This window comes from Nocardiopsis sp. CNR-923 (assembly GCF_001942255.1).
Taxonomy (GTDB): Bacteria; Actinomycetota; Actinomycetes; order Streptosporangiales; family Streptosporangiaceae; genus Nocardiopsis.
This window is the reverse complement of sequence record NZ_MKKC01000080.1, coordinates 1-56,082: the sequence shown is the minus strand read 5'-3', so window position 1 is coordinate 56,082 and position 56,082 is coordinate 1. Positions and strand designations below refer to the sequence as shown.

Below are 56,082 nucleotides of genomic sequence, written 5' to 3'. Positions count from 1 at the left end.
GGACCAGGGCGGCAGAGGGGCCCCAGCGAGATCGGTCCCGGGTCACATCCCGGGGGTTAGTGCGGTTGTGAAGTTACACCACTCCAAGGGACATGACCCGATGGTCGCCAGGGTGGTCGAGTCCATCCCGGACAGGTCGGTCGAGACACGCTCTCCGGTCGCCCGTGAGCGTACGCCCTCGATCAGTGCGGTACGAATGCGGTCGAGTGCTTCGTTTCGCGGCCTTTTCTCCGGTATCCACCACCGCGTTACGGTTGAACCGCCGACCTCCAAGACCAGCCGGTGGCCTGGCGGAACCAGGTTCACGCCTTCCCACGCACTTTGGTCCCGGGGAACGGCGTTTTTTGTCGGCCAGGTATGCGGTCAGCCAGACACGATTCACGTCGGCGCTGGTCAAAGCGGCCAGTGCGCGCGAACTGGATCCCCAGATGACCTGGCCGTCGTCAGTACGAGTGGTGTACACAGGGCACGCGCCGGAGGTGTCGGTGAGGATCTCCACCCTGTTCGCAGTGCTGCGGAGGGTGGTGAAGGACCCGGCCCAACTCCCGATCGTCGTTCCCAGGTCCGGTGTGTCCATCGCAGCTTGGAACTCCAGATCGGTCGCCGAGCACGGGCCGATGACGGCCAGACGCGAGTCAGTGCGGATGATGGTACGAACGTGCTGGTGTCGCCACGGTCCCACCGTCCACAGGGGCGGGTCGGTCCACAACAGGTCCGCATCTACGGGAACCGGAGCGTCAGCCGGTCCTGCGGCACAGCCGCCGAACCATCTCATGGAACCTCCTGGCATCAGAGAGGTGTGGCAGCCCGCCTCCCGGACCGCCACACACGAGGGATGAGTCGGTCTAGTCGTAGGGCGACTGCTTGCTCTCGATGCTCTGGTCGTCGCTGCCCAGTGTCAGGTCGGCGGCGTTCCCCAGGACGATGACGTCAGGGGTGTCGTCGTGCTGCTCTTCCATCCGGTCTCCCTTCGGAGTGGTGTGGCACCACGTTAGGCAGCAGACACGTTTCCGTCGACGAAGATTCTCGCCTATTCGACAAGAATGCGTATCCGGTCGGGCGGCGAGAATAATGGAGAATAGTGGAGGCCGTGTGCCTTATGAGCTCATAACCCGTGTGGCTCTGTGGAGTAGCTCTCTGGCTCCGTCGTTGAAGCGGGCTCCGGCTGAGGCCATCTCGAAGACATGCAGGTACTGCTCGATCTCGCTTCGGTGCGTCAGCGTCAGCTCGGCGGACGCGGTCTCGATGATGACGGCGTCCTCGTCCTGGACCCAGAAACCGTGGAGAGGAAGATACGGGGGTGGCGCATCAAAAGGGATGATTCCTACAGATACATTGGAAAGTCCGGAAACTGAAATCAACCGGTCGATTTGCTCTATCATGGTGTCCCGGTCCCCGCGCCTGTGGTGGAGTGCCGCTTCGGCGATGAGGAAATGGAAGCGCTTGTCCCGCCGATAGAGGATCTCCTGGCGCCTGATCCGCTGCTCAACGGTCTCTGCGAGCCCTATCGCGGTCCCGTTCCTGCGGCTGACCATCTCCAGAACAGCGGCGGCATACCCCGGTGTCTGGAGCAACCCCGGGATGATCATCGACTCGTAGGCCCGGAACTGGGAGACCCGCTCCTCCTCGGTGACTATCCGTGACTGGATGCCGCCCAGCCCACCACCGAGTTGTTCCTTCCACTCGACCCACATCGACTCCAGGTTCCGGAGCCGCGCCAGGAGATCGGTGTGCGCCTCCGGAGCACCGCAGGCGCGCACCCACGCGGCTACGTCCTCCGGACTGGGTGCCTGACGGCCGGTCTCGATCTTGGAGACCTTGGACTGGCTCCACCCCAGCTGATTCGCGAGTTGGTTTCCGGTGAGCCCCGCTGATCCGCGCAACTTGCGGAGGCGCTGGCCCAGACCACGCCGGGCTCGTTCGATGCTGTGGGTCATCTATGCGTGAAACTCCTTGGTGCACTCCGGTCGTACTCATGGTGTTGCCGAGGGATCTCCACGAGGGTCTCGTTGTCAGCCAGGTCACGGACGTCTCCCATCGCCTCGGGGTCCGTGACCTTGTAGCCCTGCACGACGATCGTGCCTCGATCGGTCTCGTACAAGGTTGGACACATGCCGCCCTCACTGTCGGTGCCGAGGAAGGTCAGCCGCATGAGCACTCACTCTCGCCTAGTCGCGAATATTCGCTTCTCTTCAAGGCTTCATGATCGACTGTGCCTGAGCAACCACTCTTGGTGTCCACTTCTGGCCATCAGAGGATGGCCAGGCCAGATCCTGTCGGAGATGTCCGTGCCAGGGGTCGGATGTCCGACCGTGGTGCCAGACCGGTCGAACCAGGCCCCCGTCGACAGACGGAACGCGCGCGGTCAGTCCGACGCGACCCCCCGCGGCGGCTCGAAGGCCCGCACCGGCGGCAGCGGATCCGTGAACGGCTCCACCCGCACCCGCGTCAGCTGCCCCGTGCACGCCTGGGACAGCGACGACGTCCCCACGTCCTCCGTGAGCACGTTCGGATTCCCGTGCGCGCAGGTCACCCCCGCCGCCGACCGGTCGAACCAGGCCCCCGTCGACAGCTGCACCACCCCCGGGCGCAGCGCGTCGCTGACCACCAGCCCCGCCAGGCACGAACCGCGCGGACTGCTCACCCGCACCACCTCACCGTCGCCGACCCCGGCGGCACGGGCGTCGTCCGGGTGCATCCGCAGCGGCGCGCGCTCGCGGACCTTCTGCGACCGGCTGTACGCCCCCATGTCCTGCTGACTGTGCAGCCGCCCGCTGGGCTGGTTGGCCAGCAGCACGAGCGGCCATGCGCCGTCCCCGGCCCCGACCACCGGACCCGGCAGCCACACCGGGTGACCGGGGCAGTCCTCGTACCCGAACGACGCGATGGTCTCCGAGAACAGCTCGATCCGCCCGCTCGGCGTCCGCAGCGGCGCCCGTCCGGATCGGCGCGGAACTCCCCGAACAGGGCCTCGTCCTCCACCCGCCCCGGGATCTCCACCCGGCCGCGCGCCCAGAACGCGTCGAAGTCGGGCACCTCCAGTCCCGGCGCGCCGCCAGCGATCGCCAGCGCCCGTAGATCAGCCGCAGCCACTCACCGCTCGTCCGGCCCTCGGTGAACTCCTCGCGCACACCCAGGCGTTCGGCCAGGTCGGCGTAGGTGTCGTACTCGTCGCGCGCCTGCCCGTGCGGCGGCACCGCGCGCGGCATCGCGCGGACGGTCAGGTCGCCCTTGCTCGCGGTCAGGTCGTCGCGCTCCAGCACGGTCGTCGACGGAATGACGATGTCGGCGTGGCGCGCGGTCGCCGTCCAGTGCGTCTCGTGCACCACCACGGTCTCCGCCCGGCCGACGCCCGACTCAGCCGCGCCAGGTCCTGGTGGTGGTGGAACGGGTTGCCGCCCGCCCAGTACACCAGCCGCACGTCCGGGTACCGCAGGTCGGCGCCGTCGAACCGGTAGCGCCCGCCCGGGTTCAGCAGCATGTCCGCGACCCGCGCCACCGGGATGAACGCGTCCACCGGGTTGTCGCCCTGCGGCATCCGGGGCAGACCGAGCGGGGTCGACCCGCCGCCGTAGTTGCCCATCGACCCGTACCCCGACGCGAACCCGCCACCCGGCAGTCCCACCTGCCCCAGGCAGCACGCCAGCGCCAGCCCCGCCCACAACGGCTGCTCGCCGTACCGGGCACGCTGCACCGACCAGCCCACGTTGACCAGCGTCCGGCGCTCGGCCATCCGCCGCGCCAGCGCCCGCAGCCGGTCGGCCGGAACACCGCTGACCCCCTCCGCCCACTCGGGGGAGCGCGCCACCCCGCCGGGACGCCCGTGCTCGTCGCGTTCGCCCCTCACGTAGGCGCGCAGCCGGTCGGCACCCACCGTGTACCGGTCCAGGAAGGCGGTGTCCGCCAACCCTTCGGTGAACAGCACGTGGATGAGCGCCAGCAGGACGGCGGTGTCGGCGCCCGGCGCGATCGGCACCCACTCGGCCCGCACACCCTCGTCGGTGTCGTCGGCCAGCGGCGACACCGACACGAACTCCACACCCGCGTCGGCGGCGTCGCGCATCGCGGGCAGCGCGGTCTGGGCGGCACGCCCCCCGGACGACGTCCAGGTGTTCGACACCCGCAGCCCGCCGAAGGACACCAGCAGCTCCGTGTGCTCCCGGATCTGGGACCACGCCGGGGCGCGGTGCAGCAGGCGGTTGGCGCCCGGCGTCCCGAGCAGCCGGGGCATGAGCACCTCCACGGCCCCGTGGCTGTAGGTCGCCCGCGAGCGCGTGTACCCGCCGATCGTGTTGAGGAACCGGTGCAGCTGGCTCTGCGCGTGGTGCACGCGGCCCGCGCTGCCCCAGCCGTAGGAGCCGCCGTAGATCGCGGCGTTGCCGTGCTCGCCGCGTACCCGGTCCAGTTCGCCCGCGAGCAGGTCCAGGGCGGTGTCCCACTCGACCTCGACGTACTCGTCCCGCGGGTCGCCCCGGCGCGGGTCCGGCCCCGGCCCGCGGTCCAGCCAGCGGCGGCGCACGGCCGGTCGCGCCACGCGCGAGGCGTGGTGCTGGGCCTGCGGGGTGTTGCCCATCACGGGCGACGGCGCGGGGTCGTCGGGGTCCGGGCGCACGCCCACCACGCGGCCGTCGTCGACGACGACCTGGTAGCTGCCCCAGTGGGCGCTGGTCGGGTGGCGCGTGGCGGCCATGGTCACTCCCGGTCCTCGTGCTCTCCGGGGCGCGTCGGAGCCCCGGACCACACCCTACGCACCGCCCGGTGCGATGATGAGCCCCCCGACCCGGCCAAGGGCGGGGCGTGCGCCGCACGGAGGCGGCGGCGCGGACGGTCGAACGGAACGGGAACGGCGATGGGTGAACTCAGGTCGCGGCGGTCGGTCCTCGCGGTGCCGGGATCCAACCCCCGGTTCGTGGAGAAGGCACGGGGACTGGACGTCGACGCCTTCTTCCTGGACCTGGAGGACGCCGTCGCACCCCTGGAGAAGGAGGCCGCGCGCGAGAACGTCGTGCGGGCGCTCAACGACGGCGGGTGGGGTCGGAAGCTGCGGTCGGTCCGCGTCAACGACGTGTCCACCGCTTGGGCGTACCGGGACGTGATCGCCGTCGTGGAGGGCGCCGGGGCCGCACTCGACTGCCTCGTCCTGCCCAAGGTCACCTCCGCGCGCGACGTGCACTGGCTCGACACCCTGCTCACCCAGATCGAACGCGCCGTCGGGTTGGAGGTCGGTCGGATCGGCATCGAGGCGCAGATCGAGGACGCGCGCGGCCTGACGAACGTCGACGCGATCGCCGCGGCCTCGCCCCGCCTGGAGTCGCTCGTCTACGGCCCCGCCGACTTCATGGCCTCGCTCAACATGAAGAGCCTGGTCGTCGGCGAGCAGCCGCCCGGCTACGACACCGGCGACGCCTACCACCACGTTCTCATGCGCATCCTCACGGCCGCGCGCGCCCACGGTCTCCAGGCCGTCGACGGCCCCCACCTCCAGATCCGCGACGTGGACGCCTTCCGGCGCTCGGCCTCCCGCACCGCGGCGCTCGGGTTCGACGGCAAGTGGGTCCTGCACCCGCTCCAGGTGGAGGCGGCCAACGAGGTCTACGCCCCGACCCAGGAGGACTACGACCACGCCGAGCTGATCCTGGACGCCTACGAGCACGCCACCACCGTCGACCGCCGCGGCGCGGTCATGCTCGGCGACGAGATGCTCGACGAGGCCTCCCGCAAGATGGCGCTGGTCGTGGCGGGCAAGGGGCGCGCCGCCGGGCTCCGCCGCACCTCCTGACACGCGCCTCACCGGGTTCTTACCGGCCTCTCACCCGGATACGGGAGCATGTGCGCATGGAAGCCACCTCCTCGTCCGCGGCCACCGTGCTGGTCGCCGATGACGACCGGGCGATCAGGGAGTCACTGGAACGCGCACTCCAACTGGAGGGCTATGAGGTGCGCACGGCGGCGGACGGTGTCCAGGCCCTCGCCTCCGTGCACGCCGACCCGGTGGACCTGCTCGTCCTCGACGTGATGATGCCCGGCGTCGACGGTCTGGGCGTGACCCGGGTGCTGCGGGCCGAGAAGGACCGCACCCCCATCCTCATGCTCACCGCGCGCGTGGAGACCCCCGACCGGGTGGCGGGACTCGACGCGGGCGCCGACGACTACCTCGCCAAGCCCTTCGAGCTCGACGAACTCCTCGCGCGGCTGCGCGCCCTGCTGCGCCGCGCCGCCCCCGTCACCGAGGAGGGCGAACCGGAGGGGCCGCTCCAGGCGGGCGAGCTGCGGCTCGACCCGCTCGCCCGCCGCGTCTGGCGCGGCGACCGCGAGATCGACCTGTCCAAGACCGAGTTCGACCTCCTCGAACTCCTGGTCCGCAACGCGGGCATCGTCCTCGACCACGCCACGATCTACGACCGGATCTGGGGCTACGACTTCGGCCCCGAGTCCAAGAACCTCGCCGTCTACATCAGCTACCTGCGCCGCAAGCTGGAGGGCGGCGGCCCGCCGCTCATCCAGACTGTCCGCGGTGTCGGGTACACACTGCGCGCATGAACACGCCGAACCGGAACGGGACGTCCCGCCCCCGGTGGCGCGAGCTGCTCGCCCAGCCGCGCGACTGGCGGTTGGGCACCCGCTTCGCCGTCCTGTTCGCGCTGGTCGCGGCGGTGACGATCGTGCTCGTGGGCACGCTCGCCTACACGACCGCCGCGTCTCTCATCCGCACCGACGCCCGGGACGAGTTCGACCGCACGGTCGAGGAGCTCTCCGAACAGCTCGTCACCCAACACGGCTCCGGGGGGCCGGACGCGGTCGTCACCGGCCTCGTGATCATGACCAACGATCACTTCCAGACCCAGTACCTCAGCCCCGACGCGCCCGGCGGCTCCCGACCGCCTCACCCGAGCGGATCGTCATCCTGCCCACGGACGAGCGCTCCCTGGAGATCGCCCGTTCCGCGGACCCCGGCGTCACCGACGTCCAGGAGGTGACCTCCAACGATCTGGAGTTCCGCGTCGCCACGGTCTCCATCGGCAGTGAGGCGGGCGCCATCCAGTTCGTGCAACGCCTGTCCCCGGTGGAGCAGATGATCGACCGGCTCGCCACCCAGATCCTGTGGGCCGGCCTGCTCGTCGCACTGGCCGCCGCCGCCGCCGGATGGCTCGTCGGCCACCGGACCACCCAGCGCCTGGTCAGTCTCACCGACGCCGCGGAGTACGTCAGCTCCACCGGACGCCTGGACCCGGTCAGCGACGGCGAGCGCGCCGGGGAGGGCGGCCAGGACGAGGTGGGCCGCCTCAGCAGCGCGTTCGACGCCATGCTCGCCCGCCTCGCACACTCCAAGGACGAGCAGCGCCGCCTCGTCCAGGACGCCGCTCACGAACTGCGCACGCCCCTGACCAGCCTCTACACCAACGTGCAGGTGCTCGGCAGGGTGGACCGCCTCAGCCCCGAGGCGCGCGATCGGCTCATCGACGACCTGCGCGGCGAGACGCGTGAGCTGACCACGCTGGTCAACGAGCTCGTCGGCCTGGCCACCGGCGAGCGGGAGGACGAGCCCCAGAGCGCTGTCACGCTGGGCGAGGTCGCCGAGCGCGTCGCCGTCCGGACCCGGCGGCGCACGGGCCGGGAGATCGTCGTGGACGCCGACGCCAGTGTCGTGTGGGGCCGTCCCGGTTCCCTGGAACGCGCGATCGCCAACCCGGTGGAGAACGCCGCCAAATTCGACCCGGAGGCGCTGCCCCGATCGAGATCCGCGTGCGCGGGGGTGTCGTGGAGGTACTCGACCGCGGACCCGGCATCGCCCCCGACCAGCTCGACCGGATCTTCGAGCGGTTCTACCGCGCCACCGAGGCCCGGGGCCTGCCCGGGTCCGGCCTCGGGCTGGCCATGGTCCGCGACATCGCCCGGGCGCACGGCGGGGACGTGTTCGCGCGCAACCGCGAGGGCGGCGGAACGGTCGTCGGCTTCCACCTGCCGCCGTTCACGCCCCCCGCGGAACCGGGCTGAGCGCACGGACTGGCCGGTCGCCCGGTGTCCGAGCCCTGTCCGGAAGGCCCCGGGACGCGTCCCGGTAGATTCGCTCGAACCGATCCAGCGAGTCCTCCCACCGGTGCCGGGCCGCCATGCCCCGGCTGTGCTCGCCCATCCCCCGTCGCCGAACGTCGTCGGCCACCACGTCCGCCACTCGCAGCGCCAGAGTCTCGTGGTCACCGGGCGGGAACAGGTACCCGTTGCACCCCACCTCCACCAGGTGCGGCAGTGCCATCGCGTCCGCCGCCACCACCGGAAGCCCGCTCGCCATCGCCTCCAGCGTGGCGATGCTCTGGAGTTCGGCGATGCTCGCGATGGTGAACACGTCGGCACAGCGGTACACGTCCGGCAGGTCGGCGTGGGCGACGAAGCCGAGGAAGCGCACCCGGTCGGCGACGCCCTCCGCCACGGCCAGCTCCTCCAGCCGGCGTCGGCGACTCCCCTTCCCGACCAGCGCCAGTTGGACGTCGGGCACCCGGGCGACCGCGCGGATCAGGTCGTCGATCCGCTTCTCCTCGTCCAGGCGCCCCACGAAGAGCATCGTGCGCCGGTCGGGCAGGCACAACCGGGCGCGCAGGCCCCGCCGCTCGGCGGCACCGCCCCGCGACGGGCTGAAGCGGACGAGGTCGATCCCGCAGGAGACCGGCTCGACAGTCCGCGAGAAGCCCTGGTCGCGCAGCAGCCGTGCCGCGGTCGGAGTCGGCGTCGTCACGTGCTCGGCCCCCGACAGCACCGCGCGCAGGTCCCACCACGCGAGGCGGGCCGCGTGCGCCCGCAGCGCCTCGGGCACGTGCAGGTAGTCGAACAGGTTCTCGGGCATGAAGTGGTTGGTGGCCACGACCGGAACGCCGTGGTCGCGCGCGGCGCGGGTGAGCGTCCGGCCGACGATGAAGTGGTTCTGGACGTGCACCGCGTCCGGCCGCAGCCGGGACAGCAGCCGGTCCAGGTGTCCGCGCGTCCCGACCGGGACGGTCAGTCGGACACTCTCGTGGGAGAGCGAGGGCATCGACCGCAACCGGTGCTCGACCACCCCGTCCCGCTCGACCACGGACGGTCGCCCCTCGGGAGAGGGGCACACGACGTGCACCGAGACGCCGCGTTCGGTCAGCCCCCGGGCCAGGCGGGCGGTGAAGTAGGCCGCGCCGTTGACGTCGGGCGGGTAGGTGTCGGTCCCGATCAGGAGCCGGACACCGCGTCCCTTCGTGTCGGGGGGACGCGTTCCGGGAGGGACCCGGCGGGTCCGCGGAGCGGAGGAGGCGGGGGAGACGAAGGACGTCGACATCGAGAGTTCTCCCGCGGGCGAGGTCGGGGCGCGGAGTGGGCGCGAGTGCGGAGCACCCGGGTTGACCGACACCGACCTCGCGGTGACGACGGAGCGACCGGTCCGATAGCACATGACCCAGCGAACGATACTGTCCGTGATCGCTCGTGTGCGCGAATGTCATCCGCTGGTGACCGGGGACGTGTGGGTCAGGAGACGGCCGAGCTCGGGCGGCGCCCGATCCGTCGCGTGTGCCCGAGCCACCACTCCAGAACGATCAGCGGGACCATCCAGCTGACGAACATGCTCGCGGGGAAGAGGTCCATGACCAGGTCCGAGACTCCTCCGTCGTAGTCGCGGCCGATCCGGGGCAGCATGGCCAGCAGGAGCAGGGGGACCACCAACCGCTGCAGGGCGATGCCGTAGATCAGGACGAAGCTGCGCAGCATCCACTCCCGGTGCTCGGCGTACCGGCGCCGCCGCACCATGACATAGCCGGTCACGGTGAAACCCAACCAGGCGACCGCCCACAGCGTGGTTCCGACCTGGCTGGACGGACCGGTGTGGCTGAGCGGGGCGATGAGCAATGCGGGGATTCCGACGAGGGGGACGCCGCCGAACACGTAGACCCGGCCGCACCAGCGGTGCACGCTCGGGTGGCGCTCGCGGAGCCACGGCCACACCTGGCCGATGACCAGAACCATGAGGACGGTGCCGCCGGCGATGTGCGTCCACAGCATGGGGTAGTGCCAGGGGACGTCCGCCCGCACGGGGATGGGGGCCTGGTCCGGGTCGAGTCCGAGGTAGGGCGGAACGGACAGGGTCAGGAACACCAACGTGCTCAGGGCCAACGGGACGATCCAGGGCCTTCGCCACCAGGGGACGCTGGGTCGTGCGCGGCGGGCGGGCCGTTCGGTGGTCGACGCGGGGGGTGACATGGTCGCGTGCTCCTCTGGCGGGTCTCTCGGGGCGCCGGAGCGCCGGCGGGCGCTCCGAACAGGAGGAACGCTACGCCCGCCAGGCGTTGGCGCACGAGAGTGCGCGCACCTGGACCCGGGGTGGAGCGGTGGTGAGCACGCGCGGTGGAGCAGGGACCCGCGTGAGGGTGGTGGAGGCGCCTCCACCACCCTCACCCGCGAGGGCGCGTGAGTGAGGGGCGGCCCCGGAACCCCATGTCCGGGGCCGCCCCTCGGGAGGGACGACCGAGGTCGTCCGGTCAGTCGCCGATGTCGTCGGCGCCGGAGCTCTGCTCCGCGAGCGTCACCGTCACGTTCTGCGCGCTGCCGGATCCGCCTCGAAGGACCCCGAAGGTCACCTCGTCACCGGGGCGGTGCGACCGGATCAGGGCGATCAGCTGGTCGGGGGAGGAGACGGTCTCACCGTTCACGGACACCACCACGTCTCCGGTGGACAGCCCCGCCTCCTCCGCGGCGCTGCCCCGGTTGACCTCGACGATCTCCGCGCCGCCCGCGGAGCTGCGGGTGATCGTCGCGCCGATCGCCGCGTAGCTCGCCGAACCCTCCTCGACGAGCTGCTCGGCGATGGGCCGGACCTGGTTGATCGGGATGGCGAAGCCAGGCCCACCGAACCGCTGTCCTGCGAGATCCCGGCGATCGCGGTGTTGATCCCGATCACCTCGCCGTTCATGTTCACCAGCGGGCCTCCGGAGTTGCCCGGGTTGATGGCGGCGTCGGTCTGGATCGCGTTGATCACCGTCGAGGTGGGACCCGCCTCGCCCTCGGTGATCCCGGTGTTCACCGGACGGTTGAGCGCGCTGACCACGCCCGTGGTCACCGTGCCGGACAGGCCCAGCGGGGAACCGATCGCGACCACGTCGGCCCCCACGCCGACCTGGTCGGAGTCGCCCAGCGTGGCGGGTTCGAGGTCGCTGCGACCCTCGGCCTGGAGCACCGCGATGTCGGACACCGCGTCCGACCCCAGGACCCGCGCGGGCGCCGTCGAGCCGTCGTTGAACATCACCTGGAGGGCGTCGCCCCGGGCCGCCTCCACGACGTGCGCGTTGGTCAGGATCTGGCCGTCCGAGGAGATGATCACGCCGCTCCCGCTGCCGTTGGCGGTCTCGATGGACACCACGCTCGGCAGCACGGTGTCGGCCACCTCGCCGACCTCGCCCTCGGTCGGCGTCAAGGTCTGCTCGCCGTTGAGCGAGCTGATCGGAGACGACACCCCGTCCGGCAGCAGGTAGGCGGTGCCCAGGGCCGCGAGGGGGCCCACGACGAGGCTGGTCACCAGGGCCGTGGCCGCCGCGACGGCGACGACGCGGCCGCCACGGGGCCCTCCGGGCTGCGGTACCTGGCCCGGAGGTGGCCCCTGGTGGCCGAAGGGAGGTTGACCAGGCTCGCCGGGGCCCTGCGGTCCGCCGGGGCCCTGCGGTCCGCCCGGCCCGCCGGGGCCCTGCGGTCCGTAGGGGCCGCCGAACGACGCGTGGCCGCCGGAGAGGGCCGAGCCGTCGCCTGGTGCTCCCTGGTCACCGTGCGGCGGGACGGGGCCGCCCGCGTGATGGGCGTACGGGCCGTGCTGGCCCCCGGCCCAGGCGCCCTCACCCGGCCGCTGCGGCGACGGGTAGGTGTAGGCCGCCTGGTCGGACAATTCGGGCCCGGTGGCCCAGTCGTGGGACTGGCCGGTGGGGGCGAACCGGGGTCCGGTCTCCGCGGCGGACGCGCCGTCCGACGCAGACGCGTCCTCGACCGGGGCGGTCCGGTGGAAGCCCTCGTCCCGAGAGGACGGCTCCTCGGCCACACCGGACGCCTCGGGCGGGTCGGCGGGCTCGGCGGGACGGTGCCCTGGCTCCTCCTGCCCGGCCGCCGTGCCTGCACTGGGTTCGTTGGGGTTCAACTCAGCCTCCGACTCGCGGGACGATGCCTGCTGACTGGATCCATCATGGTGCGCACGGGTTAGAGCATGGTGAGAGCCCGATATGCCAGGGTTTCGAGTCCATGTGACGGTGCCCTTCCCGGCACGATAGCGTCCATCTGCCACCGTGGCGCAAAGGAAGGGCGGGCCGTGATCAAGATCGTTCTGGCGGATGACGAACACCTGGTCAGGGGGGCGATCGCGGCGCTCCTCGGCCTGGAGGAGGATCTGGACGTCGTCGCCGAGGTGGGTCGGGGCGACCAGGTCGCGGACGCCGTCCGCGAACACGTCGCCGACGTCGCGGTCCTCGACATCGAGATGCCCGGCGCCACGGGGCTGGAGGTCGCGGCGGAGCTCAGGACGTCGGCGCCGGACTGCGGAGTGGTCATCCTCACCAGTTTCGGCCGCCCGGGCTACCTGCGCCGGGCGCTGTCCTCCGGGGCCCGGGGCTTCCTGGCCAAGGACGCCCCCGTGGACCAGCTCGCCGGCGCGATCCGCCGGGTGCACGACGGCGGGCGGTACATCGACACGGACCTGGCCGCCGCGGCGATGGTCGGCGGGGAGAGCCCGCTCACCGACCGCGAGACCGAGGTGCTGCGCGCGGCCTCGGAGGGGGCCACCGTCGCGCGGATCGCCGGGACGCTGCACCTGAGCGAGGGCACCGTGCGGAACTACCTGTCCAACGCCATCGGCAAGACCGGTGCCGACAACCGGATGGCCGCCGTCCGGACCGCTCAGGACATGGGTTGGCTCTGAGCTGATGCGGGACTGTTCCTGTTCGCCATTCCTCCTGATCTCTTCCTCGTCGAGATCGTGCACCGCGCGCGAGTGTCCGGAGAGGACCGACGTGCCGTGAGGACTGACCACCATCCCGGTGTGGGCCGGCGACGTCGCCGGGGCCGCCCGCTACAGCAATCTCAGCACCATCATCGCCGTGTCGTCCGTGTGCCCGCCGGGCGCGTACTCCTCCAGTTCGCGGTCGATCCGGCTGATCACCGCCTGCGCGGTCAGTCCCGCGCACCCGGAGAAGATCTCCTTCAGCCCCTCGTCACCGAGCATGTCCGAGTTGCTCCGCCGCTCGGTCACACCGTCGGTCACCGCCAGTACCACCTCGCCGGGGCGCAGCTCCACACTCTCGTTCTCGAACCCCACGTCCTCGAACGCCCCCAGCAGAGGCTGCGACGACCCGAACGACGACACCTCGCCCTTCTGGTTCAGCCGCAGCGGCAGCGGGTGCCCCGCGGACACCATCCGTACCCGCATCCCCCGACCGCGTCCGTGGCCGGGGTCATCTCCCCGTACAGCATGGTCAGGAACCGCGTCGAGGTGTTCTCGTCCAGGATCGCCATGTTCAGCCGCTGCATGATGTGCGCCGGGGAGAATCCCTCCCTGGCCAGGGCCCGCAACGTGTGCCGCGCCAGTCCGGTGATCGCCGCGGCCTCCGGTCCCGTGCCGCACACGTCGCCCACGGCGAAGCACCACCGCCCGCTGGCCGCGAACACGTCGTAGAAGTCCCCGCCGACCACGTTCTTCTCGTCCGCCGGACGGTAGAACACCGCGTGGTCCACACCGGGGATCACCGGCTCCTTCTCCTTGGCGGGCAGCAGGCTGCGCTGGAGCGCGACGCTCATCGAGGCCTGCCGTTCGTGCAGCCGCGCGTTCTCCATCGCCGACGCCACGCGCCGGCTCAGGTCGTCGGCCACGTCCACCTGGTCCCGGGTGAAGTCGTCCGCCTCGCTCCGCCCGATCGTCATCCGCCCCAGCGCGCGCCCGTGCGCCACCAGGGGAATGCTGATCGCCGGTCCCTGCGACAGATCCCGGGTCAGGCTCTCCGTCAGCCCCGCCTCGGCGAGCTCCTTCGGTGACCACAGCGGCCGCGGCTCGCGCTGTTCACGCGGCGGCAGCTCGGACAGCAGCTCACGCAGGATGTCGTTGAGGTTCTCGTCGCGGTGCGCCACGTGCGTCAGTTGGAAGACGCCCATGTCGTTGGTGGCGTGGATGGCACACCACTGGCCCAGGCGCGACGTGATCAGCTGCGCCGCCAGCGCCCCCGTCATCCGCTCGTCCAGTGTCCCGGCGAGCAGGTCGCTGGCCTCGGCCAGGAAGCTCAGCGACGCACGGCGGCTCAGCTCGACCTCCGCCAGCCGGGACCGCTCGACGGGCAGCGCGATCCGGTCCGCCCCCTCCTGGAGCCGTTGCGCCGCCGCCGGACCGAAGTGCCGCGTCCGCTTCGACGCGACCCCCAGCAGCCCCGTCACCCGGCCGTCCACGATCAGCGGCGCGGTCACCAGGGAACGCATGCCCGCGCGCGAGAGCCGACCCCGGCTGGCGCGAGCGATCATCAGGTCGTCGTTGATCGTCGGACCGGGTTCCGGCGCGGCGGACGGGAACACCTCCTCGGTACGGATCCGCAGGGGCCGCCAGGGAGCGTCGTCACTGGTCAGACCGACCGCGGACCGCACCTCCCACATGGTCTCGTCCGAGGTCGCCAGCGCGATGTAGGCCGCGTCCCCGCCCAGCGCCGCGGCGGCGTGCTCCACGGTCCGCTCCAACAGCTGCCACAGGCTCAGCCGCGAGTTCAGCGCGGCGTCCAGCGACGCCCACGTGCTCGGCCGGGTCGGGCGGTTCGTCCGATCGCGCACCGGCGGCGACTCCAGCGACGGCGGTCGCGTGCTGTCCTCGATGCGAAACCACACCGCCTTGTCGTCCCGCCCGTAGCTCACCCCCCAGCTGGAGGCGATCGCCGAGGCCAGCGCCAGCCCGAGGCCGGCGCCCCGGGTCTCGTCCGACTGCGGCGCGGCGTCCACCCGCAACGGCCCGGCCTGCGGGACCGCCCGGTCGGGCACCGAGTCGGTCACCATCACCTCGATGCACCCGTCCACCTGGCGGACCGCCACTTCCAACGCCGACCGCGCGTGGACCACCGCGTTGGTCACCAACTCGCTGACCAGGAGGATCACGTCGTCGAAGGGCTCCGGCGCACCCCAGGACAGGAGGGTGTCGTGGACGAACTCCCGAGCGGCCGCCGCGGTTTCGGGAGCGGGCGGGAAGTCTCGTCGGGCGACCTTCGACGCGTCGTGTGCTGGCAAGCCGGGCAAGTCCTTCGTCACTGGGCGTGGGCAGCGGGGAGTTAGGGCTGCCACTGCCACGATACGCGGGAGGCGCACCCCAGGAGGTCCGGATCCACCGGAGCGCCTCACCAGTGCGGACGAGACCGGCGACCGACCTGTGCGGGCGCGTTCGGCGGACGGGCATCCCGGTCGCCCCCGTCGTCGCCGCTCCTTCGCGACCCCGCCGTCCGGCGGCCTGGACCCGTCGGCCGCCAGGCCGGGCCGAAACCCCTTCCCACGCCGCGTTCCCGTGCCATCATGCGATCATGCGCCTCCCCTTCCGGCGGACAGCCGGCCAGGTCCCGGAGCGGGCGGCGGTGGTGATCCCGGTGAGCCGCACGTGGGCGCCGAGCGAGGACGCGCCGCGGGATCGCCGCCGGGCCGTCGCCGGGCGCGCCTGCACCCGCGCGCCCGCGCCACTCGGCCGCGCCGGAAGATCAGTCGGGAGGGGCGCGGCCCCGGTCATGGGGTCACTAAGCTGAGTCGCAGACACTGAGTCACCGACAGATCCACTTCTTTCGGGTGGTAGAGCGCGACGGTAGCGTGACCGGACGGGAAGTCGAGGTGGACCAGACCAGCGGGAGGGGTTCGATGCCCGACGCGGCCAAGGAACTGGCTGAGGAACAACTCGAAGAGATTCTCAGTGCCCTCTACCGCATGCGGGACGGCGATTTCAGCGTGCGCCTCCGCGAGCGCGGCAGCGGCACTGTCCAGGAGATCGCCTCGGTCTTCAACGAGGTGGTCGACCACAGCGAACAGCTCAGCAGCGAACTCCAGCGTGTCGGCGACGTCGTCCGCGACGAGGGCCGCCTGCACGAACGCGTCGCGGTCAACCCCTCCCGAGGGGCTTGGGGCGAGAGCGCCCGTGCCCTCAACGACCTCCTCGACGAGGTCGCCGAACCTGTCACCGACGTCGCCCGCGTCCTCGACTCCGTCGCCGAGGGCCAGCTCAGCCGCCGCGCCTCCACCGAGGGCCGCCGGGGCGAGCTCAAGGGAGACCTCCTGCGCCTGGCCACCACCGTGAACCGGATGGCCGACCAGATGAGCGGCTTCACCGAGGAGGTCACCCGGGTGGCCCGTGAGGTGGGCACGGAGGGCAAGCTCGGCGGCAGCGCGCAGGTCGAGGGCGTCTCCGGGGCCTGGCGCGAGGTCACCGAGTCGGTCAACCAGATGGCCTCCCGCCTCACCAACCAGGTTCGGGACATCTCCGCGGTGACCACGGCGGTCGCCCGCGGCGACCTCGGCAAGAAGATCACCATCGACGTCCAGGGCGAGATGCTCGACCTCAAGGACACGGTGAACACGATGGTGGACCAGCTCTCCACCTTCGCGGACGAGGTCACCCGGGTGGCCCGCGAGGTGGGCACGAGGGCAAGCTGGGCGGTCGAGCCAACGTGCGCGGGGTCCAGGGCATCTGGAAGGACCTCACCGAGAACGTCAACTCGATGGCGGACAACCTCACCAACCAGGTGCGGGACATCTCGCAGGTGACGACGGCCGTCGCCCGGGGCGACCTGACCCGCAAGGTCGAGGTGGACGTCCAGGGCGAGATGCTCGCTCTGAAGAACACCGTGAACACCATGGTCGACCAGCTGGACTCGTTCGCCGACGAGGTCACCCGGGTGGCTCGCGAGGTCGGCACCGAGGGCAAGCTGGGCGGCCGGGCCAACGTCAAGGGCGTGTCGGGCATCTGGAAGGACCTGACCGACAACGTCAACTCGATGGCCAACAGCCTCACCTACCAGGTTCGCAACATCTCGCAGGTGACGACGGCGGTCGCCCGGGGCGACCTGAGCAAGAAGATCACCGTGGACGCCCAGGGCGAGATGCTCGACCTCAAGGACACCATCAACAAGATGGTCGACCAGCTGGACTCGTTCGCCAGCGAGGTCACCCGGGTGGCTCGCGAGGTCGGCACCGAGGGCAAACTGGCCGGTCAGGCGCACGTGCGCGACGTCTCCGGGGTCTGGAAGGACCTGACGGACAACGTCAACTCGATGGCCAACAACCTGACCTACCAGGTACGCCAGATCTCCATGGTCACGCGTGCGGTGGCGGCGGGCGACCTGACCAAGAAGGTCACGGTCAACGCCAAGGGCGAGATCCTGGAGCTGAAGGACACCATCAACGTCATGGTGGACCAACTCTCGGCCTTCGCCGACGAGGTCACCCGGGTGGCCCGCGAGGTGGGCACCGAGGGCAAGCTCGGCGGCCGAGCCGACGTCCCGGGCGTCTCCGGCATCTGGAAGGACCTCACCGAGAACGTCAACTCGATGTCGCACAACCTCACCACGCAGGTGCGCAACATCTCCGAGGTCACGACCGCGGTCGCGGCCGGCGACCTCACGAAGAAGATCGACGTCAACGCCCAGGGCGAGATCCTGGAGGTCAAGACCACCGTCAACACGATGGTGGACCAGCTCTCCGCGTTCGCCACGGAGGTCACCCGGGTCGCGCACGAGGTGGGCAGCCAGGGCCAGCTGGGCGGTCAGGCCAAGGTCGAGGGCGTCTCGGGCACGTGGAGGCAGCTCACCGACAGCGTGAACGGCCTGGCGGGCAACCTGACCATCCAGGTGCGCGCGATCGCCGAGGTCGCCAACGCCGTGGCCAAGGGCGACCTGACCCGCAACATCCAGGTCGACACGCGCGGTGAGATGGAGGAACTCAAGGACAACCTCAATCTGATGGTGTCCAACCTGCGCGAGACCACCGCCACCCAGCGGGACGCCGACTGGCTCAAGTCGAACCTCAACCGCATCTCCGGCCACATCCAGGGCCACCGGGACCTGAACGAGCTGGCCCGCCTCATCATGACCGAGGTGACCCCGCTCATGGAGGCCCAGCACGGCGCCTGCTACCTCCCCGAGGACCAGGGGGACCAGGACGTCTTCCGGCTCTACGCGGGCTTCGGCTACGCGCCCGACGAGAGCCGCCGCCGGATCCGCAAGGGCGTCGGGCTCGCGGGCGAGGCGCTGGCACAGCAGACCGAACAGCAGGTCAGCAACATCCCGCCCGGCTACGTCACCGTCCAGTCCGGTCTGGGCAAGGCCGAACCCCGGCATCTGTACATCCTCCCGATCATCTCCGAGGAGCGCGCGCTCGGCGTCATCGAGTTCGCCTCCTACGAGGAGTTCCGGGAGATCCACAAGAACTTCCTGCGCCAGCTGGTGGCCCTTCTCGGCACCACGATCAACACGATCCTGGCCAACAACCGCACCGAGTACCTCCTCGAACAGTCCCAGCAGCTCACCAGCCAGCTCCGCGAGCGGTCCAACGAACTCCAGCGCCAACAGGAGGAACTGCGCGGCAAGAACGCCGAGCTGCGGCAGAAGGCCACCCAGCTGGCCAACCAGAACCGGGCGATCGAACTCCAGAACCAGCAGATCCAGCGCTCCAGGAACGCCCTGGAGGAGCGTGCCCACCAGCTCCAGGTCTCCTCCAAGTACAAGTCGGAGTTCCTGGCGAACATGTCGCACGAGCTGCGCACGCCGCTCAACAGCCTGTTGATCCTGGCCCGCCTCCTGGCCGACAACGCCGAACAGAACCTGACTCCCAAGCAGGTCGAGTTCGCCCAGACCATCCACAAGGCGGGCAGCGACCTCCTGCTCCTCATCGACGAGATCCTCGACTTGTCCAAGGTGGAGGCGGGCCGCGCCGAGGTGCAGCCCAGCGAGGTGTCCATCGCCCAGCTCGTCGACTACGTGGAGGCCACCTTCCGACCGGTCACCGGGGAGCAGGGGCTCGCGTTCGCGGTGGACGTCTCACCCGACATCCCCGGCACCCTGTGGACCGACGAGCAGCGTCTCCAGCAGATCCTGCGCAACCTGCTGTCCAACGCCGTGAAGTTCACACCGCAGGGCGAGGTGCGGCTGCTCATCGAGCCCGCGTGGGCCCTGGACGACGCCGACCTCGACATGTTCGTGGAGGACGAGGAGGTCATCGCGTTCACCGTCGCCGACACCGGCATCGGGATCGCCGAGGACAAACTCCAGGTGATCTTCGAGCCTTCCACCAGGGCGACGGAGGCACGTCGCGCAGGTTCGGCGGCACGGGTCTGGGGCTGTCCATCAGCCGCAACTTCGCCCGGCTCCTGGGCGGTGAGATCCGCGTCCAGAGCGTGGCCAACCAGGGTTCCACCTTCACCCTCCTGCTTCCGGTGCGGCTGCCCGAGGACGCCGGGGAGCGCGGCGAGGACGTCGGCGGCGTGGACACCGTCCCCGCGCTGGAGTCCGCCCCCGGCCAGGCCTCGCCCGGCGACGCCGGGAGCGACGGCGACTACGTCATGCCCGCCGAGGACTTCGACGCCGCGCTGGCCGCCCTCACCGACATCGGCAACGAGCCGCTGCCCAGCGTCCCGGTGCTCAAGCCGTCCGAACCCGCGGTCGCGGCCGAGGGCGGGCGCGAGGACGCGCCGACGGAGCGGGTCGAGGCCAGGACCGACCCCGAACGCCGCGCCGTCCTCAGCGGACAGCGGGTGCTGATCGTCGACGACGACGTGCGCAACGTCTTCGCGCTGACCAGCGCCCTGGAGGCCCAGGGGCTGGAGGTCCTGTACGCCGACAACGGCCGTTCGGGCATCGCGATGCTGGAGGCCAACGAGGACATCTCCCTCGTCCTGATGGACGTGATGATGCCCGAACTGGACGGCAACGCCACGACCCGGGCGATCCGGGACATGCCCCAGTTCGCCGACCTGCCGATCATCTCCCTCACCGCCAAGGCGATGCAGGGCGACCGGGAGCGCAGCTTGGCGGCCGGCGCCACCGACTACGTCACCAAGCCCGTCGACCTGGACCACCTGCTGGACGTCATGCGCCGCTGGCTCACCGCCGACCCGGCGGAGACCGCCGCGGGAGCCGCGGCCGACGACGCGGCGGACGGATTCGGGCCAGACGGCGCGCCCGAGTCCCCCAGCGGGCACAATGGCGCCACGGACGACGACACCCGCATGGACGGCGGGGACCAGCCGAACGCGGACACGGGCGACGCCGGCGCCGCCCCGACAGAGGACCTGGAGTAAGGCGTAGTGACCCAGAAGGCCAACATCCTTCTCGTTGACGACCGAGAAGAGAACCTGATCGCGCTGGAGGCGGCCCTCACCTCCCTCGACCAGAACCTGGTCCGGGCGAGTTCGGGTGAGGAGGCGCTCAAGCACCTTCTGGGGACCGACTTCGCGGTCATCCTGCTCGACGTCGTCATGCCCGGCATGGACGGCTTCGAGACCGCCGCGCACATCAAGCAGCGCGAGAAGACCAAGGACGTTCCGATCATCTTTCTCACCGCGCAGGAGGTGGACCGGCACGAGGTCTTCCGCGGCTACGCCTCCCGCGCGGTCGACTACCTGCTCAAGCCGTTCGACCCGTGGGTCCTGCGGTCCAAGGTCGAGGTGTTCGTCGAGCTGCACCAGCTCAAGGCGCAGATGCGCGAGCAGGCGCGCAGCCTGCAACGCGACCTCGGACAGGAGACCGGCGAGCCCGGCAAGGTCCTGGCCGAGCGGCTGGCGCACCGCTCCCGCCAGGTTCAGAGCGACCTGGCCGCGCTGCGCGACCACATCGTGGCCCACTACCAGGACACCGACCAGCCGCTGGTGGACGGCGTGCGCCGTCTGGACCGCTCCGTCGGGCAGCTGTCCACTCTGGTCGACACGCTCCACGGCCCCGCCTGACCGCGCTCTCCCGCGCCCGGGGCGCGGCTCGGGAGGCGGCGGGGCGGGTCAGCCGGTGGGGCGCGGCGGGAGAGCCAGGCCGATGTGCTCGCCGATCTCCTCGATGAGCCCGAGGTCGGCCAGGCGGAAGCTGCCCCGGTTGCTGCGACGGATGAGGGTCAGGGCGCCCCGCACGCCCCGGCTTCCGCGCAGCGGGACCGACAGCAGCGACCCGGCGCCCAGCGCCGCCAGCAGCGGCGCTCCCGTCGCGGCGTGACCGAGGACGCCCTCGTCCTCGATCAGCGGGAACAGCAGCGACTGGCCGCCGCCCAGGACGTCGCCGGGGACGTCGGAGTCGCGCGGCCCGGCGGTCGCCACCGCCCGCGTCAGCTCCTCCGGGGCGTCGGGCGGCCCCGCCACCGCCGCACGTCGGGCGGCGTCCGGGTCGCCGGGCAGGTCGCACACGTCCACGATCACCCAGTCGGCGTAGGAGTCCGCCAGCAGTCCGGCGGCGTCGGCCAACGCGAGCGGCTCGCCCCGGCCGCCCGGTCCCGCACTGCGCAGCAGCAGCCGCGTCATCCGGGTGAGCACGTCCAGCCGTCGGGCGGCCAGCACCACGACCTGGTCCTCCACCTCCGGCTCCAGCGGGGCGGGACCCTCCTCCTCCGCGCCGCTCATCGGCGGTGACATCGCGACCAGCACGAGCGGCTGCGCCTCCGTGGGCAGTTCGAGCCGTGTCAGGGTCAGGTGCACGTCCTCGGCCCACCCTCGCTGGGCCAGGCGCGACTCCAGCGAGGCGGGCCCGTCACCGCGCAGCACCGAGGCCAACCACGACTGCATGGTCGCGCGTCTGCGCAGGTCGACGAAGTGAGCGAAGGGTTTGCCGGTGAGGTAGCCGGGCGCACTGCCCAGTTGGGCGGCCCCGGCGTTGTTGATCCGCCGGATGTAGCGTCGTGGTCGAGCAGCACCACCGGCACGCTCAGCTCCGCGAACATGGCGCGCAGCAGCATCCGGTCGCCCTCGTCGCCCTGCCGTCGCGGTCCCGGATGTTCGGACTGGGCGCGGCCGAGCAGGTCGTCCGCCGCGCCGAGCAGGCGTTCGGCGTACTCCAGTTCCGCCAGCGCCGCCTCGGCCGTGCCCCGGGCGTCGTCGGGATACATGGCATGGGTGCTCACCAGGGCGGCCACCCGCTCCCCCAGAGCGGTGATCTCCCTGCGCAGCCCCGCGAGGTTCTCCGACACGCTCAGGTCTCCGTCGTCGTCGATCGCGTCTTCGGCGGTACCCGTTCCCGGGGCCCTGACACCGTTGTCTCCCACCGACGCTAACGGATGCGGGGGGTTGCGCTCACCAGGGTTACCGTGGAATCAGGGCAGGGAGCGCGGAAACGAGGTGGCACGGTGTGGATCGAACGCCTGGCGCGTGACATCGGGGCACTGGCCCAGACCGAGAACGCCACCCTCGAACGGGCTCTGGACCAGATGAGCCGGGCCGCCGCGCTGGGCGTGCCCGGGTGTTCCGCCGCACTGGTCGTGGTCTGGCGGGAGGTGACGGGGCCAGACGGGTCCGTCCGGCACGTCGTCGCCGACTACGGCGCCTCGCACGCCGACCTGTCCGAGGCCTTCGAGCACCAGTACACGAGCGACCACGGGCCCACGGTGGAGGCGGTGCGCGAGATGCGCCAGGTGCGCGTCGGCGACGTCCTGCGCGAACACCGCTGGCCCCGGTACACGAGCATGGCCGTGCAGTGCGGCGACCGCTCGTCGATCACACAGCCCAGCCTCATCCCCGGGGACGAGGGCGAAGATGATCGTGTCGTGACGTTCGGCGTGCATTCCGGCCGGGCCGACGCCTTCGACGAGGACGTCGTGGTCCCCCTCACCGCCCTGCTCGCCGAGCACGCGGCCGTCGCCCTGATCAACGTGGGCCGCCAAGCCGACGTCGCCCGCGAGACCGCGCACATGCGCCGGGCGATGTCGGCTCGTACGGTGATCGACCAGGCCAAGGGGATCATCATGCACGCGAGGGGGTGTGACGCGGACACGGCCTTCACGGCGCTGCGCGAGGTCGCCCAGCGCAACCGCAAGAAGGTCGTGGACGTGGCGCGCGACCTCGTCGCGGAGAACACCGGCCCCCAGGCACGGACGCGTCGCCCGCGCGTGGACGGTGGGTGAACTCCGGGACACCAAACAAGGTCGAGTCCCGAGCGTGACCGAAGACCGGGATGATGGGCGTTGCCCTCCCGGAACGACAAGGAGAACCGAGAGTGACGTCAGACATCTCGATCCGTCGCGAGGATGGCGTCGTCGTGGTCACTCCCGTGGGGGAGATGGACGCGGTGACCTCTCCGGCCCTGGCCGGGGTCCTCGACGATCTCCTGTCCGAGGAACCGCCGCAGTCGGTGGTGGTCGACCTCGCCAAGGTCGCCTTCTGCGACTCCCGTTGCATCGGCGTGCTCGTCGCCGCCTACCGTCACGCGCGCGACCTCGGCGTCGGGCTCGTCGTCGCCGAACCCCAGCAGCAGGTCAACCGCCTGTTCGTGATCGCGGGGATCGACCAGGTCATCCCCATCGTGGCGAGCGTCGCGGCCGCGGTGGAAACGCTTCGCGAGTGACCGGCCCCGGTCACCGAGCGACTCCGCCCGTCGCGGGGGCGTACTCCCTGTCCAGGAAGTGCAGCCGCACCAGCGACCCCGCGCCGCTGCCGCAGATCTCCAGGAAGTCGCAGGTCTGCCGGGCGATCCACAACCCGTAGCCGCGCGGGCGGGTGCCGTCGGCCGGACGGTAGCCGGTCAGCGGGTCGACCAGGCCGCCGTCCTCGTCGAACACGTCGCACACCCAGCGTTCCGGCGCCCGCCAGACGGTCACCGTGCCCTTGCCGGCGCCATGTTCCAACACGTTGGCGGCCAGCTCGTTCACCGCCACCACCAGGTCGTCCACCCGGTGCTCCGGCCAGCCCGCCGCCCGTCCCAGGTGGGTGAGCTCCTGGCGCAGACGGGGCAGGGACAGCCCGATCTCCAACTGGTGGACGGGGCCCGCGACCGGTAGCGGCTCCGGCGCGGTCGGCCGTACTCCGAACGCCGCGGTTCCCAGGTACCCGCGGTTGGGGCGGGGCCCGTCCGGCTGCACCAGTACCGGGTGCGTGGCGCGCACCGCCGACCGCACGTGCGGGGGGAGACGGCGCGCGTCGTGCACGCACAGCAGCCGCAGCGGCATCGGGGCCAACGCGGTGGACAGTACGGACTCCAGGCGCAGCCACTCCCGCAGCTCCATCGCCGAACAACCGCCCAGCGGCGGCTCGGCGACCACGGTCACGGGCGCGGGGCCGTGGGTGAGGGCCAACCGGTGCAGGACGGCGAGTGTCCTGCCCGGCGCGGAGTACAGGGCGGTGCGGTCGATGACGTGCAGTCGGTCCCGCTCCGCGTCGCCGAGTTCCCCGGTCAGGGCGGCGGCGCGGCACGCGCTGACCGCGAGCACGGCGTACGCGCCCTCGCGTACGGCCGACCGCAACCGCTGCCGGGCCACGTCGTGGAACCTGTGCTCGCGGTGGAAGAGCAGGCCCTGGTGTTCGAAGGTCATCGCTGAGGGTTCGCGTTCGGGGGCGCGGCGCCCGGGTGCGTGCGCCGTCATCTGAGGTGTACCCACTCCGCGCCCGGTCCCTCGGAGACCGCTCCGGGGGACCGGGCGCACGTGCGCGGCGGGAGCGGGGACACGGCTCAACCCGAGGCCGTCGAGAGCAGGAGGCCGTCGGTCCGGTCCTCGTCGGAGTCGTCGAGCTCCGGCGTCTGCGGCAGGGAACGCTCGTAGGCGAGTTCGGTCTCCACCGCGATGCGCTGCCACGTGAACCGGGACCGGGCGCGGTCGGCGGCGGCGATGCCGTACGCCGAACTCATCGTCGGTGTGTTCAGGACCGCGCGCACGGCGCGGGCCACCTCGTCGGGGCGGCCGAAGCGCATCAGCACGCCGCTGGTGCGGTGCAGCACCGCGCCGGGGATCGCCCCCGTGGCGGTGGCGACCACGGGCAGACCGCAGGCCATGGCCTCCACGACGGCTCCGCCGTAGGGGTCGTAGGCGGCGGCGGACACGTACACGTCCGCCGAACGCAACAGGCGGGGCAGTTCCTTGCGCTCCACCGGGCCGGTGAGGTGGAAGCGGTCGTCCACACCGGCCTCCTTGGCGAGGAGCTCGACGGCGCGGGCGTTCTCGTCGAGGGCGACGTCGTGGTCCTCGGCGGTGGAGACGATGAGGAGTTCGGCCTCGGGCAGGCGCACCATCGCCTCCACGAGCCGGGCGGCGCCGCCGGGGCCGTCCAGGGAGGTGACTGAGACCAGGCGTGGCCGCTCCTCGCGGCGGGTCCGCCAGGGCTGCGAGGACGCGCTGCCCTCGACGCTGAAGTGGTCGGTGTCCACCCCGAACGGGACGACGCTCACCTGGTGGCGGGGCACGCCGAGCCGGGCGAGTTCCCCCTGCTGGTCGGTGGAGTTGACCAGGACGTGGTCGGCGCGGGAGGCGAGAATCGTCTCCATGCGGGCGCGCTCGGGCTGGTGGGAGAGGCCGGAACGCTGTTCGCTGGCGTTGAGCGAGTGGAAGGTCTGGACGATCGGGGTGCTGTTCTGGTCCCGGTCGCAGCGGGCCTGGGCGTGCAGGGCGGCCAGACCGCTGGTCCACCCGACCGCGTGGAGGACGTCTGGGACCTCCTCGTCGAGCGCGGCGGCGAGGGCGCTGCCGAAGGCGCCGGTGTGCTCGGCCTCCTGGCCGTCGCGAAGGGGGCGCGACGGACCGGCGTCGAGGTAGACGACGGACACCCCCCGGGCCATCCGGGTGCGCCCGTCGGGCTGATCGGGGTCGCTCCGGCGCGAGTACACCGTCACCTTGTGGCCGCGTTTGGCGAGCTGCCGGGACACGGCACAGGCGTGCAGACTCGCTGGGCAGGCTGGTTCCCCGCGATGGGCGGGGAGGGGATTGGCGTGTTCGGCGACCATGGCGATCTTCACTGGGCTGGACTCCTTGGACACGGAACGGTGTCCGTCGTTAGCGGGTTCTGCGGCCGGAGGCCGTCCGTTGAGGGTGGGTCGTTTGCGCGCGAAGCGCCCCTGACGGGCGGTGGCGGTAGACGGGTGGGCCCGAGGCGACTCCGGAGCGGGGTCGGAGCGCCCCGGAAGGGCGACGGGCAGCACTGAACGCCGTACGCATGGAGTGCGCACGGGAGCCAGGCGGCGGAGAGGAGGGGAGGGGGAAGGGCAGACGCACGGAAACCACACCAAACGACCAGTAGGGAGATCGAGCCCCCGTGCGAACCCGGACCGGGCCGACACTCGGGGCGAGGCCGTGTGTGTCTGCGTCTTAGACACCCAACGGCGCCCATTCTGCCAGACGGTGCGGCGAGCCACAACGTGACCGGGTGCCGCCGACCGCTCCAAAGGGGGGCTTCGGGGTGGTCCGTAACCCCCTCGGAGGTCCTCTGCCCTGTGCTTTCCCGATCCGGACCGGTGCGCACTGTCGCGGTCGGGCCAACGCCGCTACTGTCGGACAGGAACAACGGGACTGGACACCGCTCACCACCGGCACATCGACCACGACACTTTCGGCGGCGAGAACCCGAGTGGGAACTGCGTATCCGGGTGTTTTCCGCCATGATGTACGCGGATTTTGACCGACTCCGCCGGTACCTCGGTACGGTTACAGGATCCACGCGTTGAACGGGACTTGAGCAACGTCCGGCGGCCTGCGCCGGGCAACCGGCCACGGCCGAAGAAACGGGAGGAAGGGCGTATGGGTGTCGCTGGTGGGGAAGTCATCGTCACGGCCCTCACGCACCGGGGCGCTGTCCGTCCCGCCAACGAGGACTCCGTCGTCATGGGCGCGCTCACCGTCGCCAGCGCCAACATGACCTCGCCGGTCCGTTGCGTTCTGCCGGTGAGTGAGCCCGTCATCCTGGCCGTCGCGGACGGCATCGGCGGTCAGGCCGCGGGCGAGATCGCCTCCGAGCACGCCGTGCACCGCATGGCCGAGGTGGGTCCGCGGCTCAAGGGCCCGGACGAGATCGCCCAGCTGCTGACCAACATCGACGAGGAGATCAAGGACCACGCGACCCAGCACACCGAGTTCTCCGGCATGGGGACCACGGTCGCCGGAGTCCTGCTCAACAACGACGGCAACTTCTGGTTCAACGTCGGCGACTCCCGGACCTACCGCCTGGAGGGGCGACACCTGCGCCAGCTCTCGGAGGACGACTCGCCCGCGCTCCCGCCCTCCGAGGACGGCCGCCCCGTCACCACGAACTTCATCACCCAGTCCCTCGGCGGCAGCGCCGGCGGCGCGATGGTCCCGCATGTGGGCAGGGACGAGGGCGCCGACCCCAGCGCCTGGCTCATGTGCAGTGACGGCCTGTCCGATCTCGTCCTGCCCGACGAGATGGAGCGGATGATCGCCGAGGCAGGGAGCGACGAGGCCGCCGTGCACGCCCTGTGGCAGGCGGCCATGGAGGCGGGCGGCAAGGACAACATCAGCATCCTGCTCGCGCGTCGCGTCTGAATTCGGCCTGGCCAGGACGGCGGGGCCCGGACGTCGTCGTGATCCGGGCCCCGCCTCGTGTCCATGCGGGCCTCGGCTTCGCTTTGGCCCGTGTTCAGGCGCCCCCAGGCCAGGGATGCTCCATCCTCGGCTGCGCCTGTCGCTCGTCCCCCGCTCACGGACTGCCTCGTCTTGCGGCGCCCTGGCGGCGTCCGAACGAACCCCGGGGGCACGCGCGAGGCTCAGTCCTGGTCGCTGCCCGACTCCGACCCGGCGCGGGACCGCAGCACCACGGCCACGACCACGAGCATGGCGACCGCCACGGCCACCGCGAGGCCCACGATCCCGAGTGCGACCATCGACGGGCCCTCGGACTCGGCGGCGGCCTCGTCGGTCTCGACCGCGGTGGACGTGGTCGCGCTGTCCTCCTCGGCGGCGCCCTCCTCGCCCTCCTCGGCCGCGGGTTCCGACTCGGCGGCGGCCCCGGCCACGGCGTCCTCGGTCAGGGTGAAGGCGAGCGAGTCCTGGATGGGGTGGCCGTCGGAGGAGACGACCCGGAAGCCGATGGTGTACGCGCCCGCCTCGTCCAGGGGGAGCAGGCCCGCGGTGACGTCGAGCCCGTCGAACTCCAGGGCTCCCTCCTCCTGGTACTCCTCGCCGTTGGGGCCGGTGACGACGACGTCGCTCGCGCTGTCCGACGCCATCGGAGCGTTGTTGAAGCTCAGCACGATCTCCTCCGGAGCCGCGTCCAGGACGGCACCGTCATCGGGGGAGGAACCGGTCAGGACGTCGTGCGCGAGGGCGGGGGCGGGGGCCAGCGCCAGCGCTCCCGCGGTCAGCGGGACCGCGGCGGCGGCGATCAGGCGCGGAAGGCGGCGGGCGGTCGCCGGGTCCAGGGCGCGCGCGGTCTCGGTGGAGGCCATGTCTTCGTCTTCTCCCAGTGCTCGGGGCGGGCGTGCGCGCCGGCGGAGGAGGCCGGGCCGCACGTGATCGAAACTAGGCGGTGCCCTCCGGGGCCGCAAGACGGAGCGGGGAGAGGCCACACACGAGGAGAAGGGGCCGTCGGGCGCGATCCCCCGCGCACCCGACGGCCCCCGGTCTCAGGAGGCCGGGACCAATTCGCGTCGCATGTAGCGGCGCTGCTCCGGGGTCGTCCCGCCCCAGACACCGTGCGCCTCTCCGGCTCGCAGGGCCCACCGCAGGCACTCCTGGCGAACGGTGCAGCCGCCGCAGACGGCGACGGCCCGCTCCGTGTCGGCCCGCCCGATCCCGGTGCTGCTCACCGGGAAGAAGATCTCCGGGTCGTGGGAACGGCACTTCCCTTGCTCGACCCAGTCCTCGCTCTCGTGGTAAAGGCGGTTCACGTGCGCCTCCGATCCGTGGCTGCGATCCGTGGTCAGTGGCCGCGCCGTGGGTCCTACGGCGGGCGCGTCCTCGTCCTCACCACGGCTGTCGGGTGCTTGACCCCTCTGGTCTGCGGCGAAGCGATGCGACCAAGTGTAGTACGACCAGATGTAGTACTACACGGAGTCTGCTCGAAAGTCGGCGGGACATCAAGCGGGCCGACCGGCTGTGCGGGGTCCCACGCCGTCCGCGCACGCGCTTGGCCGGTCGTGTGGCGGAGGGCGAGCGGGCCGCCGGGGCGTGGGGAAAGTCCCTGTCCAGAGCCGCTTTCCGTGCGTGCTCCCGATGCGGCGGAGGGGCGCTCTTCGGGATGGACAGCCGTTATGTCGCGAGGTTTCCACCGAATTGATGTGACTTAACGCACTGTTAATATTGCTCAATAAGGCTCTATGTTTGACCCTGAGCGCTGTCGGCCACGCAGGGTCGGCCGCGCGGGCGCTTCCCGGGTCCGGGCCCCGCCGGAAACGTCGAAGTCCCTGATGGACGGGGGACTGGCGGTCACGGGCCCGCCCCGCTCGTCCCTCCCGAACGTCCTGGTCAGGCCGGTGCGCCGCTGCTAAATAAACGAGCCATACCCGATGGCGAACAGACGAAACATGTACGCGGAGTCTCTCTGAAACGTCATTGATATTCGTTCGCTAAGTTCGATCGACGTGCCACATCTACGAACGAACCTCCAAGCACGCGACCGAGCCGACGGCGGGGCGAGCAGCCCCGGGACCACAGGGGCCGCGGGCCGGGGGGACGTGCGCCTGTCGCACCCGTCCCCGGAGGACGGGCCGCGCATGTGGCGGCTGGCGGGAGAGACGGGGATGGACGTGAACTCCCCGTACGCCTACACGCTCTGGTGCCGGGACTTCGCCAGGACCAGCGTCGTCGCCCGCGACGACGTCGGCCGTGTCGCCGCCTACGTCACCGGTTACGTGCGCCCCGACAGTCCGGACACGTACTTCCTCTGGCAGGTCGCCGTCGATCCCGCCCGCCGCGGGCAGAGACTGGCGCGCCGCATGCTTGACTTCGTGGGTGACCGGTTCGCCGACCTGGGACTCAGTTACCTCGAAGCGACGGTCACGCCCGACAACACCGCCTCACGCGCACTCTTCGCCTCGTTCGCCCGCGACCGGGGCGCGGAGATCGAGTGGAGCCCTCTCTTCACCGGGGAGCACTTCCCGCACGACGGCGGGACTCCCCACGAGCCCGAGGACCTCGTGCGCATCGGACCCCTCGGGGCCCGCACCAGCGAAGAGCGTGCCTGACCATCCGCACCGGATCGACCGATCCTGACACCCCGTCGTCACAGCCCTGAGCCCACGAACCTGGGGAAAGGAACCAAGGAACCCACGATGGAGACCTTCCAGCGCCTCGAATCCGAAGTCCGCGGATACTGCCGGAACTGGCCCGTCGTCTTCGACAAGGCCATCGGGAGCCACGTCTACGACGAGAGCGGTCGGCCCTACCTGGACTTCTTCGCCGGGGCGGGGTCCCTCAACTACGGGCACAACAACCCGGAGTTGAAGGCATCGCTCATCGAGTACCTCACCGACGATCGGCTCGTGCACAGCCTCGACGCCTACAGCGTCGCCAAACGGGACTTCCTGGAGACCTTCGAGGACGTCGTCCTCAAACCCCGGGGCCTGGACTACAAGGTCCAGTTCCCCGGCCCGGCGGGCAACAACGCGGTCGAGGCCGCGCTCAAACTCGCCCGCAAGTACACCGGTCGCGAGACGATCGTCAACTTCACCAACGGCTTCCACGGCATGACCCTGGGCGCCTTGGCCGTCACCGGCAACTCCATGAAGCGCGGCGGCGCGGGCGTGCCCCTCGGGCACGTCGCCACGATGCCGTTCGACAACTACATGGACGGCCAGACACCGGACTTCCTGTGGCTGCGCAGCCTGCTGGACGACAGCGGCAGCGGCCTGGACAAGCCCGCCGCGGTCATCGTCGAGACGGTCCAGGGCGAGGGCGGCATCAACGTGGCCAGCGCCCAGTGGCTGCGCGAGCTGTCCGCCCTGTGCCGCGAGTACGAGATCCTCATGATCGTCGACGACATCCAGATGGGCTGCGGCCGCACCGGCGGCTTCTTCAGCTTCGAGGAGGCCGGGATCACCCCGGACATCGTCACGCTGTCGAAGTCCATCAGCGGCTACGGTCTGCCGATGGCCCTCACGCTGTTCAAGCGGGAACTGGACGTGTGGGAGCCGGGCGAGCACAACGGCACCTTCCGCGGCTTCAACCCGGCGATGGTCACGGGCGCCGAGGCGCTGCGCCGCTTCTGGAGCGACGACGCCTTCGCCCGTGAGATCAGGGCCAAGGGCGACATGGTCGCCGCCCGACTCACGGAGATCGCCGCTGAGTTCCCGCAGGTCGGCGCGCATGTGCGCGGCCGGGGCCTGGCACGCGGTCTGGCCTTCGAGGACACCTCGATCGCCAAACGGGTCGCCGCCGAGTCCTTCGATCGGGGCCTGCTCGTGGAGACCTCCGGTCCCGAGGACGAGGTCGCCAAGCTGCTCCCGCCGCTCACCACGACGGAGGAGGAGCTCAAGGCCGGACTCGACATCATGGCCGACGCCGCGCGGGCGGCCGTGAAGGTCGCCCAGCCGGTGTAGCCATCCGCCCTGGTGAGGGGCGACGGACACGGGGTCGTCGCTTCCCGAATCGGGATGCCGACCGACCCCCTACCGTGTTCAATAGATCAAAGCCACGGCGCACGAGCGCGTTAGGGAGTTATCAGTGATCGTTCGCAGCGTTGACGACGTCAACGGCACCGACCGCGACGTCAAGCACGGAAACTGGCGCAGCCGCAGGATGATCCTCGCCAAGGAGGGCGTGGGGTTCTCCTTCCACGAGACCGTGTTGTACGCGGGCACGGAGACCACGATGTGGTACGCCAACCACGTCGAGCTGGTGCACTGCATCGAGGGCGAGGCCGAACTCACCAACGAGGAGACCGGCGAGAAGCACGTCATCACCCCCGGCACCCTCTACCTGCTCGACGGTCATGAGAAGCACACGCTGCGCATCAAGGAGGACTTCCGCGTCCTGTGCGTGTTCAACCCGCCGGTGACCGGGCGCGAGGTGCACGATGAGAACGGCGTGTACCCGCTCATCGTCGAGGAGCCGGAGGACACCGCGGTCTCCTGACAACCGGGTGTGAACGCGTGGGCGGGGTCCGTGGTCTGGGACTCCGCCCACAGTCGTGTGTGGCACCGGAGCCCTTCGGTGATCGAATTTCACACCCAGGGTCACAAACCACAGGTGACCCGGCATGCACGCCTGAGCGGGGCGTTCGCCCGGTGGATGAGTGCTCATAACCAGTGCATAACGGACGTGACCTGCCTCGTTACTGCTGGGCGGGCTCGGGGAGGGACTGACCCAAGTCTGTGCCGTCGATCCGTGTCCCGTTCGACGGCTGGGACCCGCGGAGTGACTCGGCCGCGGACCCCGAACCCACCAGGCGTCCCCATCCGAATCGCGGCGCCGCCGTCCCGATGACGCGGCGCCGCCCTGACGTTCCACGAGGAGCAGTCGTGAAGAAGCAGGAGTCAGCGGTCAACCGAGGAGCCCTGGGTCGCCGGGACGCGTTCCGACTCGGAGGAGTGGGTCTTGCGGTGGCCGGTCTCGCCGCGTGCAGCAGGGTGGAGGACGGAGGTGGAGAAGGCGGTCCGTCGATCCTGGAGCGCCTTCGCGAACAGGGCTTCGTGGCGGTCGGTCTGGCCAACGAGATCCCCTTCGGCTTCATCGACGACTCCGGTGAGCCCGCCGGCCAGTCCCCGGCCGTGGCCGCCGCGGTGTTCGAGGAGCTGGGCGTCCCCGAGATCCAGGCCTCCCCGGTCGCCTGGGACGGCCTCATCCCGGGTCTACGCTCCAATCGGTTCGACGTCATCGCCGCGGGTATGTTCATCACCCCTGAGCGCTGCGAGCAGGTCGCCTTCAGCGAACCCACCGCGACCTCGCCCGAGGCCTTCCTCGTCGAGGAGGGCAACCCGAACGACATCACGCACTTCACCACGTTCGCGGAGAACCCCGATCTGCGCCTGGCGGTCCTCAACGGGTCCGTGGAGCAGACCTACGCGGAGTACTTCGGGATCCCCGAGGACCAGCTGAACCTGATCCCGGACCAGACCACCGGCTACGAACTGCTGGAGTCCGGTCGTGTCGACGCGATGTCCATGCTGAGCGTGTCCCACACCTACCTGCTGCGCGAGCGCGGCGGGCCCTTCGAGGTCACCGAGGCGTTCTTCCCCGAGATCGACGGGACGGAGGAGCGCGGCTGGGGCGGTCTGGCCCTGCGCCAGGAGGACACCGAGCTGCTGGAGGAGATCAACCGCGTGATCGCCGAGTTCAAGGAGAGCGGACGCCTCCTGGAACTGGGCCAGGAGTGGGGCTTCACCGAGGCCGACCTGCCCGACGACACCACGACCGCCGAACTCTGCGAGGGTTGATCCTGCCGTGCAGTTCCTGATCGAGCGGCTTCCGCTCTATCTCGACGGCGCGTGGGTCACCATCCAGCTCACCATCGGCGGCAGTGCCCTGGCCTTCGTCCTGGCCATGGCCTTCGGCATCCTGGGCACCGTCAACCACTGGTTGCCCAGGGCCGTGGCCACGGTCTACGTCGAGGTCTTCCGGGGCATCGCCGCCTGGTGCTGATGTTCTGGATGGCCTACGCCCTGCCGCAGCTCACCGGTTTCCAGCTGGAGGACCGGTTCGCCGCGATCCTCGCCGTGGGGCTCAACGTCGGTGCCTACGGCGCCGAGGTCGTGCGCGCGGCCGTCAACGCCGTGCCCAAGGCGCAGGTGGAGGCCACGGTCGCGCTCAACCTGTCCTGGTTCCAACGCGTGCGGCTGGTCGTCCTGCCCCAGGCCTGGGCGCAGATGCTGCCCACCTTCGGCAATCTCGTCATCGAGTTGATGAAGGCGACCGCCGTCGCCTACCTCATCGGCGTCGTCGACCTGACGGCCGTCGCGCAGCAGATGCGTCAGGCCACCGGTGAGACGATCCTGGCCTTCTCCGGCGCCCTCGTCTTCTACTTCCTCATCGCGCAGGTGCTCATCTTCGGCATGCGTCTCCTCGAACGCCGCGCCAACCGCAAGCTGGGCCGGACACCGCCGGGCGGTACCGGTCTGGGATCCCTCCTACGGCACCCGGCCGTCGCCGGAGCCACCGCGGGCTCCGGAGTCTCCGGAGGCGGTGAGAGCCGATGACGTTCTGGGACATGGAGTTCACCGCCGAGGCCATGCCCGACCTGCTGTCCGGCCTGTGGGTCACGGTCCAGGCCACGGTGATGGGCTACCTCATCGCGCTCACCCTCGGCCTGCTGATCGCGGTGGTCCGACGCGTGCGCGTGCTCGGCGCGCTCGTGCACGGGGTCATGGAGTTCATCCGGACGACCCCCCTCGTGGCCCAGCTGGTCTTCGTCTTCCTCCTGGCCCCCTCCACGGTCACGGCGATGACCGTCGGCGTCGTGGTCCTGGGCGTGCACTACTCCGCCTACACCGCCGAGGTGTACCGCTCCGGAATCGAGGGCGTGGCCAAGGGCCAGTGGGAGGCGGCCCGCGCCCTGAGCCTCCCGGCCAGCCGTACGTGGGGCGCGATCGTCCTTCCCCAGGCCATCCGCAAGGTCATCCCCGCCCTGGGCAACTACCTCATCGCGATGTTCAAGGACACCCCGCTGCTCTTCGCCATCGGTGTGGCCGAGCTGCTCACGCAGGCCCAGCGGATCGGCAGTGTGAGCTTCCGGCTCGTGGAGGCCTACACCCTCGTCGGTTTCCTCTTCCTCGCGGTGAGCATCCCCTCCGCCATCCTCATCCGACGACTGGAGCGACGCTATGCCGCCGTCTGACACCCCGTCCACCGAAGCACCCCAGGGGGTCGAGGGGCAGCCCCAGATCGTCTTCGACCAGGTGGTCAAGCGGTTCGGTGAGCTCACCGTGCTCGACCGCCTCGACTTCGCGGTCGAACCCGGCGAGCGGGTCACGCTCATCGGTCCCAGCGGTTCTGGCAAGACCACGATCCTGCGCCTGCTCATGACTCTGGAGAAGGTCACCGAGGGTCACATTCACGTGGCCGGGGAGCCGTTCAGCCACATGCGGCGGGGCAACCACCTGGTCCCCGCCAACGAGAGCTACCTGCGGCGCAGACGCCGGAGCATCGGCATGGTGTTCCAGCAGTTCAACCTGTTCCCCAACATGACGGTCCGCAAGAACGTCATCGAGGCGCCCGTCCACGTCCTCGGCCTGTCCAAGGACGAGGCCGACGAGCGGGCGGTGGAGCTGCTGGAGCTGGTCGGCCTGGGCGACAAGATCGACGCCCATCCGACGCAGCTGTCCGGAGGCCAGCAGCAGCGCGTCGCGATCGCCCGCGCGCTGGCGATGCGGCCGGACATCCTGTTGCTGGACGAGGTCACCTCCGCGCTGGACCCGGAGCTGGTCGCGGGCGTCCTCGACGTCCTGCGCCAGGTGGCCGAGTCGACGGACATCACCATGCTGTGCGTGACGCATGAGATGGGCTTCGCGCGGGACGTGTCGCACCGGGTCCTGATGTTCGACAAGGGCAGGATCGCCGAGGAGGGGACTCCGGAGCAGATCTTCGAGGATCCGCGTGAGGAACGGACCAGGTCCTTCCTTCGCTCAGTGCTGGACAACGGTTTCTGAGCCCCGCGGTGCGGAGGCGAGCGGCCCGGGGCGAGTGCCCCGGGCCGACGCTTCCCAGACACGCCCACTGACGACATACCGTAGTCATTAGATCACTTTTAGTTTCTCCTTGGGCAGAATGGGTGCTCTGATCCAGGGGGGACTCTTGTGACCAAGGTGCGAAGTTGGGGGCTCGTCGCATGGGGTGCGTTGGCCGCCCTGATCGTCACGGTGATGGTCGCGCGCCCCGACTTGCTCGCCGAGTCCCTGACCGAGGACCTCCCCTTCTACACGTCCCTCTGGGGGCCGATGCTCGTCGCGGGCCTGACCGCCTGGGCTCTGGTTCGCTGGTTCGGCCAGCGGGACGCGCTCGACGCCCGGGTCGCCGCGGCCCTGGAGGGGCACCCGCTCCGGCGGGAACTGGGCTACCTGCTGATATTCCTGTGCGGGTTCGTCCTGTCCATGATGGTCCTCTCCTGGGTCTCCGCCCTGTACACGGCGGAGACCGACATGGACCTGCGGATGTCGGTGTCCCTGGTCTGCCGGCTGCTCTTCCTGTTCACCCTGCCGATGCTCGTGATGGACCGTTCCGGGGTCACCGTGGACGGCACGGGCACCGCCATGCCCTCGCTGGCCCTGGGCGTGCGCGAGCCGTGGCGGTGGCTCGGCCTCGTGCCGGTGGGCGTCGCGGTCGGCCTGGTCGGCAACCGGCTCGCCCCGGTCTACGGACTGCCGCCGGTCTCGCTCGCCGTGGTCGGCTTCCTGCTCGCCTTCGTGCTGGTGTGCGTGTGCGAGGAGATCTTCTACCGCGGGATGCTCCAGACCCGACTGGAGTTCCTCCTGGGCCGCTGGGCCGGCATCGTCGTGGCCGCGACCGTCTTCGCGTTGACCTACGCGATCGTCCAGCCCTACGACGCCGTCGCCCGGATCCGCGGCTACGACTTCGTGCATGACCTCTGGCTGTCCCTGCTGTCCTACGCCGCGGGGGGCCTCCTCTTCGGGTACCTGTGGACGTGTTTCCGCAACATCTGGGTCATCGTGCTCCTGCGGCTCTCGCTCTTCGTGCTCGTCATGCCGCCGGGGCTCGGCCCCTTCATCCACTGAGACCCCGGGTCCCGCGACGCACTCCGGTCACCATCGTGTGCCCGTGCCCCACAGTGTGAAGACGGGGGGAAACTTCGCGTGCGGAGATAGGCTGGAGGTGCCCGGATGGGTACAGAAGCTCCATAGCGGATGCACCGCGGTCATACTCCCCTCACTGGGAGGTCACCGTCCGGTCATGAACAGGGGGGAGTCTGCCACCTGTGAGCACGGAATCAGCGTCAGCACCAGTGGACACCAGCATGGCCGACCTGCCAGCGGACAGGTTCATGGATCGGGAGGAGGGCTGGCTCCGGTTCAACCAACGCGTCCTCGAACTGGCCGAGGACGAGGCGATCCCCCTCCTGGAACGCGCGCGGTTTCTCGCGATCTTCTCCAGCAACCTGGACGAGTTCTTCATGGTCCGGGTCGCCGGGCTGAAGCGCCGTATCGCCACCGGCCTGTCCGTGCGCTCCTCCAGCGGACACCACCCCCGCGCCCTGCTCGAACGCGTCTCCGAGTTCAGCCGCGACCTCATGCTCCGCCACTCGGCCTGCTACGAGCACAGCGTCGCACCCGCGCTGCGCGAGGTCGGCATCCGCATCGTGCGATGGAACGACCTCGACCCCGCCGAGCACGAATACCTGCACGGTTTCTTCCGGCGCTCCATCTACCCGCTGGTCACCCCCTTCGCCGTCGACTCCGCCCACCCCTTCCCCTACATCTCCGGACGGTCGCTCAACCTCGCGGTCACCGTCCGCGACCCCCCGCGACGAGCGCCGCATGTTCGCCCGGGTCAAGGTCCCCGGCTCCCTTCCGCGCTTCATCGAGCTCACCGCCGGATCGGGCGGCCGCTTCGTCCCGGTCGAGGACGTCATCGCCGCCCACCTGCCGCAGCTGTTCGAGGGCATGGAGGTCGTCGAGCACCACGCCTTCCGCGTCACCCGCAACGCCGACCTGGAGGTCGACGAGGACGAGACCGACAACCTCGTCCAGTCCCTCGAACAGGAACTCCTGCGCCGCCGTTTCGGCCCGCTCGTGCGCCTGGAGGTCGAGCAGTCCATCAGCGACGAGGTCCTCGGCATACTCACCCACCAGCTCGCGCCGAGGAGGAGGAGATCTACCGTGTCCCCGGTCCGCTCAACCTGGCCGGACTCTCCCAGATCGCCGACGTCGACCGGCCGGAGCTGTGCTTCGCGCCCATGGTCCCCGTCGAACCGCGCGCCCTGAACTCGGGCGACCTGTTCGCCGCCATCCGCGAGCGCGAGATCCTCGTCCACCACCCCTACGAGGACTTCGCCGCCACCACCGAGCGGTACCTCGCCCTGGCCGCCAGTGACCCCAAGGTCGTGGCGATCAAGCAGACCCTGTACCGCACCAGCGGCGACTCGCCCATCGTCGAGGCGCTCATCGAGGCCGCCCGCGCCGGCAAGGAGGTCGTGGTCCTCGTCGAGGTCAAGGCGCGCTTCGACGAGCAGAACAACATCCTGTGGGCCCGCAAGCTGGAGGACGCGGGCTGCCACGTCGTCTACGGCGTCGTCGGCCTCAAGACCCACTGCAAACTGTCCATGGTCATCCGCCAGGACGACGACGGCCTGCTGCGCCGGTACTGCCACGTCGGCACCGGGAACTACAACCCCGCGACCGCGCGGATCTATGAGGACCTGGGCCTGTTCAGCGCCTCCGCCGAGGTCGGCGAGGACGTCAGCGACCTGTTCAACAGCCTCACCGGTTTCTCCCGCAAGAAGCACTACAGGCGCCTGCTCGTGGCCCCGGCCGCGCTGCGCGAGGGCCTCCTGCGCCAGATCGAGGTCGAGGTCGAGCACCGCCGTCGGGGCGAGCCCGCGCACATCCGGATCAAGGTCAACTCCCTGGTCGACCGAGAGATCATCGACGCGCTCTACCGCGCCTCCCAGGAGGGCGTCAGCGTCGACCTGTGGGTGCGCGGCAGCTGCGTCCTGCGCGCGGGCGTGCCCGGCCTGTCCGAGAACATCCGCGTCCGCAGCATCCTCGGCCGCTTCCTCGAACACTCCCGCGTCTTCGTCTTCGCCAACGGCTGGCGTCCCCAGGTGTGGATCGGCAGCGCCGACCTCATGCCCCGCAACCTCGACCGCCGGGTGGAGGCGCTCGTGCGCGTCTCCGACCCCGAACAGTGCCGGCGCCTGGTCGGCCTCATGGAGCTGGCCATGTCCGACGGCACTTCGTCCTGGCGGCTGCGGCCCGACGGAACGTGGGACCGCGCCACCCACGACGAGGAGGGCCAACCGTTGCTGGACCTGCAGGAGACCCTGCGCGGCGAGCGCCACCTCAGGGTGGTGGAGGCCTGATGGAGTCGCGGGACCAGACCCAGACCGAGGGCGTGCTGGGGCAGCCGCGCTTCACCAGCGCCTTCCCGCCGCGCGACACGGCCGTCGGCGGCTACCTCGAACCCATCCGAGCGGGCGGCGCGGTCCTGTGGCGCGACGGCGGCGGGGCGGAGCCCGAGATCGTCCTCATCCGGCGGCCCGATCGCGACGACTGGACGCTCCCCAAGGGCAAGCTCAAGAACGGCGAGCACCTCATCACGGGCGCTGTGCGCGAGGTCCGCGAGGAGACGGGGCTCATCCCGGTCCTGGGCCGGCGGCTCCCGCCCCAGAGATACCTCAAGGACGGCTGGCCCAAGCAGGTCGAGTGGTGGGCGGCCACGCCCGCCGAGCCCGGCGGCGCGATCGACTACGTGCCCAACGAGGAGGTCGACGTCGTCGAGTGGGTGCCCATGAAGGACGCCCTGGCGCGCCTCACCTACGAACACGACGTCCACGTCCTCGACAACTTCCGCGCCGGGCCCGCCGAGACCTTCCCGGTCATCGTGCTGCGGCATCTGTCAGCGGGGGAGAAGCGCGCCTGGCGCGACAACGACCTGCTGCGCCCCCTGGACGAGGCGGGCCGGGCCGACGCGCTGGCCCTGCCCCGTGTGCTGGCCTCCTACGGGCGACCGCGCGCGGTGTCGTCGGCGGCGGCCCGGTGCACCGAGTCGCTGCTGCCCTACAGTGTCGAGTCCGACGTTCCGGTGCGGACCGAGCGCGCCTTCACCGTGCGAGGGGCCGGGCGGGGAGAGTCCCCGGAGTTCGACGTGGAGGCCGCGCGGGAGGCGTTCGAGGGCGTCCTGTCCGAGGGGCGCCCGACCGTGGTGTGCACCCACGGGGAGCTCGTGCCGCACCTGATGCGGGAGGCGCTCGACCGGCTCGGCGCGCCGGTGTCCCAGCAGTTGGGGTTGCGCAAGGGCTCGTTCTGGGTGGTGCACGTCGCCGCGGGCGGGGTGCTCGCGGGGGTGGAGCGGCACGCGATCCGGGGATGAGCCGGGGCGGGTCCGCGCGGCCGTCCGGCGGTGAGACCATCGGCTCATGGCCACTCACCAGATCTCGCGGAGCATCACCGTCAAGGCTTCCGCCGCGCACGTCTTCGACCTCGTCGCCTCTCCCGCACGGCACGCGGAGCTGGACGGGTCGGACACCGTGCGGGGCGTCCTGTCCGGCCCGGCCCGGCTCTCGCCCGGGTCCCGCTTCGGCATGACCATGCGCATGTTCGGGCTGCCGTACCGGATGACCAACCGGGTCGTGGAGTTCGAGCAGGACCGCCTGATCGCCTGGCGCCACCTCGGGCCGCACCGCTGGCGCTACGAGCTGGAGGAGCTGTCCTCGGGGATGACCAGGGTGACCGAGACCTTCGACTACACCCGGGGCCTGCCGGTGCTCTACGTCCTGCTCGGCGTGCCCGCGAGGAACGCCGTGGGCATCGAGCGGACCCTGGTGCGGCTCAGGGACGCGGTCGAGCGGGGCTGACGCCGCGGACACGGACGCGCCCCCGCCACATGACGGGGGCGCGTCCGCGGCGAGTCGCTAGTCGTCCCACCAGTGGTGGTCGCCGTGGTCACCGGAGTGACCATGGTCGTCGTAGTACCCCCCCTTGTGGTCGAAGCTCTTGAAGAACTCCCCATCGCGGTGGACGTCGGCGTCGAAGCCGTGGTAGCCGTCGAAGTGGTCGTGAGCGGCGGCGGGCGTGGCGGCCATGCCGAGGGCGGCACCGGCCGCCATGGTCACGAACACGAGCGCAGCGGTACGTTTCATGAACTGATCCTAACTTTGAGTGCCTATGCGACTACTTCCAGTTAGGACTCTAGGTCGGTGATCCCGGTTTGGCCAGTTCATCGCCCCCGTTCGGGGTGATTGACTCCGGGCCCCGCCCCGACTCCGCTCGGCGACCGCGAAACGCCCACATGCCCTAAAGTGCGGCCAGGGCCCGCCCCTCCCCTGGGGCGGTGCGTCGGTCGACGAGTCGGGAGCTTCGGTGGGAACAACCTTCGGTGACGTCTGGAGCGAGGTGCTGACCGTCCAGTCGGCGCCCGAGCAGTGGATCATCATCGCCGCCGCGGTCCTGGCCCTGGCCGCGGTCCTGCTCGGTCCGCCCTGGCGCGTGGCGCGCAACGTCGTCACCATCGCGCACGAGGGCGGACACGCGCTGGTGGCGCTGCTCAGCGGACGCCAGCTCACCGGGATCCGGCTGCACTCCGACACTTCCGGAGTCACCGTGTCGCGCGGCAAACCGACCGGCATCGGGATGATCCTGACGGTTTTCGCGGGCTACGTCTCGCCGTCGCTCGTCGGACTCCTGGGCATCCTCATGCTCATGTCCGACCGCATCACGGCGCTGTTGTGGCTGAGCATCCTCGTGCTCGCCGCGATGCTGCTCATGATCCGCAACGTCTACGGCGTGGTGTCGATCGTGGGCACCGGCGCCGTGGTCTTCGGCGTGAGCTGGTTCACCCCGACGGCGGTCCAGGCGGCCTTCGCCTACCTGTTCACCTGGTTCCTGCTCTTCGCCGGAGTGCGGCCGGTTCTCGAACTCCAGATCCAGCGGACGCGTCAGCCCTCACCGCACTCCGACGCCGACCAGCTGGCCCGGCTCACGGGAGTGCCCGGAACCCTGTGGGTGGTGGTCTTCGCCCTGGTCAACATCGCCGTGACCGCGTTGGGCGCGTGGCTGCTCCTGCTGCGCGGCTAGGGCGTGTGCTGTGGACGCCGCCCGTCGCGCGGCGGGGTGTGCGTCCGCGGCACGGGCCCTTACGAGGCGCGCGGCGCCGACAGCGCCCCGGAGACCGTGTCGAAGACGGGGATGCGGGTGTCCAGGGCGGTCACCCGCAGGGTCTGGAGCACACGGTCGGTCGGGCAGGCGATGGCCAGCAGCACCCGCTGCTCCAGCGCCGTCTTGTGCGCGCGGATGAGCACGCGCAGCCCGCTGGAGTCGATGAACCTCAGGTCCGTGCAGTCGAGGACGACGCGGCCGGACGGTTGGGTGGTCAGAGCCCCGATCACCGCGCCCTGGAACCGCTCCTCGGTGGCCATGTCGATCTCCCCGTCCAGCGCGAGGACGCGCCCCGCGTCGTTGAGCGTGGAGGAGATGGTCAGGTCGGGCATTGCCACTCCGGCGAACTCGGGACGTGCCAGACGGGTGGGCGGGCTCGGTCGCGCGCCCCCCGGGACGCGCGTGCCACCCAGTGTGTCCGTGGCCATACGGCGGTAGCGAAGCTGCTGGTTCATCAAGTTCCTTGCCTGGTACCCCGTGCTGGGGCCGGGGATGAGAACGCCTTTCTCGCCGGACCTGCTCAAGAAAGCGCGTCAGTGTCTCAAACGCGCGAGGGCGGGCCTCAAGTTCCACTGACACCGGGTCCCGCCGCTGGGATGAGGGCGGACGCCGTGTCGTGGCACGCGCCGCCGCGGGCTCCTCGATCGCGAGCGATGGAGCGGGTTGGTCGGCGGATCCGCCGTGGGTCCGGATCGTCTCCGGGCCGCCCAGCCTCGGACTTTACCACAGGCCCGTAGCCGTTTCGTGATGTGAGCGACGCAAGGTCGTGCCCGGATGGTTGGGGGCCGCGCGCTCCGTGCGGCGTTCGTCACGTCCGCGGGGCGGCTCCGGCTGGTTCCCGTACCCGCGGTGGTGTCCGGTCGCCCCGTTGGAGCGCCCACACACACGCCGACAGCGTCAGCGGGACGGCCACCGTCAGCGCGATCGCCGGTATCGCCACCCCCGAGTCGTTGGCGGCGAACCCGATCAGCGCGGTCACGAGCGAACCGGTCAACCCCGCGCGGAGTGTCGGCGCGTACTCGTAGGCCCGTTGGAGCGAGCCGATCCGCCAGTTCGTGGGGCGGTTGAGCACCGCGAACAGGAACACCAGGGCGCACGCCGCGAGCAGGGTCAGCTGCCAGTTGCCGAACGTGCCGAGCATCGCCGACAGCTTGCGGCGCAGCACCGTGCCCGCCTCCCCGCTCAGCACCTGGGCGGCGAACGCTCCGACGTGGCTGCGCTCCGCGGGCGGACGCTGCAGGTCCACCCAGGCCAGAGCACTGATCGCCGCCACGGCCGCCGTCCCCACAGCGGCCAGCCGCACGGGGGTGATCCGCACCCCCGCGATCATCATCGCCGTCACCGCCAGTCCCGGCACCAGGGCGATGACCCCGCCGAAGTCGGTGCCCAGGCCCGGCCAGCCGACGATCAGCACCGTGGCGACGCCGATCGCGAGCGTGGCCGTCACCGCGGCGCGTCGCCGCCCCCGGTCGATGAGTTCGTGCGAGATCCCGGCCACGGCCATGAGCATTCCGGTCGCGAACGTGGCGAAGGCGATGTTCCCGATCCCGTAGAACCGGCCCGCGACGATCGGCGAGTACCCCGTCGGCGAGTTCATCTGGAGACGGGCGCCGAAGCACAGGTCGAGGAAGAGCACGGCCGTGGTCGTGCCCGCCACCACCGTCATCGGACCGAGGATCGATCGCCGCCACGGTCCGGCCACGGCGGCCGCGACCACCAGGCGTCGGCGGCCAGCACGCAGACCAGCAGGGCGAGGAACGGCAGGGGCGAGGCCCACCAGGGGACCAGGTTGGCGAGGTAGCTGGCCACCGGAAAGGCGGCGCCGGCCAGCGCCACGACGCGGGCCACGGTGAGCACCAGGCGCGCCTGGTCGGCCGCCCGTCCGAGTACCGGTGCAGGGCGTAGGCGGCCGCCGCGTAGATGAGAAGCTGGAACGTGACCAGGCCGCTGTAGAACCCGGGAAGCGACGCCCCCACGACGGTGGCCGCGGTGTTGAAGGACACCAGCTCGTCGATCGCGGCCTCGGTCGCCGGCGGACGGCCGGTCGTGTGCCACCGCCGGCCGCTGGTCGGCGCGGGCGGGTCCACCCCGAGTTCGGCGAGGGCGGTCGGCGTCGTGTCGGTGAGCGCCACCAGCCCCGGGCGGCGGGTCGACTCCGAGGCGAGGAAGTCCGCCGGTCCGGACACGCCCCCGCCGGTGACACGGCCCCACATGGCCGCGGTGAGCTCGGAGGGTCCGGAGTCCATGGACACGCCGACGACCATGAGGGAGGCCCCCTCGGGGAGGAGGGCGGTGAGCGCACGCACACGGTCGTCGATCGCCGCCAGGGCGCCCGCGCGCTCCCACTCCGGGACGTCGTCGGGCTCGGTCCGCTCCTCCACCCCGTCGTCGCCCTCGTCCGTGCCGGCCCACGGGCTCGGGACGGGCGGTTCGGGGTACAGGCGGGTGAGCCCCGGTAGTTCGACCACCGCCAGCGACACCTCCTGGAGCCGTTCGCGCGTGAGCCCTCCCGGCTCGAACAGGTAGTGGTCGACGGCCCCGGACCGGTCCGCGGCGCCGAGCACGGCACCGGGGCCGACCGCGAGCGTGGTCCCGCCCGCGTCGCGCACGGCCTGGCCGAGCATCCCCACGGGCGCGGCGAACACGGACCTCGCGTTCCGCCGGACATAGGTGTCGAAACGGGGGATCCGCGCTCCCGACCCCACGCGCTCGGGCTTGGGCGCGGGCTCGCACACGGTGAAGCGCTCGCGTTCGGACAGGGCGCGCTGCCCCGCCGACACCGACAGCCAGCCGTCGGTGGGACATGTGCGGGAGGTGGCCGTGCGGATGGACACGTTGCCGATCGAGGTGCGTCCGGCCAGTTCCCACAGGGTCGGAGTGGCATCGGGGGTCACGTCCCGCCACAGCAGGCCCGGAACCCCGACGAGTACCAGGGGACCTTCGTCCCGGGTGGCGGGGACGGCGGCTCCGACCTCGCCCCAGGCGGCCGACGCGGGCCCGGCGAGGACCGCGACCAGCACCAGGAGGACGAGCGGGACCCGGGCCGCGGTCCTGCGGATCGATGCCATGGCTGCCCCCCGTCGCGCGCTCGGTCGATCACCCTAGTGACCGGCGCCGTCGCGGTGGGGGACCCGGAGGGGAGTGTTGGGCCCGAGGGAGCGCGGGAGGGCCGCGCACGCCGCCGGGGAGGAGGGGGTCAGCCGCCGCGCGCCCAGCCCTTCAGACCCCACTCCTCAAGGGTCTTGGCCGCGTCCGGCAACTCCCGGCCCCGGGTGACGCGGCCGGGGGTGCGGTCGAAGCGGGGAGCGGGCCCGGCGACCACGCGCTCGCCCTCGCGTGTGAGGGTTCCCCGCGCTCGCACGTGCGGGTGGTCGGGGGCCTCGGCCAGGGACAGGACGGGCGTCACGCACGCGTCGGAGCCGTCGAAGACCGCGGCCCACTGGTCGCGGGTGCGGGTGCGCAGGATCCCGGCGAAACATTCGCGCAACCGCGGCCACCCTCGGCGGTCCCACTGGTGGGGAAGGTTCTCGTCCGTCAGGCCGACGCCCTCCAGGAAGGCCGTGTAGAACTGGGGTTCGATGCAGGCGACCGACAGGTACCCGCCGTCGGCGCACTCGTACACGTCGTACCAGGGAGCGCCCGTGTCGAGGTAGTTGGCGCCGCGTTCGTCCGTCCACGAGCCGCGTGCGCGGTCCTCGTGCACCATCGACATGAGCAGTGAGCTCCCGTCCACCATCGCGGCGTCCACCACCTGGCCCCGGCCCGAGCCCTGGCGTTCGACCAGCGCGCCGAGGACGCCCGTGACCGCGAACATCGTGCCGCCCGCGAAGTCGCCGAGCAGGTTGATCGGCGGGACGGGCGGGCCGCCCGCGCGGCCGATCGCGTGCAGCGTGCCGTTGACGGAGACGTAGTTCATGTCGTGCCCGGCCGCGTGCGCCAGCGGGCCGTCCTGTCCCCACCCCGTCACGCGGGCGTAGACGAGGCGCGGGTTGAGCTCCAGGCACGTGTCGGGGCCGAGGCCGAGCCGTTCCATGACGCCGGGGCGGAAGCCCTCGACCAGGACGTCGGCGCGGGCGACGAGTTCGAGGGCGCGTTCGCGGCCGACGTCGGACTTGAGATCGGCGCCCAGGACGGTGCGTCCCTCGCTCAGGTGCGGTCCGCCCGCTCCGGAGGCCATGGCCTCGGCGGCCGCGGGCCGGTCCAGCCGGATGACGCTCGCCCCCAGGTCGGCGAGGAGCATCGCGGCCATCGGGGCGGGACCGATCCCGGTGAACTCGACGACGCGTACTCCCTTGAGGGGTCCCATGGGCGGCCTCCTGAACTCACTAGAACGGCGTTCGGTTCATTGTGCCGGTTCGGTGGTCGCGGCGCCACACGGGTCCGCGGGGCCGTGGGGGGAAGAAAGGGAAGCCGCTTACCGCACCCGTGCCAAGCGGACAGGTTTCGGGCCAGATCAACTACGGAATTCGGCTACGAGTGTTAATGTGTCGGCGACCGCCGGGCCGACACCACGCGACGCCCCCCTTTCCGCACGTGCGCTCCGCCCTGGTCGGAAACCGTCGCCACCAGCGCGAACGCCTCCCTCAGATCAAGGGTGAGTCCACCATGAGCCGTGCCCCGAGGAACCGGTCCCGCAAGCCCCAGGGCAGGCGTCGTCGCAGGTCGGGCCTTCCCCTCCCCGTCGTCGCCGCGGCGGTGCTCGGGGTCCTCGCGGTCTCCGCGGGAGGCGCCGCCTTCGCCCTGGACCGGAGCGTGACCCTGGACGTCAACGGTGAGGAGCGCGGCGTCCACACCTTCGGCGGGACCGTCCAGGACGTCCTGGACTCCGCCGGGATCACCCTCGCCGCGGGCGACGTCGTCGCACCCGACCCCGAGTCGCCCGTGGCCGACGGCGAACACGTCGTCCTGCGCTCACCGCGCGACCTCACCGTCGAACTCGACGGCCACGCGCTCGACCACAGCGTCCACGCGGCCACCCTCGGCGAGGCCCTCCGACAGATCGGCCTGGACCACGAGGGCGTCGAGCTCTCCCAGGCCCAGGACACACCCCTGACCGCCGACGGGCTCACCGTCAGCGCCGAACGCGCCCCGCGCATGGTCGTGATGCACGACACCGTCCGCACCGAGACGCGCACCACCGGCGACACCGTGGCCGACGTGCTCGACGCCGCCGGGGTGAACCTCGGCGACCACGACGTCGTCACGCCCGCGCCGGACGAGCCCGCCGAACCCGACATGGTCGTGCGCGTCCTCCCGGTCATCGGCGAACCGGTCACGGAGGAGGTCCTCATCGAGGCCCAGACCGTCGAGGAGGAGGACCCCGACCTGCCCGAGGGCGAACGCGAGGTGGTGACCGAGCCCGTCGACGGCCTCAGGAAGGTCGTCACCGCCACCGTCCTGCGCGACGGGAAGGAGGTCGAGCACGAGCTGTCCGAGACGATCGTCACCGAGCCCGTCGAAGGGCTCGTCCGCGTCGGCACCAAGCGACCCGACTCGGGCACGGTCGGCGGCGGCCCGGCGGCCGGACTCAACTGGGCGGGGCTCGCCGAGTGCGAGTCGGGCGGCAACCCCACGGCCGTCAACCCCGCGGGCTACTACGGCCTCTACCAGTTCAGCCAGAGCAGCTGGCAGGCGGTCGGGGGCAGCGGCCTGCCCTCGGAGGCCAGCGCGGCGGAGCAGACACAGCGAGCCCAGCAGCTCTACACCAACGTCAACGGGAACTGGCAGAGCCAGTGGCCGCACTGCGGAGCGCGGCTCTTCGACTGAGTTCCGGTGCTCCGGCAATGGCAAGATGTGGGGGTGACACAGACACCCGCACCCGACCCGTCCGACCAGTCCCGGCTGCTCACGCCCGCTGACGTGCGCGCGCTCGCCGAACGGTTCGGCATCCGCCCCACGAAGTCCCTGGGCCAGAACTTCGTCATCGACCACGGCACCGTCCGACGGATCGTCCGGGTCGCGGGTGTCACCCAGGACGACGTCGTCGTCGAGGTCGGGCCGGGGCTCGGTTCGCTCACACTCGCCCTGCTACCGCACGTGCGCCAGGTGACGGCGATCGAGATCGACCCCGCTCTGGCCGAGGCGCTCCCGGGCACCGTCGCCGCGCACGCCCCCGACCTCGCCCCCCGTCTGCGCGTCGTGCCGGGCGACGCGATGCGGGTCGCGGCGGTCCCCGGGCCGTCGCCCACCGCGCTCGTGGCCAACCTGCCCTACAACGTGTCCGTACCGGTACTGCTGCACCTGCTGGAACTGCTCCCCAGCCTCGAACGCGCGCTGGTCATGGTGCAGGCGGAGGTCGCCGACCGGATCACCGCCACCCCCGGGGGCCGCGTCTACGGCATCCCCTCCGCCAAGATCGCCTGGTACGCCGGAGCCAGACGGGCGGGTGCGGTCGGACGCAACGTCTTCTGGCCCGCGCCCAACGTCGACTCCGGCCTGGTCGAGCTGATCCGCCGTCCGCCGCCGGCCACCAAGGCCACCCGTGCGGACGTCTTCCGGGTCGTCGACGCCGCCTTCGCGCAGCGCCGCAAGACACTCCGGGCCGCCCTCGCCGGGTGGGCCGGGTCGCGCCCGCGGCCGAGGCCGCCCTGCGCGCGGCCCGGGTCGACCCCGCAGCGCGCGGCGAGTCGCTCAGGATCGAGGAGTTCGCGGCCATCGCCGAACACCGGCCCGAAGACTGAGCCGCCCGAGCTGGAACCCCGTCTCAGGAGTTGACGCGGTCGCCGTCGCGCCGTGGCCGGGTGAGCGCACGCACCACACCCGCAATGCCGAGCCCCGCCGCCAGCACCGGAAGCGCCCACACCACGTTGAACTCCCAGTCGCCCGTGCCACGGACGACGAACGCCAACGCCAGCCCCAGGAACAGCAGGCCCGCGACGAACGACCCCCAGTCCGTCCTACGCCTCGCCATGCCGAACCTCCACAACCCCGACCAGTGCGTCGGTGCTCACGGTGATGGACGGAGCCTCGGCGCCGTCGCCGCCCTTCGCGCCGCTCCCGACCTCGGCCACCGGAGTGAAGACCTCGCGGTAGTCCAGTGCCACCCCGCGCCTTTCCCCCCCCGTCAGCCACGGCGACCACGCCGAGCCCCACGTGCGACTCCACCTCCACGCGCGCTTCCTCCGGCAGAACCAGAGTGGTCACCCCGTTCGCTCGGACCGCCAGATCGAGCGTGTCGCCGGACTCCAGATCCGCCAACCGGGTGAGGTCGAGCGTGACCGAGCCGAACGTCCGCTGGTAGTCCCCCGCCTCCGCCTCGGCCACCGTCTCCGGTCGCCAGACGGCCTCGCCGACGCGCAGCCGCGTCAGGTCGGTCGACACCGACGCGGCCGCCGCCACGGCCAGGACCAGGCCGAGTGCCATCAACCCCCCGCTCCGACCGGCCCACGCGCCGACCAGTGCGTACAGCCCCACGACCGCCAGTGCACCCGCGAGGAAGAACACCCCGGTCCGCGGGCCGAGGACCAGTTCGGCGGTCTCCCGGCTCCACAGCGACGATTCCCAGCCCTGGACCGCGACGGACGTGACCACCGTCAGGCCGGCGATCGTCCACACGGCGAGGCCGACCAGTCTGACCCCGCGCCCGCAGAACGCGGGCTTGTCACCGGAACCTGGGACGTCCGCAGCGTCCTTGGGCCCCGCGTCACCGTTCTCGTCCGTTCCACGCGGTCCGGAGTCCGCCGCCCGCTCGCTGACCGCGGCCAGGTCCACCGGCCCCTGCGGGGCGGAGGCCCACGGCTGCGCGGGGTTGTAGTAGGCGGCTACCGGCTCCGGCGCGGGCGTCGTCGGGGGCGGCTGTCGGCGTCGCAGTTCGTCGCGCAGTTCCAGGAAGCTCCTGCGCAGATCCACACCCCGGTTGCGTGCCGCCAGGAGCCCCAGGATGAGCGGTGTGGCCAGGACGAGCGTCGCCCAGCCGAACCCGCCGACCAGGCTCAGCGCCGTGGCCGCCGCCAGCCCCAGGGCCAGCAGCTTGACCACCGCGGGCGACGGGATCGCCCGGTCCAGCATCTGCTCGACCGTGGCCGGTCCGCCCTGGTTGTCACGCATGAGTATCCACGCGCAGACGTAGAGGAGGACGCCGGCCCCACCGGCGAACACGGTCAACGCGAACGCGGTGCGCCACACGACCGGATCGGCGTCCGTGTACCGTGCGAGCCCCGTGCACACCCCCGCGAGCACGCGGTCCTCGCCCTTGCGGAGCTCCCGCACCCGGTCCTGCCCCGGCGCGGCCTCCCCGGTCGCCGGACCGTCAGTCATCGTCGATCACCCCGCCCTCCTCACGCGCCTATCCTCGCGTGAGGACGACGGATCACGGAATCCGGGACGACCCTGATCCCACCCTGACCGGAACCCGGGCCGGACCTGGGGTGCCACCCGATGGCGTCCGCGCCCGCGGACCGTGCATCCTGGTCTCACGAGACGACAGGGCGGCGTGCGTGCGTGCCCCGCCCACGGACGGAAGCGGTGATCGGGCGGTGGCAGGAACCGCGGCCGACACCCCGCGGCTCACCCGCGCGGTGGACGGTCGGCTCCTCGGCGGAGTCGCCGCCGGCCTGGCCCGGCACCTGCGCGTCGACCCCGTCGTGGTCCGACTCGCCTTCATGGCCCTGGCCGTCGGCGGCATCGGCGTGGCGGTCTACGTCGCCCTGTTCTTCTTCGTGCCCAAGGACGAGAAGGCGGACACCGCCGAGGACGGCAGGGAGGGCGTCCTCCGCAAGGGCCGCGACGTGTCCCAACTCCTGGCCTACGTCGGTCTCGGTGCGGGGTTGAGCACGCTCTTCCTGCTCTTCGGCGGCGTCTTCGACCCGCTCCTGTGGTTCGTGGTCTTCGGCGCCCTCGGCGCGACCATCCTGTGGCAGCAGGCCAACCCGGCCCAGCGCGACGAGTGGATGTCCACGACCGTTCGTCGCACCGGCCGCAAGGGGCTCATGCGCACGGGCGCGGGCGTTCTGCTCATCGTCGTCGGCGTCTTCGGCTTCCTCGGCTTCCAACAGCAGATCCAGGACGCCCGGGCCGGGCTCACCTTCGCCTTCACGCTCCTGGCGGGTATCTCCCTGGTGGTCGCCCCCTGGATCATCGGGCTGGTCCGCGAGCGCGACCAGGAGCGCCGCGAACGCATCCGCAACGCCGAACGCGCGGAGCTGGCCGCGCACATCCACGACTCCGTCCTGCACACCCTGACCCTCATCCAGCGCCGGGCCGAGGATCCGCGCGAGGTGCAGCGGCTGGCCCGCGTCCAGGAACGGGCGCTGCGCAGCTGGCTCTACCAGCGCCCCGCCGACGCCGAGACGACCGTCTCGCCTGCACTCGAACGCGTCGCCGCAGAGGTGGAGGAGGAGCACGGCGTCCCCATCGAGGTGGTGTGCGTGGGCGACCGCCCCATCGACGACGCCCTGGCCGCCATGCTCCGCGCCGCGCGGGAGGCCATGGTCAACGCCTCCAAGTACTCCGGTTGCGACAGCCTGTCGGTCTTCGGGGAGGTCGACGAGGAGGAGGTCCTGGTCTTCGTCCGCGACCGCGGCGACGGGTTCGACCTCGACGGCGTCCCCGAGGACCGTATGGGCGTGCGCGGCTCCATCATCGGGCGCATGGAGCGGCACGGCGGCTCCGCACGCATCCGGACCGCACCAGGCGAGGGCACCGAGGTCCAGTTGCGCATGCCCAGAATCCCCCAGTACTAGGCTCCGGAACCCGTTGTGGACACGGCCGGATGCGGACGTCCCGGGAACTCGGGTACCGGGAGGCGAAGGACCCTGGGTAAGGTCCAGGGTGTGGGAGACGAGAGCACGAGGTTCAGTGACGGTGACGCGACTGCGCGCGTCGTGATCGTGGACGACCACCGGCTGTTCCGCAGCGGTGTGCGCGGCGAGCTCGGCGACGCCGTCGAGGTCGTCGGCGAGGCCGGGGACGTCGACTCCGCGGTGCGGGTGATCGGCGAGCACCTCCCCGACCTGGTCCTGCTCGACGTGCACCTGCCCGGCGGCGGAGGGGTCGAGGTCCTGCGCCGCGTCCTGGCCCAGCACCCGCAGATCCGTTTCCTCGCCCTGTCCGTCTCCGACGCGGCCGAGGACGTCATCGGCGTCGTCCGGGGCGGCGCGCGCGGGTACGTCACCAAGACCATCTCGGGACGCGACCTGGCCCAGGCCATCGTCCGGGTGGCCGACGGCGACGCGGTGTTCTCCCCGAGGCTGGCGGGTTTCGTCCTCGACGCGTTCTCCGCGACCGACGCACCTCCCGTCGACCCCGAACTGGACCGGCTCACCCAGCGCGAGCGCGAGGTCCTGCGGCACATCGCGCGCGGCTACGCCTACAAGGAAGTGGCCAAGGAACTGTTCATCTCGGTCAAGACGGTCGAGACGCACGTGTCGTCGGTGCTGCGCAAGCTCCAGCTGTCCAACCGCCACGAGCTGAGCAGGTGGGCGACGGCCCGTCGGCTCGTCTGAACCGCCCTCGCGCCCGCACGCCAACGGCCGCCACCCCGAGGGGTGACGGCCGTGGACCCGCCGGGGCGCCCCGGTTCAGCGGAGGGCGTCGAGCATCAGGCCCAGGAATGCGGCCTCCGCGACCTCGGTGATCACACGCGCCGGACGGCGGTCGTCGCGGGCGGGGCGCTGACGCAGGTCGGCCACGGTCATCCCACGGGTCAGGCGCCCGGAGAGCTCCACCCGCAGCGGCGCTTCGAAGGACTCCGTCACCAGGTGCGGGTCGACCAGCACGGCGGCGGCCAGCGGGTCGTGCATCGCGCACTGGCGCACACCGAAAATGCCTGTGTAGAACTCCGCGTAGAAGTCGAGGAAGGCCGAAGTGCGCTCGGCTCGCTCACCCGGGACCTCCTTGAGCTCCGCGAGCCATTCGGGCGTGGCCACGGTCTTCATCGTGATGTCCAGCGCGATCAGGTCGAGGTCGAACCCCGCGCCGAACACGGCCTCGGCGGCCTCCGGGTCATTGTTGATGTTCGCCTCGGTGTGCGAGGCGACGTTGCCCGGAACGCGCACGGCACCGCCCATGACGACCAGGCGGCGCACGAGCCCGGGGAGCTCCGGCTCCAGGCCCAGAGCGATCGCCAGGTTGGTCAGCGGGCCCACGGCCAGAACGTCGATCTCGCCGGGCGACTCGCGCACCAGCCGCACCAGCAGCTCGGCGGCCGACTCGGCGACCGGCTTCTCGGACGGCGCGGGCAGCTCGACGTCCCCGAGGCCGTTGTCGCCGTGCACGTGCTCCGCCAGGCGCGGGGCCTGGACCAGCGGTCGAGCGGCGCCGACCGCCACGGGCACGCCGGGACGGCCGTACAGGGCGAGCAGACGCAGCGCGTTGTCCGCCGTGACGTCCACACTGTTGTTGCCGAACACCGCGCCGACGCCGACGATCTCCACCTCGGGCCGCGCGGCGAGGTAGGCGAGCGCGACGGCGTCATCGATGCCAGGGTCGCAGTCGACGAACACTCGCATGGTCAAGGATCTCCCCCCGAAACGTCTCTGGCCCCGGAAGGGACCCATTCCTCACCAGCCTAAATCGCCCGAAAAGCTCGTTTGCACCCCCTGGTGCTGCTGACCAGCCCGAATCGGGCACGGCGGAGGGGGCTCGGGACGGTGACGCAGCGGCACCGACGTCGTACGGGAGCCGTAACCTGGTGAACGTGTCCTCCCAAGAGCAACTCCTCGAAGGTCTGAACGGCCCCCAGCGCGAGGCGGTCACCCACAGCGGCGCGCCCCTCCTCATCGTGGCGGGCGCCGGTTCGGGCAAGACCCGTGTCCTCACGCACCGCATCGCGTACCTGATGGCCGACCGCGGGGTGCGGCCCGGCGAGATCCTCGCGATCACCTTCACCAACAAGGCGGCGGCCGAGATGAGGGAGCGCATCGAGGCACTGCTCGGCACGCGGGCCGCCAACACGATGTGGACGATGACCTTCCACTCGGCGTGCGTGCGGATCCTGCGCCGTGAGGGGCACCGGCTCGGCTACCCGAGCAGCTTCACGATCTACGACTCCGCCGACTCCGCGCGCCTGATGCAGCTGGTCTGCAAGGAACTGGACCTGGACCCCAAGCGGTTCCCGCCCAAGTCGTTCTCCGCCCAGGTGTCCAACCTCAAGAACGAACTGGTCGACTACGACACGTTCGCCGAGCAGGCGCAGACCGAGCAGGAGAAGAAGCTCGCCGAGGCCTACCAGCTCTACCAGCGCCGCCTGCACGAGGCGGGCGCCATGGACTTCGACGACCTGATCATGATCACGGTCAACCTGTTCCAGATGTATCCGGACGTGGCGGAGTACTACCGGCGCCGCTTCCGGCACGTGCTGGTCGACGAGTACCAGGACACCAACCACGCGCAGTACGCGTTCGTCCGCGAACTGGTGGGCGTGGAGCGGGAGACCGGCGACGAGGGTTCCGACTCTGCGGGCGCGATCCCGCCCGCCGAACTGTGCGTGGTCGGCGACGCCGACCAGTCGATCTACGCGTTCCGCGGCGCGACCATCCGCAACATCCTGGAGTTCGAGCGCGACTTCCCGAACGCGCGCACCATTCTCCTGGAGCAGAACTACCGGTCCACACAGACCATCCTGTCCGCGGCCAACGCCGTGATCGACCGGAACGAGGGCCGTCCCGCCAAGAACCTGTGGTCCGAGAACGGCGAGGGCGCCGCGATCACCGGCTACGTGGCCGACAACGAACACGACGAGGCCGCGTTCGTGGTGGGCGAGATCGACGAGCTCACCGACGACGGCACGGTCACGCCGGGGCAGGTGGCGGTCTTCTACCGGACCAACGCGCAGTCCCGTGTGTTCGAGGACGTGTTCATCCGGATGGGGTTGCCGTACAAGATCGTCGGCGGCGTGCGCTTCTACGAGCGCAAGGAGATCCGGGACATTCTCGCCTACCTGCGGGTCCTGGCCAACCCGGAGGACACCGTCAGCCTCCGGCGCATCCTCAACGTGCCCAAGCGCGGCATCGGAGCGCGCGCGGAGGAGGCGGTCGAGCTGTTCGCCGCACGGGAGCGGATCTCGTTCGCGCGGGCGCTGCGCCGGGTCGACGAGATCCCCGGCATCGCCACCCGGTCGGCGCGCGCGGTGGGGTCGTTCACGGCGCTGCTCGACGAGCTGGCCGAGACCGTGCCGACCGGCACCCCCGCCGAGATCGTCGAGGCGGTGCTCAGCAAGACGGGTTACCTGTCCGAACTCACCGAGTCCAAGGACATCCAGGACGAGAGCCGGGTGGAGAACCTGGAGGAGTTCGTCGACGTGGCCCGCGAGTTCGAGCACACCTTCGCGGCCCTGCTGGAGGAGGAGCCTCCGGGCGTCGACGCGCCCCTGGAGGAGGGCGGGGAGTCCGCCGGCGGTGCGGCGGGCGCGCTGGACCCGGGCGAACCGACCCTGGTCGACTTCCTGGAACGGATCTCGCTCGTCGCCGACACCGACCAGCTCCCCGACGCGGACGACGAGGGCGGCGTGGTCACGTTGATGACCCTGCACTCGGCCAAGGGGTTGGAGTTTCCGGTGGTGTTCCTGACCGGTATGGAGGACGGGGTCTTCCCGCACACGCGCACGCTCGGGGACAAGAAGGAGCTGGAGGAGGAGCGGCGGCTCGCCTACGTGGGGCTGACCCGGGCGCGGCAGTTGCTGTACGTGAGCCGCGCCGCGGTGCGCAGCGCCTGGGGGACGCCGTCCTACAACCCGGCGTCGCGGTTCCTCGACGAGATTCCGTCGTCGCTGGTGGAGTGGCGCCGGGCCGACTCGACGCTGGCCGCGCCGCCGAGCCGCACCATCGGCGGGACCTCCTGGGGTTTCGGCGGCGGATCCAGGCCGCGTGGTGCGGGCTCGGCTCCGAAGAAGGAGGCCCCGGCCCTGAGCGTGGGGGACCTGGTCAACCACGACTCGTTCGGCATGGGCCGGGTGGAGCTGGTCGAGGGCACGGGCGACAGGACCAAGGCGCGGATCGACTTCGGCGCGGACATCGGGGAGAAGGACTTGCTGGTCAAGTACGCCCCAATAGAGAAGTTGTGACCGGTTGACCGGTGCCCCGCCAGGGTCAGGTGTAGGACACGACACCGTCACTTTCATGGAAACGTGTCACGAACACTCGCCCGTGGGGGTACAGTTGGGGACGACCGAGCGAGACGGACGCGGGTTATCCGCGGGCGTGCCGGTCGTTCCCCTGGATTTTGGATGGTTCCACGTGTCCACTGGATCCGTGTCTGTCCGATCCGTCCGGATGTGGTCCGAGCAGTTTTCGGCGCATGTACGATCGGGGAGTCGCATCGAAGCGGAGAGATTCGTGGAGGGCACAGCAGGGAAAGCGGGTGCTTTATCCCGTTCGGTTGATCCGGAACCGCTGATTTGGCGGGGCACGGAACACCTGATAAAGTAAAGACACAACAAAGCGGAAACGCAGACGCCTTCCACGGAAGAGCGACCGGACACACGATCCACCAG

Annotated in this window: 37 protein-coding genes and 11 pseudogenes; 28 read left to right on the top strand and 20 right to left on the bottom strand. The window is 71.0% G+C overall.

What is annotated here, in order from left to right; all coding sequences use genetic code 11:
- Positions 1-845 precede the first annotated feature (845 nt).
- From BJF83_RS26740 to BJF83_RS12430, 4 genes and pseudogenes are all read right to left on the bottom strand, one after another.
- Entirely contained in the window at positions 846-959 is a 114-nt protein-coding gene (locus BJF83_RS26740; protein ID WP_143831861.1) for an albusnodin family lasso peptide, read from the bottom strand.
- 138 nt (positions 960-1,097) lie between these two features.
- On the bottom strand, positions 1,098-1,937 hold the full coding sequence (locus BJF83_RS12440) for a helix-turn-helix transcriptional regulator (protein ID WP_075926406.1): 840 nt from the start codon (positions 1,935-1,937) through the stop codon (positions 1,098-1,100).
- Positions 1,934-2,152, bottom strand: a complete 219-nt coding sequence (locus BJF83_RS12435) for a hypothetical protein (protein WP_075926412.1) — start codon at positions 2,150-2,152, stop codon at positions 1,934-1,936. The genes BJF83_RS12440 and BJF83_RS12435 overlap by 4 nt, the downstream gene beginning before the upstream one ends.
- A gap of 213 nt (positions 2,153-2,365) precedes the next feature.
- Positions 2,366-4,690 (bottom strand): annotated as a pseudogene (locus BJF83_RS12430) (molybdopterin-dependent oxidoreductase).
- A 159-nt stretch (positions 4,691-4,849) separates the two neighbouring features.
- On the opposite strand from BJF83_RS12430, the gene BJF83_RS12425 reads away from it, so the two are divergent.
- The 3 genes and pseudogenes from BJF83_RS12425 (at position 4,850) to BJF83_RS12415 (ending at position 7,995) form a co-directional block, all read left to right on the top strand.
- Positions 4,850-5,779 carry a CoA ester lyase gene (locus tag BJF83_RS12425; protein ID WP_075926405.1) on the top strand — a complete coding sequence of 310 codons (930 nt, stop codon included), beginning with the start codon at positions 4,850-4,852 and terminating at the stop codon, positions 5,777-5,779.
- 56 nt (positions 5,780-5,835) lie between these two features.
- Complete coding sequence (locus BJF83_RS12420) at positions 5,836-6,540, top strand: response regulator transcription factor (RefSeq protein ID WP_075926404.1); 705 nt, start codon at positions 5,836-5,838, stop codon at positions 6,538-6,540.
- Positions 6,537-7,995: pseudogene (locus tag BJF83_RS12415) on the top strand (ATP-binding protein). The gene BJF83_RS12420 and the pseudogene BJF83_RS12415 overlap by 4 nt, the downstream one beginning before the upstream one ends.
- On the opposite strand, the gene BJF83_RS12410 reads toward BJF83_RS12415, so the two are convergent.
- The 3 genes and pseudogenes from BJF83_RS12410 to BJF83_RS12400 form a co-directional block, all read right to left on the bottom strand.
- Positions 7,970-9,301, bottom strand: a complete 1,332-nt coding sequence (locus BJF83_RS12410) for a glycosyltransferase (protein ID WP_083678509.1) — start codon at positions 9,299-9,301, stop codon at positions 7,970-7,972. The pseudogene BJF83_RS12415 and the gene BJF83_RS12410 sit on opposite strands and share 26 nt — an antisense overlap.
- A gap of 188 nt (positions 9,302-9,489) precedes the next feature.
- Entirely contained in the window at positions 9,490-10,218 is a 729-nt protein-coding gene (locus BJF83_RS12405) for a DUF2306 domain-containing protein (protein ID WP_075926403.1), read from the bottom strand.
- A 278-nt stretch (positions 10,219-10,496) separates the two neighbouring features.
- Positions 10,497-12,136: pseudogene (locus BJF83_RS12400) on the bottom strand (S1C family serine protease).
- Positions 12,137-12,304: 168 nt separating this feature from the next.
- On the opposite strand from BJF83_RS12400, the gene BJF83_RS12395 reads away from it, so the two are divergent.
- The gene (locus BJF83_RS12395) at positions 12,305-12,910 is read left to right on the top strand and encodes a response regulator transcription factor (RefSeq protein ID WP_075926402.1); all 606 of its coding nucleotides are present in this window, start codon (positions 12,305-12,307) and stop codon (positions 12,908-12,910) included.
- A gap of 150 nt (positions 12,911-13,060) precedes the next feature.
- Here BJF83_RS12395 and BJF83_RS12390 read toward each other — a convergent pair.
- Positions 13,061-15,243, bottom strand: a pseudogene (locus tag BJF83_RS12390) (SpoIIE family protein phosphatase).
- Positions 15,244-15,807: 564 nt separating this feature from the next.
- On the opposite strand from BJF83_RS12390, the gene BJF83_RS31080 reads away from it, so the two are divergent.
- From BJF83_RS31080 to BJF83_RS12380, 4 genes and pseudogenes are all read left to right on the top strand, one after another.
- On the top strand, positions 15,808-16,755 hold the full coding sequence (locus tag BJF83_RS31080; RefSeq protein ID WP_394329328.1) for a HAMP domain-containing protein: 948 nt from the start codon (positions 15,808-15,810) through the stop codon (positions 16,753-16,755).
- A pseudogene (locus tag BJF83_RS31075) lies at positions 16,710-17,909 on the top strand (HAMP domain-containing protein); the annotation flags it as partial. The gene BJF83_RS31080 and the pseudogene BJF83_RS31075, both read left to right, overlap by 46 nt.
- 86 nt (positions 17,910-17,995) lie before the next feature.
- Complete coding sequence (locus BJF83_RS31070) at positions 17,996-20,284, top strand: response regulator (RefSeq protein ID WP_394329329.1); 2,289 nt, start codon at positions 17,996-17,998, stop codon at positions 20,282-20,284.
- 6 nt (positions 20,285-20,290) lie between these two features.
- On the top strand, positions 20,291-20,929 hold the full coding sequence (locus BJF83_RS12380; RefSeq protein ID WP_075926401.1) for a two-component system response regulator: 639 nt from the start codon (positions 20,291-20,293) through the stop codon (positions 20,927-20,929).
- Between the two features lie 48 nt (positions 20,930-20,977).
- Here BJF83_RS12380 and BJF83_RS12375 read toward each other — a convergent pair.
- Positions 20,978-22,149 (bottom strand): annotated as a pseudogene (locus BJF83_RS12375) (PAS domain-containing protein).
- A 156-nt stretch (positions 22,150-22,305) separates the two neighbouring features.
- Between BJF83_RS12375 and BJF83_RS12370 the strand changes: the two are divergent.
- Positions 22,306-23,079 (top strand): ANTAR domain-containing response regulator, encoded by a 774-nt coding sequence (locus tag BJF83_RS12370; protein WP_075926400.1) that lies wholly within the window; start codon positions 22,306-22,308, stop codon positions 23,077-23,079.
- Positions 23,080-23,171: 92 nt separating this feature from the next.
- Positions 23,172-23,519, top strand: a complete 348-nt coding sequence (locus tag BJF83_RS12365; RefSeq protein ID WP_075926399.1) for an STAS domain-containing protein — start codon at positions 23,172-23,174, stop codon at positions 23,517-23,519.
- A gap of 10 nt (positions 23,520-23,529) precedes the next feature.
- Here BJF83_RS12365 and BJF83_RS12360 read toward each other — a convergent pair whose 3' ends face one another.
- Positions 23,530-24,483 carry a sensor histidine kinase gene (locus BJF83_RS12360; RefSeq protein WP_075926411.1) on the bottom strand — a complete coding sequence of 318 codons (954 nt, stop codon included), beginning with the start codon at positions 24,481-24,483 and terminating at the stop codon, positions 23,530-23,532.
- 137 nt (positions 24,484-24,620) lie between these two features.
- On the bottom strand, positions 24,621-25,898 hold the full coding sequence (locus BJF83_RS12355; RefSeq protein WP_075926398.1) for a glycosyltransferase: 1,278 nt from the start codon (positions 25,896-25,898) through the stop codon (positions 24,621-24,623).
- 778 nt (positions 25,899-26,676) lie between these two features.
- Here BJF83_RS12355 and BJF83_RS12350 point away from each other — a divergent pair.
- On the top strand, positions 26,677-27,438 hold the full coding sequence (locus BJF83_RS12350) for a PP2C family serine/threonine-protein phosphatase (protein ID WP_075926397.1): 762 nt from the start codon (positions 26,677-26,679) through the stop codon (positions 27,436-27,438).
- Between the two features lie 221 nt (positions 27,439-27,659).
- Here the strand turns inward: BJF83_RS12350 and BJF83_RS12345 are convergent, their stop codons facing one another.
- Both BJF83_RS12345 and BJF83_RS12340 read right to left on the bottom strand, forming a co-directional pair.
- Entirely contained in the window at positions 27,660-28,340 is a 681-nt protein-coding gene (locus tag BJF83_RS12345) for a copper resistance CopC family protein (RefSeq protein WP_075926396.1), read from the bottom strand.
- A gap of 177 nt (positions 28,341-28,517) precedes the next feature.
- Positions 28,518-28,781: a WhiB family transcriptional regulator gene (locus tag BJF83_RS12340; RefSeq protein WP_075926395.1), complete on the bottom strand. Its 264-nt coding sequence runs from the start codon at positions 28,779-28,781 to the stop codon at positions 28,518-28,520.
- 786 nt (positions 28,782-29,567) lie between these two features.
- Between BJF83_RS12340 and ectA the strand changes: the two genes are divergently transcribed.
- The 11 genes and pseudogenes from ectA (at position 29,568) to BJF83_RS12285 (ending at position 40,354) form a co-directional block, all read left to right on the top strand.
- The gene (gene ectA / locus BJF83_RS12335) at positions 29,568-30,077 is read left to right on the top strand and encodes a diaminobutyrate acetyltransferase (RefSeq protein ID WP_075926394.1); all 510 of its coding nucleotides are present in this window, start codon (positions 29,568-29,570) and stop codon (positions 30,075-30,077) included.
- Between the two features lie 87 nt (positions 30,078-30,164).
- The gene (gene ectB / locus BJF83_RS12330; protein ID WP_075926393.1) at positions 30,165-31,430 is read left to right on the top strand and encodes a diaminobutyrate--2-oxoglutarate transaminase; all 1,266 of its coding nucleotides are present in this window, start codon (positions 30,165-30,167) and stop codon (positions 31,428-31,430) included.
- A 124-nt stretch (positions 31,431-31,554) separates the two neighbouring features.
- Positions 31,555-31,965 carry an ectoine synthase gene (locus BJF83_RS12325; RefSeq protein ID WP_075926392.1) on the top strand — a complete coding sequence of 137 codons (411 nt, stop codon included), beginning with the start codon at positions 31,555-31,557 and terminating at the stop codon, positions 31,963-31,965.
- Positions 31,966-32,432: 467 nt separating this feature from the next.
- Complete coding sequence (gene ehuB / locus BJF83_RS12320) at positions 32,433-33,266, top strand: ectoine/hydroxyectoine ABC transporter substrate-binding protein EhuB (RefSeq protein WP_075926391.1); 834 nt, start codon at positions 32,433-32,435, stop codon at positions 33,264-33,266.
- A gap of 7 nt (positions 33,267-33,273) precedes the next feature.
- Positions 33,274-34,025, top strand: a pseudogene (gene ehuC / locus BJF83_RS12315) (ectoine/hydroxyectoine ABC transporter permease subunit EhuC).
- The gene (ehuD, locus tag BJF83_RS12310) at positions 34,022-34,663 is read left to right on the top strand and encodes an ectoine/hydroxyectoine ABC transporter permease subunit EhuD (protein ID WP_075926390.1); all 642 of its coding nucleotides are present in this window, start codon (positions 34,022-34,024) and stop codon (positions 34,661-34,663) included. The pseudogene ehuC and the gene ehuD overlap by 4 nt, the downstream one beginning before the upstream one ends.
- The gene (gene ehuA / locus BJF83_RS12305) at positions 34,650-35,474 is read left to right on the top strand and encodes an ectoine/hydroxyectoine ABC transporter ATP-binding protein EhuA (RefSeq protein WP_075926389.1); all 825 of its coding nucleotides are present in this window, start codon (positions 34,650-34,652) and stop codon (positions 35,472-35,474) included. Before ehuD ends, ehuA begins: the two co-directional genes overlap by 14 nt.
- A gap of 147 nt (positions 35,475-35,621) precedes the next feature.
- Positions 35,622-36,557 (top strand): CPBP family intramembrane glutamic endopeptidase, encoded by a 936-nt coding sequence (locus tag BJF83_RS12300; RefSeq protein WP_262391491.1) that lies wholly within the window; start codon positions 35,622-35,624, stop codon positions 36,555-36,557.
- Between the two features lie 266 nt (positions 36,558-36,823).
- Positions 36,824-38,860: pseudogene (locus BJF83_RS12295) on the top strand (RNA degradosome polyphosphate kinase).
- Positions 38,860-39,870, top strand: a complete 1,011-nt coding sequence (locus BJF83_RS12290) for an NUDIX hydrolase (RefSeq protein WP_075926388.1) — start codon at positions 38,860-38,862, stop codon at positions 39,868-39,870. The pseudogene BJF83_RS12295 and the gene BJF83_RS12290 overlap by 1 nt, the downstream one beginning before the upstream one ends.
- A 46-nt stretch (positions 39,871-39,916) precedes the next feature.
- Positions 39,917-40,354: an SRPBCC family protein gene (locus BJF83_RS12285; protein ID WP_075926387.1), complete on the top strand. Its 438-nt coding sequence runs from the start codon at positions 39,917-39,919 to the stop codon at positions 40,352-40,354.
- A 57-nt stretch (positions 40,355-40,411) separates the two neighbouring features.
- Here BJF83_RS12285 and BJF83_RS12280 read toward each other — a convergent pair whose 3' ends face one another.
- Positions 40,412-40,639, bottom strand: coding sequence for a hypothetical protein (locus tag BJF83_RS12280; RefSeq protein WP_143831860.1), 228 nt, complete (start codon positions 40,637-40,639; stop codon positions 40,412-40,414).
- A 220-nt stretch (positions 40,640-40,859) separates the two neighbouring features.
- On the opposite strand from BJF83_RS12280, the gene BJF83_RS12275 reads away from it, so the two are divergent.
- Positions 40,860-41,573 carry a M50 family metallopeptidase gene (locus BJF83_RS12275; RefSeq protein ID WP_075926385.1) on the top strand — a complete coding sequence of 238 codons (714 nt, stop codon included), beginning with the start codon at positions 40,860-40,862 and terminating at the stop codon, positions 41,571-41,573.
- A gap of 59 nt (positions 41,574-41,632) precedes the next feature.
- On the opposite strand, the gene BJF83_RS12270 is transcribed toward BJF83_RS12275, so the two are convergent.
- The 3 genes and pseudogenes from BJF83_RS12270 to BJF83_RS12260 all read right to left on the bottom strand — a co-directional run bounded on the left by BJF83_RS12270 (position 41,633) and on the right by BJF83_RS12260 (position 45,960).
- Entirely contained in the window at positions 41,633-41,986 is a 354-nt protein-coding gene (locus BJF83_RS12270; protein WP_075926409.1) for an STAS domain-containing protein, read from the bottom strand.
- A 476-nt stretch (positions 41,987-42,462) separates the two neighbouring features.
- Positions 42,463-44,722: pseudogene (locus BJF83_RS12265) on the bottom strand (hypothetical protein).
- 128 nt (positions 44,723-44,850) lie between these two features.
- On the bottom strand, positions 44,851-45,960 hold the full coding sequence (locus tag BJF83_RS12260; protein ID WP_075926384.1) for a CaiB/BaiF CoA-transferase family protein: 1,110 nt from the start codon (positions 45,958-45,960) through the stop codon (positions 44,851-44,853).
- A gap of 299 nt (positions 45,961-46,259) precedes the next feature.
- Here BJF83_RS12260 and BJF83_RS12255 point away from each other — a divergent pair, with 299 nt between their 5' ends.
- Both BJF83_RS12255 and rsmA read left to right on the top strand, forming a co-directional pair.
- Positions 46,260-47,420: a resuscitation-promoting factor gene (locus BJF83_RS12255; RefSeq protein ID WP_075926408.1), complete on the top strand. Its 1,161-nt coding sequence runs from the start codon at positions 46,260-46,262 to the stop codon at positions 47,418-47,420.
- Between the two features lie 27 nt (positions 47,421-47,447).
- Positions 47,448-48,334, top strand: a pseudogene (gene rsmA, locus BJF83_RS12250) (16S rRNA (adenine(1518)-N(6)/adenine(1519)-N(6))-dimethyltransferase RsmA).
- Between the two features lie 23 nt (positions 48,335-48,357).
- Here rsmA and BJF83_RS12245 read toward each other — a convergent pair.
- Positions 48,358-48,564 (bottom strand): hypothetical protein, encoded by a 207-nt coding sequence (locus tag BJF83_RS12245; RefSeq protein ID WP_075926383.1) that lies wholly within the window; start codon positions 48,562-48,564, stop codon positions 48,358-48,360.
- Positions 48,565-49,754: 1,190 nt separating this feature from the next.
- Positions 49,755-49,910 (bottom strand): annotated as a pseudogene (locus BJF83_RS29005) (PspC domain-containing protein); the annotation flags it as partial.
- A 218-nt stretch (positions 49,911-50,128) separates the two neighbouring features.
- On the opposite strand from BJF83_RS29005, the gene BJF83_RS12235 reads away from it, so the two are divergent.
- Both BJF83_RS12235 and BJF83_RS12230 read left to right on the top strand, forming a co-directional pair.
- On the top strand, positions 50,129-51,334 hold the full coding sequence (locus BJF83_RS12235) for an ATP-binding protein (protein ID WP_075926382.1): 1,206 nt from the start codon (positions 50,129-50,131) through the stop codon (positions 51,332-51,334).
- Between the two features lie 90 nt (positions 51,335-51,424).
- Positions 51,425-52,096: a response regulator transcription factor gene (locus BJF83_RS12230; protein WP_075926381.1), complete on the top strand. Its 672-nt coding sequence runs from the start codon at positions 51,425-51,427 to the stop codon at positions 52,094-52,096.
- Between the two features lie 75 nt (positions 52,097-52,171).
- On the opposite strand, the gene BJF83_RS12225 is transcribed toward BJF83_RS12230, so the two are convergent.
- On the bottom strand, positions 52,172-53,101 hold the full coding sequence (locus BJF83_RS12225; protein ID WP_075926380.1) for a nucleoside hydrolase: 930 nt from the start codon (positions 53,099-53,101) through the stop codon (positions 52,172-52,174).
- Positions 53,102-53,289: 188 nt separating this feature from the next.
- Here BJF83_RS12225 and BJF83_RS12220 point away from each other — a divergent pair, with 188 nt between their 5' ends.
- Complete coding sequence (locus tag BJF83_RS12220) at positions 53,290-55,653, top strand: UvrD-helicase domain-containing protein (protein WP_075926407.1); 2,364 nt, start codon at positions 53,290-53,292, stop codon at positions 55,651-55,653.
- The last annotated feature ends 429 nt before the right edge of the window (positions 55,654-56,082 follow it).

Bases quoted from the DNA above. Each gene is read 5' to 3' on its own strand.
- ectB (WP_075926393.1), top strand. From the start codon at position 30,165: ATGGAGACCTTCCAGCGCCTCGAATCCGAAGTCCGCGGATACTGCCGG.
- BJF83_RS26740 (WP_143831861.1), bottom strand. From the start codon at position 959: ATGGAAGAGCAGCACGACGACACCCCTGACGTCATCGTCCTGGGGAAC.
- BJF83_RS12280 (WP_143831860.1), bottom strand. From the start codon at position 40,639: ATGAAACGTACCGCTGCGCTCGTGTTCGTGACCATGGCGGCCGGTGCC.
- BJF83_RS12410 (WP_083678509.1), bottom strand. From the start codon at position 9,301: ATGTCGACGTCCTTCGTCTCCCCCGCCTCCTCCGCTCCGCGGACCCGC.
- BJF83_RS12255 (WP_075926408.1), top strand. From the start codon at position 46,260: ATGAGCCGTGCCCCGAGGAACCGGTCCCGCAAGCCCCAGGGCAGGCGT.
- BJF83_RS12425 (WP_075926405.1), top strand. From the start codon at position 4,850: ATGGGTGAACTCAGGTCGCGGCGGTCGGTCCTCGCGGTGCCGGGATCC.
- ehuA (WP_075926389.1), top strand. From the start codon at position 34,650: ATGCCGCCGTCTGACACCCCGTCCACCGAAGCACCCCAGGGGGTCGAG.
- BJF83_RS12345 (WP_075926396.1), bottom strand. From the start codon at position 28,340: ATGGCCTCCACCGAGACCGCGCGCGCCCTGGACCCGGCGACCGCCCGC.
- BJF83_RS12360 (WP_075926411.1), bottom strand. From the start codon at position 24,483: ATGACCTTCGAACACCAGGGCCTGCTCTTCCACCGCGAGCACAGGTTC.
- BJF83_RS12350 (WP_075926397.1), top strand. From the start codon at position 26,677: ATGGGTGTCGCTGGTGGGGAAGTCATCGTCACGGCCCTCACGCACCGG.
- BJF83_RS12225 (WP_075926380.1), bottom strand. From the start codon at position 53,101: ATGCGAGTGTTCGTCGACTGCGACCCTGGCATCGATGACGCCGTCGCG.
- BJF83_RS12420 (WP_075926404.1), top strand. From the start codon at position 5,836: ATGGAAGCCACCTCCTCGTCCGCGGCCACCGTGCTGGTCGCCGATGAC.
- BJF83_RS12290 (WP_075926388.1), top strand. From the start codon at position 38,860: ATGGAGTCGCGGGACCAGACCCAGACCGAGGGCGTGCTGGGGCAGCCG.
- BJF83_RS12435 (WP_075926412.1), bottom strand. From the start codon at position 2,152: ATGCGGCTGACCTTCCTCGGCACCGACAGTGAGGGCGGCATGTGTCCA.
- BJF83_RS12405 (WP_075926403.1), bottom strand. From the start codon at position 10,218: ATGTCACCCCCCGCGTCGACCACCGAACGGCCCGCCCGCCGCGCACGA.
- BJF83_RS12245 (WP_075926383.1), bottom strand. From the start codon at position 48,564: ATGGCGAGGCGTAGGACGGACTGGGGGTCGTTCGTCGCGGGCCTGCTG.
- BJF83_RS12440 (WP_075926406.1), bottom strand. From the start codon at position 1,937: ATGACCCACAGCATCGAACGAGCCCGGCGTGGTCTGGGCCAGCGCCTC.
- BJF83_RS12285 (WP_075926387.1), top strand. From the start codon at position 39,917: ATGGCCACTCACCAGATCTCGCGGAGCATCACCGTCAAGGCTTCCGCC.
- BJF83_RS12260 (WP_075926384.1), bottom strand. From the start codon at position 45,960: ATGGGACCCCTCAAGGGAGTACGCGTCGTCGAGTTCACCGGGATCGGT.
- BJF83_RS12270 (WP_075926409.1), bottom strand. From the start codon at position 41,986: ATGCCCGACCTGACCATCTCCTCCACGCTCAACGACGCGGGGCGCGTC.
- ehuD (WP_075926390.1), top strand. From the start codon at position 34,022: ATGACGTTCTGGGACATGGAGTTCACCGCCGAGGCCATGCCCGACCTG.